Here is a 57,671-nt window from a genome sequence, read left to right on the forward strand (position 1 = left end):
CCGTATCGAAGGGGTTCCCACTTCGGAGCGCACGGCGCGGCTCTGCCTCGAACTCGGTGTGCCGTTGAAGTCGCTCGATGAGCTGCCGGAACTGGACCTGACGATTGACGGCGCCGACGAGGTCGATGGCCGGCTGCGGCTGATCAAGGGCGGCGGCGGCGCATTGCTGCGCGAAAAGATCGTCGCGAGCACGTCGAAGCGAATGATCGTGATCGCCGACGAATCGAAGGTGGTCGAGGTCCTCGGTGCCTTCAAGCTGCCGATCGAGGTCAATCCCTTCGGTCAGGTGGCAACGCGGATCGCGATCGAGAAAGTCGCTTCGCGGCTCGGCCTTTCCGGCGAAATCGCCGTGCGTCAATCGCACGACGGCGCCTTCAAGACCGACGGCGGACACCTCATTCTCGATGCATCTTTTGGCCGTATTCCTGATGCAGATGCGCTCGCGGGAGAGCTGAATGCCATTCCCGGCGTCGTCGAGCACGGGCTTTTCATCGACATCGCGTCGCTGGCAATCATTGCAGGGCCGGAGCAGGCACGCATTCTGACTGCGTCCTGAGCTGGCTCCCGACAGCCCGCAATGGGCTGGGAGCGGTAAAGACAACAGGTTTCCACACATGCGGGCCTGGCGGCGGAAACCGCCCGGGCAGCATGCGACAAACACAGGAGCAAGGGTAAAAATGAACAAACTCGCAGGTCTTGTCCGCACATTCGCTGCCACCGCGGTTCTGCTTTCCGCATCGATTCCGGCGGTGCAGGCCCAGGACGTCTCCGAAGAGCAGATCAAGGCGGCGCGCGCGACGATCGCAGCGCTTGGCGTGACCAACAGCTTCGACAACATTCTGCCGAACCTTGCCGAGCGGCTGAAGAACACGCTGATCCAGTCATCGCCGAACCATCAGGAACTGATCACGGCAACCGTCGACGAGAAGGCACTTAGCCTTGCCGCGCGCCGTGCCGATCTCGAGAACGAAGCGGCGACGATCTACGCCAAGACCTTCTCGCTCGAAGAGCTGAACGCGATCACCGAATTTTACGGCTCGTCCGCCGGCAAGAAGCTCCTGGATAACGGCCCGATCGCTTCGCGCGAACTGCTGAAGGCCGCCGACATCTGGGCCGCAGGCGTTTCCCGCGATCTGACCCAGGAAGCCACCAAGTCGCTCGACGAAAAGGTTGGCAGCACGCAGCCGGCTGCCGAGGGCGCCGTCCAGGCGCCGGCGCAATAACCGTCGCCGGCCACGGTTCATCACGTTTCGAGGAGCCCGGAGAGATCCGGGCTTTTCTTTTGGCCGGAGGCACCACTATATGTGCCTGCGGTGCGGCCTTCGGCCGGCCGCACCGGCTGCCGGACGCGAGATCGTTCGGCGCGCTTTCCATTTCGCCATTTCGGCCCGCTTGCTTTCAGGAGACTGCCCATGCCCGCTTTCGACTATGACCTTTTCGTGATCGGTGGCGGATCCGGCGGCGTCAGGAGCGGACGCCTGGCGGCGAGCCTCGGCAAGAAGGTGGCGATTGCGGAGGAGTTTCGCTACGGCGGCACCTGCGTCATCCGCGGCTGCGTGCCGAAGAAGCTCTATGTCTACGCGTCGCAGTTTTCCGAACATTTCGAAGACGCAGCCGGTTTCGGCTGGTCGGTCGGCGAAAGCCGGTTCGACTGGAAGAAACTGGTCGCCGCCAAGGAGCAGGAAATTACCCGGCTCGAAGGGCTCTACCAGAAGGGTCTGAACAATGCCGGCGCCGAGATCCTGCATACGCGCGCCGAGCTCGTCGGCCCGAACACGGTTCGCCTGCTCGACAGCGGCAAAACGGTGACGGCCGAGCGGATCGTGATCGCCGTCGGCGGTCATCCGACGCCGCATGACGCGCTGCCGGGACACGAGCACTGCATTTCCTCGAACGAGGCTTTCGATCTCGAGGAGCTGCCGAAGTCGATCCTGATTGCCGGCGGCGGCTACATCGCCGTCGAATTCGCCAACATCTTCCACGGCCTCGGCGTCGAGACGACGCTGATCTATCGCGGCAAGGAAATTCTGTCGCGTTTCGACCAAGACCTGCGCCGCGGGCTGCATGTGGCCATGGAAGAGAAGGGCATCCGTATCCTCTGCGAGGACCTTATCCAGTCGGTCGCCCTCGATGATGCTGGAAAGCGTGTCGCGCGCACGATGAAGCACGGCGACATCGCCGTCGATCAGGTGATGCTGGCGCTTGGCCGCGTGCCGAACACCACGGGCCTCGGCCTCGAAGCGGCTGGCGTCAAGACCGATGAGCGCGGCGCCATCATCGTCGATGCGTTCTCGCGCACCAGTGCGCCTGGCATCTATGCGCTTGGCGATGTCACCGACCGCGTGCAACTGACGCCGGTCGCGATCCACGAGGCCATGTGCTTCATCGAGACCGAGTACAAGAACAATCCGGTGTCGCCGGATCACGACCTGATCGCCACCGCCGTCTTCTCGCAGCCGGAGATCGGCACCGTCGGTCTGACGGAAGAAGAGGCGGCGCGCCGCTTCGACGAGCTGGATGTTTATCGCGCCGAATTCCGGCCGATGAAGGCGACGCTTTCGGGCCGCAAGGAAAAGATGATCATGAAGCTGATCGTCAACGCTGCCGACCGCAAGGTGCTCGGTGCCCACATCCTCGGCCATGATGCGGGCGAAATGGCCCAGCTGCTCGGCATCTCGCTGAAGGCCGGCTGCACCAAGGACGATTTCGACCGGACGATGGCGGTGCACCCGACGGCGGCGGAAGAACTGGTGACGATGTATTCGCCGTCCTACCGCATCCGCAAGGGCGAGCGGGTCTGAGGCCCCGGCAGCCGGCGCCTTGCTTTGCAGGCGCCGGAGCCGATGAATTCTGGTAGAATGTCTTTCCAAGCCTTCGCTTAACGTCTATAAGCCCGCATCCGCGAAGTCACCGGCTTCGGGCGAGCTTGGCGCAATAATCTTGCGTTGGGGCAGGGCACGCGGACATGAGTGAAATTTCCGAATACCGGGCGGCCACCTTCGGCCGTCAGGGCGCGACCCGCGCGGATAGATCCGCGGCAGACAACAGGTGATCGAAATGGCACAAACTTGGACTCCAAACAGCTGGCGGCAGAAACCCATCCAGCAGGTGCCGGACTATCCGGACCTGGCAGCGCTTGAGGCGACCGAAGCGAGCCTCGCGAAGTATCCGCCGCTGGTGTTTGCAGGCGAAGCGCGCCGTCTGAAGAGTGCACTTGCCAATGTTGCCGAAGGCCGCGGCTTCCTGCTGCAGGGCGGCGATTGCGCTGAAAGTTTCGCCGAGCATGGCGCCGACACGATCCGCGACTTCTTCCGCGCCTTCCTGCAGATGGCCGTCGTCTTGACCTTCGGCGCACAGCAGCCGGTGGTGAAAGTCGGCCGCATCGCCGGCCAATTCGCCAAGCCCCGCTCGTCCAACATCGAGAAGCAGGGCGACGTGACGCTGCCGTCCTACCGCGGCGACATCATCAACGGCATCGAGTTCACCGAGGAAGCGCGTATCCCGAACCCGGAACGCCAGATCATGGCCTACCGTCAGTCGGCTGCAACGCTGAACCTTCTGCGCGCCTTCGCCATGGGCGGCTATGCCAACCTCGACAACGTGCACCAGTGGATGCTCGGCTTCGTCAAGGATAGCCCGCAGGCAGAGCGCTACCGCAAGCTCGCCGACCGCATCTCCGAGACCATGGACTTCATGAAGGCGATCGGCATCACCTCGGAAAACCATCCGAGCCTGCGCGAGACCGATTTCTTCACGAGCCACGAGGCGCTGCTGCTCGGTTACGAGCAGGCGCTGACGCGTGTCGACTCGACCTCGGGCGACTGGTACGCCACCTCCGGCCACATGATCTGGATCGGCGACCGTACCCGCCAGCCCGACCATGCGCACATCGAATACTGCCGCGGTATCAAGAACCCGCTCGGTCTCAAGTGCGGCCCGTCGCTGACGGCCGATGGTCTCCTGGAGCTGATCGATCTTCTGAACCCGGCCAACGAAGCCGGCCGCCTGACGCTGATCTGCCGCTTCGGCCATGACAAGGTGGCGGAGCATCTGCCGCGCCTCATCCGTGCGGTCGAGCGCGAAGGCAAGAAGGTCGTCTGGTCCTGCGATCCGATGCACGGCAACACGATCACGCTCAACAACTACAAGACCCGCCCGTTCGAGCGGATCCTGTCGGAAGTCGAGAGCTTCTTCCAGATTCACCGGGCAGAGGGCACGCATCCGGGCGGCATCCATATCGAGATGACCGGCAACGACGTGACGGAATGCACCGGCGGTGCGCGCGCGCTTTCCGGCGACGATCTTGCCGACCGCTACCACACCCATTGCGATCCGCGCCTCAATGCGGACCAGGCGCTGGAACTCGCGTTCCTGCTGGCCGAGCGCATGAAGGGCGGCCGCGACGAGAAGAAGATGGTCGTCAACGGCTGATCTAATCCCCTGGCATCGTTCAGGCTTTCTGAACGTCGCTTGGGAGTTTTGAATTTGACAATGCCGGGCCCGCTCTGGAAGCTGGTCCGGCATTTTCGTGTCTGGAGCAGGAAGCGGCGCGCGCAATCGTGCCGCCTTATCCACCGCATGACAGGGTGATGCATCACGATTTCGCTTTGGGGGAACAATGCCGGACGTTCACAAGGGAAGCTGTCTTTGCGGGGCAGTGCGCTTTGCCGCACAGGGCGAGCTGCGCGAGCTGATCTACTGCCATTGCAGCCAATGCCGGAAGCAGACCGGGCTCTACTACGCCGCGACGAATGTCCGGAACGACGGCCTTGAGGTCGAGGGAATGGAGCATGTCACTTGGTATCGGGCAAGCGACAGCGCCAGCCGTGGCTTTTGCCGGATCTGCGGCTCGGCCCTGTTCTGGAAGGGCGACGGGCAGGATTACATCTCGATCATGGCTGGGGCCTTCGAGAAGCCGACCGTGCTGAAGGGTGGCTATCACATCTTCTGCGAAGACCAGGGCGACTTCTACGAAATCACCGACGACTTGCCGAAATATGCGGCCGGACGCAGCTGAGCGATCACTCCGGCGTGCTTGTTGCCTGCCGAACCGCCTGCTCATAGCCATTGGCAAGGCCGGCCATCTTGACCGATTGCCACTGACAATATTCGTCGAGCAGGCGTTCGCCTAGCCAGAACAGCCCGCGCTGGCCTTCGCCGGCGCGGCCGATGAGGCCCGCATCCTGGGCGCGGGTGAAAATGCGCCTGATATGCGTGTTGGAGATCATGTAGTGCGTGGCGAGTTCCGAGAGGCTCGCTTCGAGCCAGACTTTGCCGTCGACGGGATCGAGGCTTTGCGGCCGCGACATGAGATCGTCGAGCAGCAGGCCGCCGCATTCGGTCCAGACGAAGGCGGCCACAGCTTCCGGCGGCTCGTTCCACCGCCGGTCGGCGAGCAGCAGGCGGGTGGCGATCGGTTGGGCGCGCTCAAAGATCGTCCGATCGGCTTCGACGCGCTGAAGGCGGCCCTTGCCGTCGAAACGGTCGAGCGTGCCCATCTGGCTCATGAACCAGCGCAACATCGCCCCTTCGCTGATTTCGGTCGGCTCCAGGGGCCGCACTTTCTTTCTGGCACGACCGCCATTGGTATCGCGCAGCAGCTTGTAGGTCAGCAGTTCGGCAATGAAGGCGGCAGCGGTATTGCGGCTGGCGCCGCCCATCTCATGCATGAACTTTAGCAGGCGCGCGGTGGTGATACCCGTCTCCGGATTCGCTGGATCGCGCTCGAGGTGAAGTGTGTAGACGGCTTGGCTCAGCGTCCATTTCTGATGGGAGGCGACGAGGCGGGCAACTCGAGGGAAGACATCAAACACCGACATCAGATCGCGGGCGCTCGCCTGAAGGATCGCCCGGAAGTTCGGATGATTGCGAAAATCTTCTGCGGTGAAGGCAAGCGCACCAACTGGCGCAACGCCCTCATGCTCTGCCACGACACGCATTTGCTGCGCACACCCCCCGAAGCTTGCGCGGCGTGCCGGATGCTTGAATTTCAAGATGCCCGGTCGCCAGCCGCCACTCAGCCTAACCCCTTTTAGTAGGAGTAGCTTGCCCATAACGTGCGAACAACCGATTTTGTTCAAACGGGGCACCTGACGTTCAGCCGTCAGGCGCCCCGTTCGATTGCTGGATCTCGATCATTGCACCAGCACAGGCGGCTGGCACTTGACGCCGGTGACGCGTACATCGGCCTCGCCGACCCGGACGCCGACGAGCAGGAGCAGGTTGTAGAGGAGATCATCGACCGGCTTGGTGACGGAACCCAAGGTCTGGGCCAGGGCTTGCTGGACGATCGTCGGGCTGCCGAGCGTGAGGAACAGAACCTGGATGTTGACGTCGAGGTTGTTGAGCAGCGTTTGGGTCGTGGAGGTGAGAATATCCTTCGTGGAGACGCTCTTGATCGATCGAGCCGCAATCTCGGATGGGCTGAAGCTCAGGCGCGAGACCTTGAGGTTCTGTGCTTCGACATGAGCGAGCGCATCGATCTTGACGACGAGGGCATCGACGAGGCGGGCCCTTTGCACGCGGGCATCCGACGAGAAGTTCGAGAGCACTGTCGGGTCGACGTCGCCGATCGCGATCTCGGCAATGCCCGGCACCGCGTCGACGCTGACCGCCGCGTTTTCCGGAGTACCGCCGTAGCAGCGGATGTCGGCAAGTTTCGCCTCGGCATAGGCAAGTTCGACGTAGATCGGCAGTCTGATGCGGATGCCGGCAAGGGCCGCAAGGCCATCGACGTTGACTTCGACGGCGAGGCGGGTCTGGGCGGTGCGCACGGCCGCCCCCGGGGTTCCGAGGCGGTGGCTGGGCGTCTGGACCGGCGGCTCGCCGATCGCGAGCTTGACCTTGGCAGAAGCGATGCCGGGAAGCCCGGTCACGGCGTTGAGCGCGATCTGGTGTTCGCCATTGGCAATTGCGGCGGCCGCGGAGACGATCTGCAGCGCGCTGATCTTCATCGCCCAATCGGAACCGGCATCGATCTGCAGGCTCTTTTTCGGATCGAGGTTGAGGATCTGGGCCAGTGTGACGGTCTTCTTGTTGTTTGCGGTCGAAAGCTCGATGCTCTTCAGCGCGGCTGTCACTGTGCCTGAAAGACCCTGGACGAGCCGCATCGAGGAGAGCAACTGCGGCATGGTCAGATTGGCCTTCAGCACGTCCTCATAGGAGGCGGCGGTCAGGTTCAGCTTTGTCGCGACGATCTTCAGGAACGGCTGGACGTCGATGTCGGCGTCGATGAGCGCCTGATAATCCATGACCTTGAGGGAGATGGTCGTGCCGAGCATTTGCCCGAGGATCGAATTCAACAATCCGTCGTTCAGGCTGGCGAGACGCGAGCCGACAGAGAAGGCGGCAATCTTGGAGCTGGCGGCCGTGCCGATGACGCTTAAATCCGGCGGCGCGCTGAACATGGAGGCTAGGAAGATCTGGCCTTTCTTTTCCAGCAGAACCTGAACGGCATCGGTCGGCGTTGCGTCCTTGACGAAGCGCTGTCCGGCCTCGACGGAAGGGTCGGGGATATAGCGACCGCGCGCCAGCGTGGCCACGCCATCCACCTTGCCCGTGCTGACATCGCTCAGCGGCAGCACCTTGCCATCGACCGTCATCAGCCCGGTCGGCGTGGCCACGGCGTAGTTGAGGCCATTGTTGGAGAAATGGTTGAGCACGGCCTTCTCGGCCGACGAGATGTTGGCGGCCGCTGCGATCGCGGCAAGGTCGACCGCCGACTGCATCTCACGTTTCTGCACGGTGAGATAGCCGTAGTCGATGCCGAGCCCCATTGAGGCGATGACCAGTGGCATGACCAGTGCGGCAGAGATGCCGATATTGGCGTCTTGTGATCGGAGCAGCGTGCGCAGTCGCGTTGAATTCCACGCCATGTCAGACCCCTCCCACGCGTATGGTTGCGAAGCGCTCGATCTGGCTGCTCGGCATCGCGAACGTGAAAAGGTTAAAAATCGGGAGGTCGGCGGCGTCGTATTTGATCCGAACGGTGAACTGGTTGGCGTTGCTGGCGTCGTCTTTGACGGTCACGGTCATACGCGAGGATTTTATGAAGGCCTGATCCATCGTGGTGCGGCGGATGTAGTCGGTCGCGAGGCGTTCACGCTCGCCTTGGGATAGTCCAGCGATGGCTGTGCGCGCGGCATCGGCGGCGATCTGCTGTATGGAATGCGCTGTGCTGAGATAGACGCCGTAGGCGATCAAGGTTAGCACGCAAAGGAGGAAGAGCGGCGCTATGATTGCGAATTCGATTGCAGCGGCGCCGTCTCGGCCGCCGAAAAGGCGCTTGAAGTTGGACATTGCAGCATCTCCGCGTACCCACGTTGCTGTATTTTCGAATGTCCCTGCACCCATAAGATGGTCTTCAAATATTAATTTTTTCATACTCCGATAAGTTGCCGATGGCAGCGAAGCGGGGGGGTGGGCGCCCGCGCTACGCCGCGGCACCGCGGGATCTGATCCTGCGTGTCGTGGGTGTTCGGTCAGTCCTGCCCGGGTGCTGGACGGTAGTGCTCGAGCTGGCGGTTGAGCGTTGCGAGGTCGGCACGCAGTTCCGAAATCTCACGCAGCAACACGTCGTCGACCTTGTGATGCAGGGCGATCAGTTCGACTTCCGACTTGAGATTGACCTCGTAGTCCTTGGACGCTGCGAAGCGGTCGCGTTCGGCCTGACGGTTCTGCGACATCATGATGATTGGGGCCTGCAGTGCGGCAAGCATGGAAAGCACGAGGTTGAGAAAGATGTAGGGGTAGGGGTCGAACGCTCCGGTCACCAACAGCACCGAGTTCACGATGACCCAGCAGACGAGAAAACTGCAGAAGGTGACGATGAAGCTCCAGGAGCCGCCAACGCGGGCAATGTTGTCGGCGAGCCTGTCGCCTAAGGTTTGCTCGGCAGCGAAGGCCGCATTGGTATCGGTGGTCAGCGTGCGCCGCTCGCGGGCGTAGGCGAGGATGCGGCGCTCGATCTCGCCGAGTTCGCTGAGCGGCTTGCCGAAGAACTGGTGCGAGATGTTGTTGAAATGCGGCATGGCGATCTCCGGGGTTGACCGGAGAAAATCTAGAGCATTTCCAGCAAATGTGCGTGGCGGTTTTGCGTCGCGGAAAAATCTGGCCGACCGAGAGCATGAAGAGCCGGACCGGGTGTGGCCGGTCCGGCGCTCGTGGTTCAGTGGGTCTCGGCCGCGCTTGCGAAGAGGTCGGCGTGGGACTTGAAGAACCGGTCGGTGGAGAAGCGGTCTCCAAACATCATGTCGTGCTGCAGGAAGCGATAGTCACGCAAGAGAGCCGGCACCTTCGGCTGGCGCGACCACTCGGCGACTTCCTTGCCGTTCCTGCGGATCAGCATGTAGCGGTCGACGACCCGGTATTGGTCATGAACCTTGCCGAGGAACCCGGTGTAATAGGGGTGCTCGTAGCCGGACTGCTTGAGGATCTGGTAGGAGAGGAAGGCCGGGCTGATCGTGCCGACGTTCTTTCTCGGGCCTGTTTTGTTCGACCAGACGACGAGCGGCGTTTCGTGCTGCGCCTTCATCTGGTCCTTCGAGCCCTTGCGCTCCGCCGTGACGCCCTTCATGAAGCCGGTGCTGGTATAGACCGTGTTGAGCGGCGGCAGGTGGTCGCCGAACAGCACGATGATCGTTTCGCGATCGCGCTTCTTTGCCCAGTCCATCAGCTTCTTCAGGCTCTCGTCGGCTTCCTTGATGCCTTGAGCATAGGTTTCCAGCACCTGCCGGTCGCTTTCGGGCAGGTTGCCTTCGACCTTGATGGTGTTCTTGGCATAGCGGTTTGCCTCATAGGGGCCATGGCCCTGCAGTGTCACCGCAAAGAAGAAGAACGGATCGTCCATGGCGTCGGCCTGGCGGATGATCTCATGCGTCAGCGACTCGTCCGAGGCAAAGATGCCGCGCTTCTGCATCGGCGGCATGTTCTCTTCCGACTTGAAGGTGTCGAAACCGAAGGCCTTGTAGACGGCGGTACGGTTCCAGAACCAGCTCTGGAAGGGATGGATGGCGCGCGAGACATAGCCTTCGCCACGGAAGAAGGTAGCGAGCGACGGGATCGGGTTGCGGATGTACTGCTGGTACGGAATGCTGCCATAGGGCAGGAAGGCGTTGGAGAAGCCGGTCAGCGCCTCGAACTCGACATTGGCGGTCATGCCGCCGAATTCCGGCGAGAAGACGTTGCCCGACTGCATCTCGCGGATCGTCGGCATCGGATCGGGCGAGAGCTTGACGTTGGGCAGGCGGGTCGGATCCCAGAAGGATTCGCTCATCAGCACGATGACGTCGGGCTTGCCGCGGTGCGAGGTGCCAGCCGGAAGCGGCTTCACCGGAATGCGATCGATGGCGTCGGCCATGTAGCCAGCGGGCGCGCTGACATTGGCCATCGGCAGGTTGATGGCGAAGGCAAGCGCAAAGCCGTTGTGCTTATAGTTCTCGGTCTGGTCCCACATGATGGGGATGACCTTCAGGCGATCACGGATCCAGGAGAACTGGTTGTAATCCATGATGTGCCAGAAGGCGAAGAGCAGCGGCAGCGCAAAGGCCGCACGAGCGATGCGCTCGCGGCGCGTCAGCTTGGGGAAATTGCGCCAGGCGTAGCGCAGCAAGAGGCCGATGGCGGCAACGGCGGCGATGAGGCCGACGACGATGCCGACGGCGGTCCAGGGGCGGTCCTTCACCAGCACCGGCATCAATTCCATGATCTGGCGGCCGAACAGGAAATCGGTCGGATAAAGCGGATCGGACAGGAAGACCTGCTTCTGCTGGCAGACGACGGCGGGTATGATGGCGAGGGGCGCAATCACCACGGCCGACTTATGTTCGCGACCGAAAATGCCGTCGACGGCCAGCAGCATCAGGAAGAATGCACCGACAGTCGTCAGCGCCGGGCGCGTCGGGTCGAGCATATAGGCGAGCGTATCGGCCATCGACTGGCGCACGATCAGCTCGACGGCGAAGACGAGAGCGGCTGCGACGAAAAGGGAGAACAATGCGCTGCGGGTGGCCGCAAGCGTCTTGGCGTGCCGTGCGGTGAAGCCGGGTCTATCGACATAGACGCGCGAACCTCTCGCGACAGCGGAATCGATACTAGCCAACATGTTCTCCAGTTTCATAAATGTGTCGTGTAACTGTCATACGCCCGTCATTTTGAACAGGGGATGAATGGTTTCTTAACGGGGTTTGGGAACAGCTTTTCGTCGCGTGAGGGCGCTGCAACGGCCCTTCATAAGAACCGGGAAAGACAGAATTTTTCGGTTTTTTTTCGCGGAGCGGCGATTGCCTGTGGGTATTTTCCTGCGGATTGCGCTAAAGAACATTGCGAAAGTCAGACGCAATCGCTCAGAACAGACCGACAGGCCCGCTCATGACCGCTCACAAGATCGCCCCCTCGCTCCTGCGCATCGCAATCGCCCAGCTCAATCCGACGGTGGGCGACATCGCCGGAAACCTGGCCAAGGCGCGTGAGGCGCGTGCCGATGCGGCGCGCCAGGGCGCCGATCTCCTGCTTTTGACGGAGCTGTTCATTTCCGGCTATCCGCCCGAAGATCTCGTGCTGAAGCCGGCATTCCTGAAGGCCTGCCTCCAGGCGGTCGAGAAGCTCGCGAGCGACACGGCGGACGGCGGCCCGGGCGTCATCATCGGCTTCCCGCGCCAGGCCAAGACCGGCCGGCACAATTCGGTGGCCGTGCTTGACGATGGCAAGGTGATCGCGTTCCGCGACAAGGTCGATCTGCCGAACTATGGCGAGTTCGACGAGAAGCGCGTCTTCGACCAGGGCGAGATGCCGGGCCCGGTGAATTTCCGCGGCGTGCGCATCGGCATTCCGATCTGCGAGGACATCTGGGGCGATCTCGGCGTTTGCGAGACACTCGCGGAAAGTGGCGCGGAAATCCTGCTGTCGCCGAACGGTTCGCCCTATTTTCGTGGCAAGGTGGATGTGCGCCACCAGGTGGTCCTCAAGCAGGTGCTCGAGACCGGCCTGCCGATGATCTATGCCAACCAGCTCGGCGGCCAGGACGAACTGGTGTTCGACGGCGCAAGCTTCGCCTTCAACACCGACAAGTCTCTCGCCTTCCAGATGAGCCAGTTCGAAGAGGCGATTTCGATCGTCGAATGGAAGAAGGGCGAAAGCGGCTGGCATTGCGAAAGCGGGCTGCAGTCGCGCCTGCCGGAGCGCGAGGAGGCGGACTACCGCGCCTGCATGCTCGGCTTCCGTGACTATGTGAACAAAAACGGCTTCAAGAACGTCGTACTCGGCCTTTCCGGCGGTATCGATTCCGCGATCTGCGCGGCGCTGGCGGTCGATGCGCTCGGCGAGGAGCGGGTGCGCACAGTCATGCTGCCCTATCGCTACACCTCGCAGGAATCGCTGAAGGACGCCAAGGAATGTGCCGCAGCGCTCGGCTGCCGCTACGATATCGTGCCGATCTCCGAGCCGGTCGAAGGGTTCTTAAGCGCGCTCTCCGACATGTTCGAGGGGACCGAATCCGGCATCACCGAGGAGAACCTGCAGAGCCGTACCCGCGGCACCATCCTGATGGCGATCTCCAACAAGTTCGGCTCGATGGTGGTGACGACGGGCAACAAGTCGGAAATGTCGGTCGGCTATGCCACGCTCTATGGCGACATGAACGGCGGCTTCAATCCGATCAAGGATCTCTACAAGATGGAGGTCTATGCCATCTCGCGCTGGCGCAACACCACGGTTCCGCCGGGCGCGCTTGGACCCTCCGGCGTCGTCATTCCCCCAAATATTATCGACAAGGCGCCCTCGGCTGAATTGCGTCCCAACCAGACGGACCAGGATTCTTTGCCGCCCTATCCGGTGCTCGACGACATTCTCGAATGCCTGGTGGAAAAGGAGATGGGGACCGACGAGATCGTCGCCCGCGGCCATGACGAGGCGACGGTTCACCGGGTCGAACACCTGCTCTACATTGCCGAATACAAGCGGCGGCAATCGGCGCCGGGCGTCAAGATCACCAAGAAGAATTTTGGCCGCGACCGGCGGTACCCGATCACCAACCGCTTCCGCGATCGAGGGTGAGCGCGTTCGGCCAAGGGCGGGACGGCAAGGAAAGCTGTCCGGAGTTCACGGACGAGGAAATCCGGCTGATCCGGCTGTGGTCGCTGAGCGACGTTTCTGCTGGCCGGCAGCTCTCGGCGCAGATCGCCTATTTCGCGACGCCGGCGGTCTTCGGCATCTATGGTCTTGCAAGCGGCAGTATCGCCATCGTCGGCGTGGCCTTCGTCTGCATCCTTCTGCTGTTGGCCTGGGGCGTCGTCTCGACCTGGCGAGATCAACGCAATTCCAATTTGATGCAGTCGATCTGCGCCAAGGTCGCGGCGACGCTGCCGAGAGGCGAAGAACGCAAATAGCTGCCTTGGTCGCGGCGGGAGAACGGGATGCGCAGTTCCATCGAGACCTATGACATCGTTACCGGTGAAACGCGCGTCGTCTGGCAGACCGATCGGCTGGTCGAGGCGCCGAACTGGTCGCGGGACGGCACGCATCTGGTCATCAACGGCGATGGCCGTCTTTATCGCCTCGGTTTCGACGGTTCGGAGCCGGTGGAGATCGATACCGGCTTTGCCGCGCTCTGCAACAACGACCACGGCATTTCGCCCGATGGCGCCACCATCGCGATCAGCGACAAGACCGAGTTCGGCAAGTCGGCGATCTACCTGCTGCCGGCTAGAGGCGGCACGCCGCGGCTCGTCACCCGCAACCTGCCGTCCTATTGGCACGGCTGGTCGCCGGATGGGCGAAGAGTGACCTATTGCGGCATCCGCGACCAGGTCTTCGACATCTATACGATTTCGGTTGATGGCGGCGAGGAGCAGCGGCTGACCCACGGGGAAGGGCGCAACGACGGACCCGACTGGTCGGCGGATGGCGAATGGATCTATTTCAACTCCAGCCGCACCGGACGCATGCAGATCTGGCGCATCCGCCCCGATGGCAGTGACGTCACGCGCATCACCGACAGCCCCTATGGCGACTGGTTTCCGCATCCGTCGCCGGATGGGAAGCATCTGCTGGTGCTCTCCTATGACGGTGATGTTTTCGATCATCCGAGGGATCTCGATGTCCGCCTGCGGCTGATGGATATGGACGGCGGCAACCCGCGCATCCTGTTCGAACTTTTCGGCGGGCAGGGAACCATCAACGTTCCCAACTGGTCGCCGTCAGGCGATCGCTTCGCCTTCGTTCGGTATCAGCCTGAAAGCTGAGCGCGCTGGACAAGTATAAGGGCAGCGTGCTAGCGATGACCTCGTTCGCAGGGCGCATCCGATCCGCGGGAAGGGCAAGGCCCACCTGTCTCACTGAACTTGGTTGCCACACCTCTTTTCAGTCTGTGGGCGCGGATACCGGACGTGAATGAAAGGAGGTCTTTCATGATCGCGCGCGATCTTCCCGCGAACCTTACCCTCGAAACGATCCGCAAGCAGGCCAAGGCTTTTCTGAAAGCCGTGAAGGCCGATGATGCCAGTGCAAGGCAGCGGGCGTTTCCCTATTTTGCCGATCCCGCTGCAATGGGGCTCCAGGATGCGCAACTGGTGCTCGCCCGCGAGTTCGGCTTTTCGAGCTGGACACGGCTGAAGCGGCATCTTGAGAAATCCGGGAGCAATGCACCTGCAACCGAGCAGCTTGCAAACCGCTTTCTGTCTCTGGCGACCGTCTCCTACTTCGGCGACATAGCCGCTGATCCCGAGCGGTTCACCCAGGCGCTTGCACTGCTGGAAGAACATCCCGAAATCGCCGGCGACAGCATCCACGTTGCAGCCGCGCTCGGCGACGTAGAGGCAATTGACCGCTGGCTCGATCGCGATCCGAAACTCGTAGGCAAACGCGGCGGGCCGTATGACTGGGAGCCGTTGCTCTACGCTGCCTATGCCCGGGTTCCCGGCCATTCCTCTCTGCCCGCCGGCCGACGCCTGATCGAACGGGGTGCCAGTCCCGATGCGCATTGGCTTGACGACGGTCAGTACCGCTTCACGGCGCTGACGGGCGTCTTCGGCGAAGGCGAGGCCGGCCCCGAGCGGCAGCCGCAACATCCGGATTGCGTCGCTTTCGCGCGGCTGCTGCTCGATGCCGGTGCCAGGGCGAATGACAGCCAGGCGCTCTACAACCGGATGTTCGAGCCGGACAACACGTGCCTCAAGCTTTTGCTCGACTATGGCCTTGGCGCCAACGATCGGAACAATTGGCTGGTTCGCAACGATGGCGGTTTCGTTGAAAACGGCGAACGCGTTTTCGACTACCAGCTCGCCTGGGCGCTCGAAAAACGCATGGGCGAGCGCGTGCGCCTGCTGGTCGAGCATGGTGCCGACGTCAATCGTCCCATCAAGGGCCGGACGCCCTATCAATGGGCAGAGCTCGGCGGTGATGCGGCGCTGGCTGCGTTTCTCGTTTCGCGCGGGGCAACGGAGGCACCGCTGGACGATGTTGACCGGCTGGCCCGGGCTATCTCAGAAATGAAGGCCGATGCGGCGAGGGCGCTCGTTAATGCGGATCCGACGCTGATCACACGCGCGCAGACCGCGCATCCGGCGCTTCTGCACGAGGCGGCGGGTGACGACAGGCGCGCCGAAGCCACGCTCATGTTGTCGCTCGGCTTCGACGTCAACCGCATGACATCGCGCACGCCGCTGCACGTGGCGGCACTGCACGGCAATGTTGATATGGCGAAGCTGTTGCTCGATCACGGTGCCAATTCAACGGCCCGTGATCCCTACCACCATGCGCCGCCGATCGGCTGGGCCGAGTACAACGGCAAGGCCGAGATGGTGCGCTTCCTGAAGGAGCAGCCGCTGGATATCTTCGCGGCCGCGGCCTTCGGCATGGTCGAATGGGTTGCCGAAATCCTCGATCGGGAGCCAGAGTTGCTCGAAACGCCGTTCGGAAGGTTCCGGGGGCGCGGCCGTCCGGAACCGCAACAGGATTGGATGACGCCACTGGCGTTCGCCGTGGTCAACGGGCAGCCGGCCGCTGTGCGGCTGCTTCTCGATCGAGGCGCAAACGCCGGCATAGGTGACGGTGTCGCGGGCCCCTCGATACGAGATCTGGCGCGTGACAAGGGCAATGAGGAGGTCATCGCATTGCTGCGCCCGGCAGCCGTTCCGAAATAGAACGCTCCGTCCAAATGGGGAGCGCTGACATTGGTTTGCGCTCCCTGTAATCCGCCTGCGACTGCTGATTGCTGGCGGATTCAGCCGGTTGAAATCGTTAAGTATTTCAACACCAGCTTATTTAAGCCAAACTTTGATTTTGATCGCTACGGTGCTGCCCAAGTTGGCCGCCGTGGCTGCGTATCGCGCTTGGAGAGGCGCGAGAATGCGCGCGACAGCCGGCCGGACGAGGGGGCGATCGCATCATGGACAAGACTTTGCGGCTGGCGAAGCGGAGCAGAACGGTTTGGGCGATCCATGCCGCCTGCACGCTGGTCGCGGTTCTGATCATCGCGAGCCTCATTTTCGTTCTGGATCGGTCCGTCGCCGAGGCGGGTCGCTTCGGCCTTTCGGCGGAGCGCCGGCTGGTGGCAACCGAACTGCGCCACCAGATGGATGCCGTCGTTCAGTTTCAGGCGCAGCTTTCCTTCTGGGACAAGACCTACGAAGAACTGGCCAAGGGGCACGTCAGCGACGCATTCGTTGCGGACGAGCTGTCGGGCTGGCTGTGGGAAGACTACGGCTTCTCCTGGCTGATCATGACGGACGTGGATCACAGCACGTCGACTGTGTTGAAGGACGGTGTTGCGGTGCCGAGCGAGACGGCCCGTGTCCCGCTCGAAGAGGTCGATGACCTGCTCGACGAGGCCAAACGCCGTTACGATAATGTGCTCAGAAACAACCACGGCTCCTACGTGCTGGATGTCGTGACGCCCGACCCGCAATCGCTGATGCCGTCCGTACCCGGGATCCACGCCATGGACTTGCGTGAGATCGACGGGCGCATGAGCGTCGCGGTGGTGCAGGCGGTCATCCCGGAAACGCTGGTCGTTCCAGCGGGGCGCCGGGCACCGGTGCTCATGGTTTCGGTGCGACCGGTGACGGCCAAGATGACGCGAGAGATCGCGGCGCGTTTGGGCGTCCGGGGGCTTGCTTTCGTGCCATTGACCGAGCGGCCGGAGGGCAGCGTTTACACATCGGTCGGCCGCTGTTCCGACGCCTCCTGTCTGGTGGCGGCTTGGATGCCGCAATCTCCTGGCGGGTTCGTGCGCGCCGAGTTGCTACCGAGCGTCATCGTGATGGCAATCGTCGCAGCGCTGCTGATGGCGTTCGTTGCCTTCCGCTTCTCGACGCTCTTTGCCGCCTTGCAGCAGAGCGAGGCGCTCAACCGGCATCTCGCCAAGCACGATCGGCTGACGGGGCTGCTCAATCGCAGCGGTTTCGACGACATGCTGGCAGCGGCGCTGTTGAAGGCAAAGACGCACCCGTTCACGCTCGTCTATGCCGACCTCGACGCGTTCAAGGCGGTCAACGACCGCTATGGTCATGCGGCAGGCGACGCTGTTCTGGTCGCCATGGCCGAGCGTTTCCGGAACCGCGCCGGACCCAACGGTACTGTGGCACGGCTCGGCGGCGACGAGTTCGCAATCATCCTCGGCGATTGCAGCGAGGCCGAAGCCCGTGGGCTTGCGGCCGGTCTTGTCGCCGATGCGCAGACACCGGTTGGGTTCAACGGCCAGCTGCTGGTCGTCGGCGGCAGCGCCGGCATCGCCTTCGCGCCGCGCCATGGTTTGACCGCGCGTGCCTTGCTGCTGGCGGCAGATGAGGCGCTCTATCTTGCCAAGCGACGTGGCCGCAACCGCGTCGAGACCGCTGACGATACGGTGCTGCCGGGTGAAACCACCGGCGAGCAGCCAACCGCCGGACCAAGCGGCCTGGGCGATTTTTCTACTCCGGTACGTTATAGGGCGTGATGACCACCACGGCAGAAAGCTGAGGGCCGACTGCGGCGGACGGCACGCGGCCGTAAAGCATGATGGTGCGGAAGGCCGTGCGTGCGTCGGTCTTCAAATCATGATGCAGGACGAAATGAACGCGCCGCGCGCGCAACAGCGCCAGATTGTCCTCGTCGAGATCATGGGCGATGTAGAGCGCGCAGTTGCGGTTGAGGCGATCGAAGGCCGCGAGCACAGAGCGGTTGCCGCCACCGATCGAATAGGCGGCGTTGATATCAGGGTTGGCGGCGAGTGCTGCGTCCGCCAGCGCGCCGGTTTCGCTATCGCGACCATGCCCCTCGCTGATCTCGACGATCCGGATTGTCGGATAGTGCTGACGCAGCACCCGGCGAAAGCCGATTTCGCGCTCTTCCTCACCGCGGAAGCGGCCACTGGATAGCGTCACGAGGACCGTGGCCGCGGCACCTGCAAAGCGTTCGCCAATCAGATAGGCAGCCGTTTCTCCGGCCGCCCGGTTGTCGGCGCCCGCATAGGCGGTGCGCTGGGAGTTGGGAAGGTCGGTCACCAGCGTCACGACGGGAATACCGCCTGTCTCGAAGCGTGCGACGGCGCCGACGATCTCGGGCACATCCGGTGCCTTCAATACGAGCCCGTCGGTTCCGCGCAGGCGTATGCGGTCGAGCAGTTGCACGATGTCCTGCGGGCGCATGGTCTCGGCGAAGTGAAAACGGCAGCGAAAGATCGTCGGCGCCAGTGTCATGGCTTCGCTTTCAAAGGCCCGTCGTACCGCATCGGTAAAGCGCTCCGGCGCCTCCATGACGATGTCGATCGCGAACTTGCGGCCCTGTATATCGAGCCCCGCCTGCTGCTTCTCCAGCTCCTCGATGGCCGCGCGAACCCTGGCGATGGTCTGGCGGCGGACACCCGGGCGCTCGTTGAGCACGCGATCGACCGTCGCGGTGCTGAGACCGGCCTGAAAGGCGATGTCCTTGACCAGATAGGGATGGGCCACCGCCGCTGCTCTCCTGATGGATTTTTGATGGATTCCTGCTCTATATCATGTTTTGCCGCCGCCTATAGTCGTGCCCATCAAGATGTTCCGGAGGAGGAAACGCGATGAAGACCGACAACAGGGCGAGGCAGCGGATCGAGCGCATCTGGCTCACCGAAGCGGCCTGCGATATCGAGGCGTTCCGGGCGGAGGTCGAGCGCCGGACCAGCCTGGCCGACTATCCCTATGCTTCGAGCTGCGACCAGAACGTGTTGATCTACAATAGCGACGAGCTGATTGCCGCCTGCGGCGATGCAGAAACGCGGCGGGCGGTGCTTGCCGAAATCTGTGAGGCGCTGGCGACCGGCCCGGGTGTGGCGGTGTTCAAGCGCGCCTTTGCCGATACCGCCGCGGTGGATGTCGCGAGCACCGTCTTCGACGAGATCATCGAGGAGCAGCATCGCAGCAACAGCGGCGGCGGCGACCACTTCGCCAAGCCTGGCGCCAATGATCGCATCTGGAACTCGCTGGAAAAGCACTGCCTGAAGGCGCCGGCGAATTTTGCCGCCTACTACGGCAATGCCATCATTGCGCTTGTCAGCGAAGCCTGGCTTGGGCCGAATTACCAGATGACGGCGCAGGTGAACCGCGTCAATCCGGGCGGCGCGGCACAATCGGCGCACCGGGACTACCATCTCGGCTTCCAGACCGCCGCGGTGATCGAGCGCTATCCAGCGCATGTCCACAAGCTCTCGCCGGTGCTGACGCTGCAGGGCGCGGTCGCCCACTGCGCCATGCCGCTTGAAAGCGGGCCGACCCTGTTCCTGCCCTATAGCCAGACCTATGTGCCGGGTTATCTGGCGCTCAATCGGCCCGAGTTCCGAGCCTATTTCGACGAGCACCATGTCCAGCTCCCGCTCGAAAAGGGCGATGTCGTCTTCTTCAATCCGGCGCTCTTCCACGCGGCCGGCAACAACCGCTCCACCGACATCCGCCGCGTGGCGAACCTGCTGCAGGTGTCCTCGGCCTTTGGCCGGACAATGGAAACGGTCGATCGACTGACGATGAGCGCGACGCTCTATCCGGCGTTGAAGGTTTTGCTTGGCGGGGGCAAACTGACCAATGCAGAAGCGGCCAATGCCATCGCGTCCTGCGCCGAGGGCTATTCCTTCCCAACCAATCTCGACCGCGATCCGCCGCTTGGCGGGCTGGCGCCAAAGACCCAGGCGCAGTTGATGCGCGAGGCGCTTGCCGCGGGAGCAAGCGAGCAGGATTTTCGGGCCTCACTCGACGCGCAGGCGAAGCGCAAGCTGAGTTGACGGGTCAGTCTCACAATTGACAGGCTCCCGGCGCATTTCGCTCGGGAGCCGTAGCTGTTTCACATCATCATTTGCGAGGGAGGAACTCGATGAACGGACAGATGCAAGGCAAGGTCGCCATCGTCACCGGCGGCACGCAAGGGCTGGGCGCAACGATCGCCCGCCTATTCGCCGAACGCGGTGCGGCGGGCATCGTCATTTGTGGGCGCAATGCCGCCAAGGGGCGGGCGAAGGCCGAAGAAATCGGCAAGGCCAGCGCCGCGAAAGTGGTCTATGTCGAGGCCGATCTTGAAAAGGTGGACGGCGCGCGCAAGGTCGTTGCCGCCTGCGATGCGGAATTCGGTCGGGTCGATGCGCTGGTCAATGCCGCCGCCATCACCGATCGCGGCACGATCCTGGACACGACACCGGAACTCTTCGACCGGATGTTCGCCATCAATGTGCGGGCGCCGTTCTTCCTGATGCAGGAGACGGTGAAGGTGATGCGGCGCGAGCGAACGGAAGGCACCATCGTCAATATCGGCTCGATGTCGGCAATGGCCGGGCAGCCCTTCATTGCGGCCTATTGCTCGTCGAAAGGCGCTCTGGAGACGCTGACCAAGAACACTGCCTATGCGCTTCTGCGCAACCGCATCCGCGTCAACGGCCTGAATATCGGCTGGATGGCTTCCGAAGGCGAGGACCGCATCCAGCGCGAATTTCACGGCGCTGCCGCGGATTGGCTCGAAAAGGCGGCCGCCAGCCAACCCTTCGGCAGGCTCGTCGATCCGGCCGAGGTGGCGCGAGCCTGCGCCTACCTGTCTTCGGCGGAATCCGGGCTGATGACCGGATCGGTGATCTGCTTCGACCAATCGGTCTGGGGCGGCTATGACGGTTCGCCCCATCCGGTGGCGCCGCTCTAGATCACGATGATTTTGGGTCGGATCGATCCAAAATCATAAACGTGATCGGTCCTTAGAAGTTAGAGCGGAATGCGGGCGGAAAACTGCGTGCACTTTTCCTCATCCCGCTCTGACGGGCGCTTGTCTTTCGCTAGTGGCTGTGCCCTTATGACGCCGTCAGGTGCCCGCGCAAGCGGGAGAATCGGGAATCCGGTGTCATTCCGGAACGTGCCCAACGCTGTGACGGGGACGGTCGCCTCTACAAGTGCCTTGAATTGATTCAAGGTTTTGCCACTGGATCTTAAATCGATCTGGGAAGGTGAGGCGACCGGTTGAACCGAAGTCAGAAGACCGGCCTGGCGAGATAGACCGAACCCCGCGCGGACGGCGGGAGGTTTTCGCATTGTTGGGGATCGAACGATGCTGACTGAACCGAAGGGCGGCCTTGCGGCTGCCGGTGCCTTCTCGCTGGATGAGCGGGAGGCTGTCTACCGCGCTATCGAAACACGCCGCGACGTGCGCGACGAATTCTTGGCAGAGCCTCTTCCCGACGATCTGGTGAAACGCCTGCTTGCCGCGGCGCACAGTGCGCCGTCGGTTGGCTTCATGCAGCCCTGGAATTTCGTACTGGTGCGGGGGGCAGAAACGCGCGAGCGCGTCTGGCAGGCGTTTCGCCGCGCCAATGATGAGGCGGCGCTGATGTTCGAGGCAGAGCAGCAGACCAAATACCGCTCGCTAAAACTCGAAGGCATTCGCAAAGCACCGCTCAGCATTTGCGTCACCTGTGACCGCACGCGCGGCGGCGCCGTCGTTCTCGGCCGCACGCACAATCCGCAGATGGATGTCTATTCGACGGTTTGCGCCGTGCAAAACCTGTGGCTTGCGGCCCGCGCCGAAGGAGTTGGCGTCGGCTGGGTCAGCATCTTTCACGAGGCCGAGATCAAGGCGATCCTCGGCATTCCCGATCATATCGAGATCGTCGCCTGGCTCTGCCTCGGTTATGTCGATCGCCTTTACCAGCAGCCCGAACTGGCGGTGAAGGGATGGCGGCAACGCCTGCCGCTGGAAGAGCTGGTGTTTGAGGAAGGCTGGGGGAACTGCGGCGAGAGTTCCTAAAACCCGTCTCGCAAAAGTGCGCAGCGGTTTTGCGATAACGACGTGCGAAGTATCAAAAACTTAAAGTGCAATGAGCGAATCTAAAAGATCGCGACGCGCTTTAAGGCGGCGCCAGGATCAGTTCTGGACCGGTTGATAGGCCGGTCCCTTCGGGTGCTTCAGGTCGATCGAGGTTTCTTCCTGCGGCAGGAAGGTCGGGCCGACGACGCGCACCTTGCTCTTGGACGGGTCGTAGGGCCGCTCCTCGGCCGGCGCCTTGGCGGTCGTGGTGTCCGCCGGTTTCTTGGTTTCGATCACGACGATGGATGACTGATCGTCGCCGATCTTGGTGCCGGTCGTCTTCGGCGAGGTTGCGGCAGTCTGCGGTATCTGGCAGCCGCACATGCCAGGCTTGCTGATGCCGCGGGTGCGATAGGCAAACGCATTGGGCATTTCGGTATAGGGTAGCCCGGTCACGGCCGAGACCATCTGTTCGCTCTCTTCCGTGTTGATATCGTGGAAGTAGAGTTCCGTTTCGGCGCCAGGGCAGCGCGCCCGGCAGGCCTGTTCGTCCCGCGGGAAGTCGGCCGGCGTCGCATCCGAGGAGATCGGGAAGAAAGCGCCGTCGCAGGTGCGCACGCACATGGTCCTGAGCGTTCCGCGATAATAGCCATCCTGCGGCGCATAACCATCTTCGCCATGCCCGAGCATCGGCCCGTAGGCGTCCTCAGGTGGCAGGTCGGCAATGATGTTGCGGTGCGTTTCGGGCTCTTCGGGCTCGACGCTGGCGAACTCCTCGCTGTCGCTGTAGCAGCCGTTGATTTCAAGCGCGGCAAGGATGCGGCGGCGGCTGTCTTCGCTGCCGCCGGCGACGATCTGCTCGCGCTCCGACTTCAGCATGCGCAGATTGTCTTCCATCTCGGCGATGAGGCTGTCGAGCTCCCCGCAGCTGTCGGGGTCGCCGCCATCGAAGGTGACGACGCTGCCGCCACCGCAGCCCGCGCGGCGGCGGTCGTTCTTCGCCCGGCGCAGCTCGATATTCTGTCGTGAGATGGCGCTGGCATAGTCCCGGGCATCCGCAGTGGTGGCGACCATGTCGGGCAGTTGCGCAAGCCGGGTATTCAGCCGGTCGCACACGGTCGATGCCAGCGAAGGATCGGCACCGACCAGGGCCAGCGGCACAAGCACCACAGCGACGTGTTTCAAGCGCGGGAACACGGGCGAAGTCTCTTCCTGATGCCGCATGATGCCGGCCTTCTGATATGGGCGGCTGCCAGCGGCAATTCCTGTTTCACCTCCATCATAGAACTTGTCGGTGATCGTGCAACGACAAGCGGCGGTTTGCGTTAACGGCTCCGGCCGGCGATGGCATTCAAGCGGCGCGGGCGGTTTCGAGCGACATCGGGCGTTCGAGAACGGTGCCTTCGATGGCGGCAATGGCCTTCATGCGCTGAAGCAGGTCGTCAGTCACTTCCCAGGCGACGGCAACGGCGAAGACCGAGCCGATGCGATGGGGTTCGGCGATGCGTTCGCCCGGGCATCCCATGCGCCGGAACATGCGTTCCAGGAACACGTCGGTGACCGTGACGATGTGGCTGATGCCGGAGGCGAGACCGAGTTCGCCGACGCCGCACATCAACTCGGCGGCGGCGATCGTCACCTGATTGGAGGCACGGTCCTGCGAAATCTCGGGCTCGATGCAGAAGCGGCTCGATTCCCACACCGAAGCGCTGCGGATTTCCGGATTGTCGCCGAGCAGGATCGGGAAGGTATCGTCCAGCATGTTGGGACCGAGCGTCGGCAGCAGCCTCAGCGAGCCACGCAGCCGGCCGTCGGGAGCGTAGGATAGCACGTAGAGCGGGTTCGCCGTGTCGTAGTTGTCGATTTCCCATTCGCCGTCCGTCTGAACGTCCCATTTCAGGAAATCGTGGAAGACCCGCTTGCGCAGCCGGAACATGTCGTCGACGGCCCGCGGGTGCTGTGCTCGGGTCTTTCCGTTCAGGATCCTGATCATCTTTTTCTCCATCCTTGTCTTGGGATGGGCGGATGCTGTCAGGCTGGCGGCGGTCGCGTAACTGTCGGTAGTGACAGTTTAAATCAGCGATATTTCCCACTAGATTTCGAGGGGTTTTGGGAGGGCATTGGCGCGAGCTGCGTCAAACGGTGGGGATCAGCGCATGGCGGACGGCCTGGGCGACCGCTTGCGTGTTGGAGACGACATTCAGCTTGCGCCTCGCATTGGTCATGAAGAAGCGCACAGTGCGTTCGGAAATGCCGAGGATAGTGGCGATTTCCCAATAGCTCTTGCCGGCGGCGGCCCAGGTCAAAACCTCGGTTTCGCGACCGGTGAGGCGCATGTCACGCGCCGAAAGGCCGCCGGCCATTGCGCCATGTTCCAGCATGGCCGCATGGAAAAGATTCGCGGCGAGCTGGAAATCGCGCAGATGTTGGCGCCGATAGGCCGTCCATTCGTCGGCCGGCATGTTGACGTTGATTGCCAGCAGCGCCGTCCGACCTGCGGGCGATGGCAGCGGCAAGGCAACGCCCTCGGTGGAAATGCCGATTTCCTGCGCGGCCTGGAACAAAGGCTCGCATTCCGGGAACCGATGTCGCGCCATCGTCCATTCCACCGGGCGCACGCCGCCAAGCGCGAGCTTCAGGATCGGATCGATTCGGTGAAGGCCGCGCGAACGGTAGATCTCGGCGGCATAGGCGCCGAAGGTGTGATGCAGGCGGCAAATCTTGAGCTCGTCCGCATAGGGCTCGGCTTCGAGGTACAGGAGATGGGCAATGCGGAACGTGCGGCGCATCAGCGTAAAGAAATGAGCGGGCTCGACACAGCCCCCGCCTTCCAGGATTTCCAGCATGTCGAGGACAGCCTGCTGCTCAGTCATGCCACAACACCGAATCTCGTCCGAAGCCACAGCATGGTTAGAGGTTCACCTTTTGTCCAGCGCAAACTTACCCGTTTGGTGTGTGATGCCAATTTTGCAATTTTCGATTGCCGGTTCTTGCGACCGGATCGCGCGAGCGGGCAGCAGAGGATGATTCCGCTGTGATTCTCGGGCGATAGAGCGTCGCGCTCAACAACTGCGCGACGCCCGGATATGGCATTGGGGGCGCCGGTCTGGCGCCTGATATCTGCGAAGATCGAAGGCGATCTCCGCGGTATCATGTCAGCCCGGATGGCTGGCTTCGACGACCGCGAGGGCCGCCATGTTGACGACACCGCGCGATGTGACCGAAGGCGAAAGGATGTGCGCGGGAAGCGCCGAACCCAGCAGGATCGGACCGACATGCAGGCTGTCGGTCATGGTCTTGACGACGCCGAGCGTGATGTTGGCGGCATCGAGATTGGGGAAGACCAGCAGGTTGGCTTCACCCGGCAGGCTGCTGTCCGGCATGACGCGTTGGCGCAGCGCTTCCGAGATCGCCGCATCGCCGTGCATTTCACCGTCGACTTCGAGGTCAGGCGCGAGTTCGCGCACGAGCTGAAGCGCCTTGCGCATTTTGGTGGCGCTTTCCGAGTCGCGCGAACCGAAGTTCGAATGCGAGACGAGCGCTGCACGCGGCGTGATGCCGAAGCGGCGGATTTCCTGCGCGGCCATGACGGTCGTCTGCGCGATCTCCTCGGCGCTCGGGCAGTAGCTGACATAGGTGTCGGTGAAGAAGGTCGCGCCGCGCTGCGAGATCAGCAGGCTGAGGGCGGAGAAGTCGAGCACGCCTTCGCGCTTGCCGATGATCTGCGAAACGTCGCGCATGTGCCTGGAGTACCGGCCTTCGACGCCGCAGATCAGCGCATCGGCTTCGCCGCGCTTGACCGCAAGCGCACCGATCACCGTCGTGTTGGTGCGCACGATCGTACGGGCCGCCTCCGGGATGACGCCGAGGCGTCCGACGAGGGCGAAATAATCCTCGACATAGTCGCGGTAGCGCGGATCGCCTTCGGGGTTCACCACTTCGAAATCGACATCCGGACGGATGCGCAGGCCGTAACGGCGCAGGCGCGTCTCGATGATCTGCGGACGCCCGATCAGGATCGGCCGGGCCGTGCTTTCTTCCAGCAGCACCTGGGCGGCGCGCAGCACGCGCTCGTCTTCGCCCTCGGCAAAGATCACGCGGTTCTTCTGGGCGTTCTTCGCGGCGGCAAACACCGGCTTCATGATGAAGCCCGAGCGGAATACGAAGCGGTTCAGCTTGTCGAGATAGGCGTCATAATCCTGGATCGGACGGGTGGCGACGCCGCTTTCCTCGGCCGCCTTGGCGACGGCCGGCGCGATCCTGAGGATCAGGCGCTGATCGAAGGGCGAGGGGATCAGGTAGTCGGGGCCGAAGACCGGGGTTTCGCCGGAATAGGCGCGGGCGGCAACGTCGGACGGCTCCTCGCGGGCAAGGCCGGCAATGGCGCGGACCGCCGCCATTTTCATTTCTTCGTTGATCGTGCTTGCGCCGCAATCGAGCGCGCCGCGGAAGATGTGCGGGAAGCACAGAACGTTGTTGACCTGGTTCGGGAAGTCCGAGCGGCCGGTGCAGATCATCGCATCCGGGCGGGCGGCACGGGCCTCTTCCGGCATGATTTCCGGCGTCGGGTTGGCAAGCGCCATGATCAGCGGCTTTTCGGCCATCTGAACCAGCAGCTCCGGCTTCAGGACGCCGGCAGCGGAAAGGCCGAGGAAGACGTCTGCGCCGCCGATGCTGTCGGCGAGCACGCGGTTGTCGCTCTCCTGGGCGTAGATGGACTTCCACTCGTCCATCAGCACCTCGCGGCCCTTGTAGACGAGGCCCTCGAGATCGTGCACCCAGATGTTCTCGCGCTTGGCGCCGAGGATGACGAGCAGGTTGAGGCAGGCGAGTGCTGCCGCACCGGCACCCGACGTCACGATCTTCGCCTTGGCGATATCCTTGCCGGCGAGTTCCAGGCCGTTGAGGATGGCGGCGGCGACGATGATCGCCGTTCCGTGCTGGTCGTCATGGAAGACCGGGATCTGCATCTTTTCACGCAGCTGGCGCTCAACCTCGAAACATTCCGGTGCCTTGATGTCTTCAAGGTTGATGCCGCCGAAGGTCGGCTCCAGCGCCGAGATCACGTCGACCATGCGCTCGATGGACGAAGCGTCGATCTCGATGTCGAAGACGTCAATGCCGGCGAACTTCTTGAAAAGGACGGCCTTGCCTTCCATCACCGGCTTGGAGGCGAGCGGCCCGATATTGCCGAGACCGAGCACGGCCGTGCCGTTGGAGATGACCGCGACCAGGTTGGCGCGCGCCGTGTAGTCGGCGGCCGTTTCCGGGTTGTCGCGGATGGCGATGCATGGCGCGGCCACGCCGGGCGAATAGGCGAGTGCCAGATCGCGCTGGTTGCCGAGCGGCTTGGTGGGCTGGATTTCGAGCTTTCCCGGGCGCGGGTAACGGTGGAAGAAAAGGGCCTGCTGGTCGATGTCGCCGCTGGCCGGACCGATGTGGGATTTCGTCTTGTCGCCCGTGTTCATGCTCTCACATTCCTCATTCGTGGTCGTGCCTTTTGGCATGAATTCGGAGCGAGGTACAGTTTTGCCGTGCTGATTTCAGCGGCCAGACCGGCGGCAAGGCGCTCATGTCATCTTCCTGAAACACGAGTCTGGTTTTCACGGGGGCAGGAAGCGTAATTAAAGACGAGGCTGGCATGACGGCGCAGCAAGACAAGTCCGTACGAAAGCTCAGGACGTTGTTCATCTCCGACGTCCATCTCGGGTCGAAGGCCGCCAAGACGGACTTCCTGCTCGATTTCCTGCGGCATCACGAAGCGGAGACGATTGTGCTGGTCGGCGACATCGTCGACGGCTGGAGGCTGAAGCGCAGCTGGTACTGGCCGCAGAACTGCAACGACGTCGTCCAGAAGCTTCTGCGCAAGGCCCGCAAGGGCACCCGCATCGTCTATATCCCCGGCAATCACGACGAGTTCCTGCGCGATTTTCCCGGCGTGCACTTCGGCGGCATCGAGGTGGCGCAGCGCTACATGCACGAGGGTGCGGACGGCCGTAACTATCTGGTGCTGCATGGCGACGAATTCGACGTGGTGGTGCGCAATGCCCGTGTGCTCGCCTATCTCGGCGACTGGGCCTATGACACGGCGATCGCCATCAATATCGGCCTGGCCGCCATTCGCCGGCGCCTCGGCATGCCCTATTGGTCGTTCTCCTCCTGGGCCAAGCTCCAGGTGAAGCATGCCGTCAACTTCATCGGCGAGTTCCAGAAGGTGGTTGCCGAGGAAGCCCGTCGCCACGACGCTCAAGGGGTGATCTGCGGCCACATCCACCATGCCGTCATCGAGGACATCGGCGATATCCGCTACATCAATACCGGTGACTGGGTGGAAAGCTGCACGGCGATTGCCGAGCATCACGATGGCAGGATGGAACTCATCACCTGGCATCAGATGCGCGGTGGCGCGCTTGAGGGCGAAGCCTCTGGTGAAGCCGACAAGCTGCTTGCCCAATTGCTGACACAGCGCGCTGCGTAACCGGAGAGCGACAGGTCACCTCCTGTCGCGAAAACTAGGTTATGGCGAGGCATGCCAGGGCTGTGCTAGAGATTGAGCACAGCCATCAGGTCAGCCGATGATTCCCTCCTCAGCGCCCGCAACCGTGGGCCCTCCGCCGCGCCATTTCGCGCTTCGCATCGCCTTGCTCTTCTGCGCGCCGTTGATCGTCAACGGCTTCGCGATGCCGTATTTTCCGATGTGGCTCAGCACGCTCTCGATGAGCGACTTCGAGATCGGCGTCGTGCTGGCGCTGCCGATGTTCGTGCGCGTCATCACCGCGCCGATCGCCGGCGTCATCGCCGACCGCCTTGGCGAGCGGACGATCGTGCTGATCTGGTCCGGCTTCCTATCGCTTGCAACCGCTCTGGTGTTGTTTTACTTTCGCGACTTCTGGCCGGTGCTGGTCATCTACACGCTGCAATCGGCGGTCTATTCGCCCTATGTGCCGATCGTCGAGGCGATCGCGCTTTCCGGCGTCCGCCGCTGGGGCTTCGACTACGCCCACATGCGGCTCTGGGGCTCGGTCGCCTTCATCGGTGCGACAATGCTCGGTGGCTGGATGGTCGGCATATACGGCAGCGACATGGTGCTGCCGGCGATGGCGATCGGTTTCGGCCTGACAATTGCCATGGCCTATGCGGCGCCGCGCGTCGGAAAGCCGCGCCGGCCATCGCCGATCACTGCACTCACCGAGCCGCCGCCGAAGTCGCTCAAGCAGCTCGACCTGCAGCTGCTCCTGATCGGTGTGACGCTGGTCAATGCCAGCCACGCGATGCTTTTTGCCTTCTCGGCGATCTACTGGCAGCACATCGGCTACAGCGGCACCGAGATCGGCCTGCTCTGGAGCGCGGGCGTGGCCGCCGAAGTCACGATGTTCATCTTCGCCAAGGCGATCAGCCGCCGTTTCAGCGTCTGGGTGATGATCCTGTCGGGCTGTTCGCTCGCCGTGGTGCGCTGGATCATCTTCCCGATGGATCTCGGTTTCAGCGGCTACTTCATCCTCCAGTGCTTCCACGCCTTCACCTATGCGATCATGCACACCGGCATGCAGCACAAGTTGGTCGAGCGGGTGGTGGAATCGCAGGAAGCGTCCGCCCAGGGGCTCTATTTCTTCTACACCGGCATCTTCACCGCGATCCTCACGTTCCTGTCTGGCTATTTTTACGCCTGGTATGGGGTGAAGGGGTTCTATTCGATGTCGGTCGTCGCCTTTGCCGGCTGCTGCTTCGCGGTTGCCGCCTGGTATCTTCAGCCCCAGAGGCGCGGTTCCGGCGGGAAGACCAGCGAAGCCTCGTAGCGCAGACCCGGTGTGCGGTCTTCGGCGAGCAGCAGAGGCCCGTCGAGATCGACGAAATCGGCGCCCTGGGCAACCAGGATCGCCGGCGCCATCGCCAGCGAACTGCCGACCATGCAGCCGACCATGATCTTGAGGCCAAGGGCTGCTGCTTGATCGCGCATGCGCAGCGCTTCGGTAAGGCCGCCGGTCTTGTCGAGCTTGATATTGACCGCGTCATAGCGGCCGACGAGCGCGGCGAGGTCCTCGGTCGCGTGCACGCTTTCATCCGCACAAATGGGTACCGGGCGGGCAATCGTCGCCAGCGCATCGTCGCGCCCGGCGGGCAGCGGTTGCTCGATCAGGTCGATCCGTTCCTCGGCGCAGATTGCGAAGTGATAGGCGAGGGTTTCGGGCGTCCACCCCTCATTGGCATCGAGGATGATGCGGCTCTCGGGCGCGCCCGCCCGCACGGCGCGGATACGCGCGCCATCGTCCGGTGTGCCGACCTTGATCTTGAGGAGTGCGCGGTGGGCATATTTCGCCGCCTGTTCGCGCATGGTGTCTGGCTCGGCGAGTGATAACGTGTAGGCGGTGGTCAGTGCGTCGGGTGAGGCTATGCCCGCAAGCGCATGAACAGGCTTGTTTTTCTGTTTGGCCTCCAGGTCCCACAGTGCACAATCGACGGCATTTCGTGCGGCGCCCGGTTTCATCTGGCGCTGCAGTTCGACACGGGTCAGGCCAGCCTCGATGCGCGGGCGAATGGAAGCGATCTCGGCCAACACTGAATCGATCGTTTCACCGTAGCGGCCGTAGGGCACGCACTCGCCGGAACCGGTGTGGGTGCCGTCACTGATTCGGCAAGTAACGACGCTCGCCGTCGTCTTGGAGCCGCGCGAGATCGTAAAGATGCCTGCGATCGGGAAATGTTCCACCGCTGCATCGAGAGAAAGTGACATGAAAACGTCTCCGGCCTGCATTCTGAAGGGCTGGTATCGCCACCGGTCGAAGGTTCGGGTGACAGCAACGATACGAGCGGTTATGACGGTGTAAGGATTTACGAATCTTTACGGCGGCGCGCGTTGAGATGCGCAAAGTTCGCTGTAACACTTTAGGCCCGCTGCATAAATTTGTCCTGAGACCGACCCCGATCCAGGGAATTATGCAGTAGAAATTCGGGAAAACAGAAGCCACGTGTCGCAACCTGCCCGCAAGATGACCGCTGATGTCGCGCTGGCCGAAAGTGGTGGCGAGCGAAGCTATGTCTTCACCGGCGTCTGGCGGCATGAAACAGCCGAGGCGATGGCGGCGAAGCTGGACCAGCTCGCGCGCAAGGGTGACAGCGCCGCTCAGTTCGACCTTTCCGGCGTGACCGCGATGGATACGGCCGGGGCCTGGATCATCCGCCGCTTCGTGACCCGTGTCGTCGGGCCGTCCAGAGATGACGTTCACTTCGCCGACGGCGGGCAGCGCTATGTCGAGCTGCTCGACGCCTTGCCGGCAGAACTGCGTTCGCCCGATGAAGGCAAGGAGCGGGTGCCGCTGTTCCAGCGCATATTCGCGCCGGTCGGCGAGGTCATGATCGCGACCTGGGAAGATATCGTCGCTGCCATGTACATTCTTGGCTCTGCGGTGCGCGGCGCCCAGCTGAAGCTTGGACGGCACAGCGGTGTCTCGCCGGCGGCGATCGTTCATCAGATCGACCGGATGGGCGTGATGGCAGTGCCGATCATCATGCTGATGTCGTTCCTGATCGGTGCGATCATTGCGCAGCAGGGCGCGTTCCAGCTCCGCTACTTCGGTGCGGAAGTCTTCGTCGTCGATCTCGTCGGCATCCTGCAATTGCGCGAAATCGGCGTTCTTCTCACCGCGATCATGATTGCCGGCCGTTCCGGCAGTGCCATCACCGCCGAAATCGGCTCGATGAAGATGCGCGAGGAAGTGGACGCGCTGAAGGTGATGGGGCTGAGCCCGATTGGCGTTCTCGTCTTTCCGCGCCTCGTCGCGCTCACCGTTGCTCTGCCGCTGCTGACGATCATCGCGAACTTCGCGGCCTTGACCGGTGCCGCTCTGGTTGCCTGGGGCTATTCCGGCATCACCATCCCGACCTTCCTTGCGCGTCTGCAGGAAGCGGTCGATTTTTCATCTGTCGCCGCCGGCATGATCAAGGCGCCGTTCATGGCGCTGATCATCGGGGTGGTGGCGGCCGTCGAGGGGTTGAAGGTCGGCGGCAGCGCGGAATCGCTTGGCCGTCACGTGACGTCCTCGGTGGTCAAGTCGATCTTCGTGGTGATCCTGATCGACGGGCTCTTCGCCATGTTTTACGCGTCAATCGATTTTTGAGGCGGAGAACAGCGTGAACCCATTGGAAAAACGGCACGATGCGTACCAGGCGACCGAGGCGAACGGGCGGGAGTCCGTTCTTTCAGTCCGTGACCTGACGGTGGGCTTCGGCTCCAACATCGTGCTCGACAAGCTGAACCTCGAAATCTACCGCGGCGAGATCCTTGGTTTCGTCGGCGCTTCCGGCACGGGCAAGTCGGTGCTGATGCGCACCGTGCTGAGGTTGCTGGCGAAGCGTTCCGGCAAGATCGAGATCTTGGGCGCCGACTACGACAAGATCACCGAAGCCGAGCGCATCGCGCTCGACATGCGCCTCGGCGTTCTCTTCCAGCATGGCGCGCTCTTTTCGGCGCTGACGGTGCGCGAGAACATCCAGGTGCCGATGCGGGAATATCTCGACCTGCCGCAGAGCCTGATGGACGAACTGGCGCGGGTGAAGATCGAGCTGGTCGGCCTGGAGCCGGAAGCGGCGGAAAAATACCCGTCGGAGCTTTCGGGTGGCATGATCAAGCGCGCGGCTCTCGCACGCGCACTGGCGCTCGATCCCGACCTGGTCTTCCTGGACGAGCCGACCTCGGGCCTCGATCCGATCGGGGCTGCCGAGTTCGACGAGTTGATTGCCAAGCTGCGCGACACGCTGGGATTGACCGTGTATATGGTGACTCACGACCTCGACAGCCTGTTTTCCGTCTGTGACCGCATCGCGGTTCTCGGCAAGAAGAAGGTTCTGGTCGAGGGGACCGTGGAGGACATGCTGGCCTGCGACGACCCCTGGGTGCAGTCCTATTTCAGGGGCAAGCGGGCACGTTCGATCGTGCGGAACGATCAATGATTTCGAGAAGGCGGTTTTGACGCACACATGTCGAGATCGGAGCAAGAGCCGGTGAAGCGGCCACGAAGGTAGTCGGTACGAATGGAAACGAAAGCGAACTACGCCATTGTCGGTTTCTTCACGGTGTTCGTGATCGCGGCCGCATTCGGCTTCGTCTACTGGATGTCGCAATACGGCCGCAGCGGCGAGATGGTCGAGCTGGTGGTCAATATTCCGGGTTCCGCCAACGGTCTTTCCGTCGGTTCGCCGGTGCGCTTCAACGGTATTCCCGTCGGCACGGTGCGCAATCTTGCGATCGACGCCAATGACCCGCGCTATTCGATTGCGGTCACCGAGGTTTCGATCGATGCGCCGGTACTGAAATCGACCAAGGCGACGCTGGAAGTGCAGGGCCTGACGGGCGCCGCCTATATCGAGCTCAGCGGCGGCCGCAAGGGCGACGAGAACATCCTGAGATCCGCGATCGAAAATGGCACACAGGCGCGCATCCTTGCGGATCAGTCGAGCGTTACCAGCCTGCTGGCGACTGCCGACCAGATCATGGACCGGGCCAACGACGCCATCACCGACATCCAGGGTTTTGTGACCGACGTGCGCGGCCCGCTGACGAAAACGATCGGCAATGCCGAAACGTTCTCCACGGCGCTTGCCAACAATTCCGGCGCGATCGACGATTTCCTCAGGAGCGTGACGGAGCTTTCCGGTTCGGTCAGCGCAGCCTCCAAGAAACTCGATTCGACCCTGGAGGCTGCCGAGACCCTGGTAAAGTCGGTGGATCCGAAGAAGATCGACCACATCGTTTCGAATGTCGAGCAGATCAGCAACGACCTGAAGGCGGCTTCGGGCGGAGTGACGGAGACGCTTGCTGCGCTGCGTCGAACGGTCGAGACCTATGACCAGTTCGGCAAGAACGCCCAGAAGACGCTGGAGCGGGTCGATACGCTGGTGGCCTCGGTGGACAAGGAGAAGGTCGAGCTCGTCGTCAACGACATCACAGCAGCGACCGCAGACGCCCGAAAGACGGTCGCCAACATTTCCGCATTTGCCGAAAAGATCACGGCGCGGCAGCAGGATATCGACCGTACCATCACCGATGTCACCCAGTTGGCAAGCAAGTTGAACGCCTCTGCCAACCGGGTCGACAGCATTCTCGTCAAGGTCGATGGTTTCCTTGGTGATGCGGATGCGCCTTCGCTTTCGGCTGACGCCCGCGCGACGCTCGCGTCATTCCGCAAGATGGCCGACAATCTCAATGCGCAGATCGGCCCGATCGCCGACAACCTCAAGCGCTTCTCGGGCTCGGGCCTGCGCGACGTCGAAGCACTCGTCACCGATACGCGGCGTACGGTCCAGAGCCTGGAGAACACCATCTCCACATTCGACAAGAACCCGCAGCGTCTTCTCTTTGGCGGCGAGACGGTGAAGCAATATGATGGCCGTACCCGGCGCTGATTCGGGCGTGGCAAACAGGCGTTATGCTTCGGCTCAAAAGTGCGCCAAGGTGTTTGGGACAAGGGTATTGGCAGTATGAGTTTTCCGGGGCTGGTGGGTGTGCGAGTAGCAGGAGCATGGCGCTCCGCCCTGATTTTCGTGCTGGCAGCCGGACTTGCCGGCTGCGGTACGAAAGCCGTCAACGACACGTACAGCCTTTCGGCTACACCTCTCGTTGAAGGACGGGCATCGACCGGCAAACAAATCCTGGTGCCCGAGCCGACGGCGCTGAAGGCGCTCGACAGCGACCAAGTCGTCATCCGCCTGTCCGGTTCCGAGCTGCAATATCTCTCCAAGGCACAATGGAGCGATCGCCTGCCGAAGCTGGTGCAGTCGAAGCTCGTGCAGGCCTTCGAAGACACCGGCAAGATCGGCGGCGTCGGCAAGCCGGGCCAGGGCCTTGCGATCGATTACCAAGTCATCACCGAAATCCGCGCCTTCGAGATCTCGACGGAAGGTGCCGATACGGCCGTCGTCGAAATCTTCGCGAAAATCCTCAACGACCGCAATGGCACGGTGCGGGTGCAAAAGGCGTTTCGGGCCACGGCCAGCGTGAAGGGTGCGGGCAACCCGGCCTTCATCGAGGCGATGGATCAGGCTTTCGCCAGCGTTTCCGCCGAGATCGTCAGCTGGACGCTGGGCTCCATCTGACGCCTTCTATTTTATGCCGGCTATTTCGATCCGGTTGATCACTTCCGCGACGCCTTGCATGTGTCTTGCCGCCTCTTCGGCGCGGGCAGCTTCGGCCGCGGTCGCGACGAAGCCGGCAAGGATGATCGTGTTGCCCTTGGCAGTCACCGTGAGATCGGCGGCATCGAGGCCGGGCGCCACCGCCAGAAAATGGGCGACGCGGCGCTCGAGCTCGGCCGGGTGATCCGCGGCCTGCCGCTCCGGCTCGTCGCCGTAGAATGTTCGCTTCTTGAAAATCATCGCATCCACCTCGCTCAACGCAGGGGAAACGTCGGATGCCACGCTTTGTTCGCCTGTTTCATTCGAAACAGCGGGAAATCCTCAGTCGTGCCATGTGTCTCCTCAAGCGACGGGATCTGTCGCGGTCACGATCAGCATGCAGGGGACATATCGATGCGCGGCTCTTTTTTCGCCATGGCTCTGGCGATAGCGATGGCACTTGCCTTCGGCACACCGGCGCAAGCCGGGAACTACAGCTATGGCTACAGGCAGAGCTGCGTCGTCAAAACCGTCAAGACCTACGGCGCCTATGGCAGGGTCATCCTGAAGAAGGTGCGGATATGCAGTTGAGGTGGCGAGAGCGTTCGTGCCTGGCGAAACGTTCTCTGTGCTTGCCTTAGGGCCAGCGCACCACCGGGGGCAGCGACGACAGGATCGACTCGACGTTGCCGCCGGTCTTCAGGCCGAAGATCGTGCCGCGGTCATAGAGCAGGTTGAACTCGACATAGCGACCGCGCCGCACGAGCTGCTCATCCCGGTCTTCCTCGGTCCAGGGCATGTTGAAGTTGGTGCGGACGATCTTCGGGTAGACGAGGGCAAAGGCCTTGCCTACGTCGCGGGTGAAGGCGAAGTCCGCATCCCAGCCACCCTGTTCCTCCGACGAGCGCAACCAGTCGTAGAAGATGCCGCCGGTTCCGCGCGGCTCGTTGCGGTGCGGCAGGAAGAAGTAGTCATCGCACCACGTCTTGAACTTGGCGTGGTCGGCGACCGCATGGCGGCTGCAGGTGATTTCCATGGCGCGATGGAAGAGCTGCGTGTCCGCATCGGTCATGACGCGGCGGCGGTCGAGCACCGGCGTGAGGTCTGCACCGCCGCCGAACCAGTTGCTCGTCGTCACCACCATGCGGGTGTTCATATGCACGGCCGGCACGTTGGGGTTCACGGGGTGGGCAATCAACGAAATGCCGGAGGCCCAGAAGCGCGGATCCTCGGCGGCGCCCGGAATCTGGCTGCGGAATTCAGGCGAGAATTCACCAAAGACGGTCGAGGTGTGGACGCCCACCTTTTCGAAGACGCGGCCTTCCATCATCGACATGCGGCCACCGCCGCCCTTGCCATCGTCCCGGCTCCAATCCTTGGCGACGAAACGCCCGGGCGCGCGATCGGAGAGGGGACCGGTCAGTTCATCCTCGATGCCTTCAAAGGCAGCGCAGATGGTGTCGCGCAGCCCTTCGAACCACGCACGCGCCTCGGCCTTCTTCACTTCGATATCTGCGGGGAGGCCCGGGGGGAGCTGCGGTCGTTCCATGGAAAATTGCGTCCTGTTGGCGGGTTTCCCGATGAAATGCCGCCGATTCGATTGAAGTCGCCACAGTTCACACTTTCGCGCCGATGGCAACGTCGGTCCAGCACCTCGGGGCGGTCTGTCGCACCAGAGCGCTGATGGGCAGCGCGAGCCTGCCGCAGAACAATCCTCTGGCAAAGCTCTAGCGCCGTCACTATCTTAGTTATCAGAGGTATAGCCCATGGCAAGAATACCTGCAGGCCCGCCGCTCGATGGATTGCGGCGGCAGATCGCCCGGCATCGCCGGGACAAACCGACACGAGGCGATGGCCTTTTCGTGCGCGAAACCTTTCGGCTCGATCGCAGCGCCGCCCGGGCGAAGGCACGGGAATGGTTCGATACCTGGCCGAAGGCCGCCTACTGGACCGAGGTCGAAAGCTGGCGGCAGCTCGATGGCGACGAGATCGAATTCACCATGCGCCGCCTGCCGAGTGCGGATTGACTCATTTAACTGCCCTCAAGGGTGGCCATCATCATCCATCAACCGCGGTCCGGCGCCTTCCATCGACAGCACGTCGTGCGGGTTGCGCAGCGGACATTCACGCAGCGACAGGCAGCCGCAGCCGATGCAGCCCGTCAGATGATCGCGCAATGCCATCAGGTTGGCGATGCGTTCGTTCAGCTGTTCGCGCCAGTTTTCGGACAATCTGCCCCAATCTTCGACGGTTAACGGACGATCGTCCGGCAATACCGACAAAGCGTCCTGGATCTCCGACAGAGGGATGCCGGTGCGCTGGGCCACCTTGATGACGGCGACCCGTCGCAGCACGCTGCGCGGATAACGGCGCTGGTTGCCGCGGGTGCGGTTGCTGCGGATCAGCCCCTTGGCCTCGTAGAAGTGCAGGGTGGAGACGGCGACGCCGCTTCGCTCCGCCACTTCGCCGACCGTCAGCTCGCGGCGCAATTCGCTGCTTTTCACAACTGTCATGATGGCTATTGACCTCAACTATTGTTGAGGTTTTATAGCATTGGCTCCATGACGTCGACAACAGGAGCTTGATCCCATGACTGAGAAAATGACCCTTGCCGTGATCTATGGCAGCGCGCGCCAGGGTCGCTTCTGCGATACGGTCGCCAACTGGCTGATCCGGGAACTTTCGGCTTCTGATGTGTTCACCCTGACGATCATCGATCCGGCGCGGCTGAGGACCTCGCGTGGGCTGGGCGCTGCGGTCAATCCGGGCGAGTGGCTCGAGCGCAAGATCGCCGAGGCCGACGCCTTCATCATCGTCACGCCCGAATACAATCACGGCTATCCGGCGGCGCTCAAGGAACTGATCGATTCGGTCTACGAGCCCTGGCACGCAAAGCCTGTCTCCTTCGTCTCCTATGGCGGCGCCTCGGGCGGCATCCGGGCCGTCGAGCAATTGCGCCAGGTGTTCGGGGAGCTGCATACGGTGACGCTGCGCGATGGCATCACTTTCCCCAAGGCGTGGTCGAAGTTCGACGCTGCCGGCAACCTCTACAAGCCCGAGGAATTGCGTGCGCCGCTGTTCGTGATGATCGACCGGCTGACCTGGTGGGCACGTGTTCTGAAACAGGCGCGCAAGAGCGCACCCTACAACGAGGTGGCGGCGTAACGCGCCGACCACTGACGGTGGCCGGTTCCGCTTGCAGCGCCCCTCGATCGACAGCCAAGGAGGTAGCAATGTTTACACTGTCAGGCTGGAGAAACCTGCCGGATCGCTTCGCCGGCGATCATCGCGGCGGAGATGGCGATGTTCAGCGAGCGCTGGCCCTCCGCCATTGGAATGAGGATTCGGCCGTCGGCACGCTCGTGCACGTGGTCGGGCACGCCGGCGCTCTCCCGTCCGAAGAGCAGGATGTCGTCGGGGCGAAACTCGTAGCGCGTATAGGGCAGGGCAGCCTTGGTAGATGCGAGCACCAGTCGGCGTCCGCTCGCCGCTCGCCACTCTTCGAAGCGCTCCCAGTTGACATGGCGGGTGAGCGCCACCGAGGCGATATAGTCCATGCCGGCGCGCTTCAGGTTGCGGTCGGAGAGGTCGAAGCCAGCCGGTTCGATCACGTCGACGCAAAGCCCGAGACAGGCGGCAAGACGCAGGATCGTGCCGGTATTGCCGGGAATGTCGGGCTGGTAGAGGGCGATGCGCAGATTGCTCACGTCAGGTCACTCGTTTCCGGTAGCATCACGCCGCGCGTCAAATTCCGCGGCCAGGATGCCCATCATGATGTCGTCATGCCACTCGCCGTCGATCAGAGCCGACTCACGTTCGCGGCCCTCGATGGAGAAGCCGGACTTGCGATAGGCGGCAATCGCCCGCTCATTGAAGGCGAGAACCCTGAGCGACACCCGATGAAGGGCAAGTTCATCGAAGGCATGGGCCAATACCCGCTTGGTGACCGCCGTGCCAAGCCCCTTGCCGAGGCGTTCCGGATCGAAAATGCCGATGGCGAAGCTCGCACGCCGATCGACGTGATTGAGATTGTCGAGCCTCACTTCGCCGGTGAGGCCGTCCTGATCGATGATCCAGGCCGCCGGGTGTCCGGCGATCCGCGCAACCCAGGCGGCTGCCTCTCCCTGACTGAAGAGGCCGGGAAAGGACCGGCCCGCACCGAACATTCGGTAGATTTCCGGATGGCGGCCGAGCCTCAGGCGCGCATCCACATCACCGTCGCGGGGGCGGCGAAGGACGAAACCGACACCTTGAAGATCAGGAGGCGTATCCGATGAAGCAGTCATCCGTGTTTTCCGCTGCCAAAGGCTCGGCGCTGCGTGCTTTTGCGGTCGCTGATATTGCCGGCGCTAATCTGTGCCGAAACGGCAACAGATATCCGAACGGTGAAAAAATGTGCAAGAAACAGCCTGCGACAATCTGGCATGCCGGCGCGAATAAGGGTAGAGATCAGGCCTCTTCAACGCGAACCGACGGAGGCAAACATGAATGTATTGATGTTGACACGCCTTCCTGGAGTAGTGGGCCACCGTTTGGCCTGACCGGTTCCGCGACCTATCTTTTAAAAGAGATCGACGCGCTTCCGGGACTCCGGAAGACGAAGCCCTCTTTCGGGCTGCATTTCCGGACTGACCTTTTCATCATATGAATGCGGGGAAACCCCGCTTTCCTTCAAAATACTCTGAAGGAGCAATGCAATGTTCGGCTGGTTTGAATCCCGCCTCAATCCCTATCCGGCGGAGGAGCCGACGCTCCCGCCGAAAAGCCTTTTCGGCTTCTGCTGGCATTATTCCAAGCCGGCCGTGCCGTGGCTACTGATTATGTCCGTCTGCACCATGCTGATCGCCGTCGGCGAGGTGGCGCTGTTCCAGTTCCTCGGCAACATGGTCGACTGGCTGTCGAGCGCCAACCGCGACACATTCCTGGAGGCCGAGGGCGGCAGGCTCTTCTGGATGGGCGCACTCGTCCTCATCGGCCTGCCTGGCCTGGTGGCGATCGACTCGCTGATCATGCACCAGGTGCTGCTCGGCAACTATCCGATGATCGCCCGCTGGCAGATGCACCGCTACCTGCTGCGCCAGAGCATGACCTTCTTTGCCAACGAGTTCGCTGGACGCGTGGCGACGAAGGTGATGCAGACGTCGCTTGCGGTGCGCGAAACGGTGATGAAGATCCTCGACGTCTTCGTCTATGTCGTCAGCTACTTCGTCACCATGCTCGCGGTCGTGGCGACCGCCGACTGGCGCCTCGTTATCCCGCTCACCATCTGGCTCGCGATCTACATCTGCATCGTCAGCTATTTTGTGCCGCGCCTGCAGAAGATCTCCAAGGAGCAGGCCGATGCGCGCTCGATGATGACGGGCCGGATCGTCGACAGCTATACCAACATCGGCACGGTCAAGCTGTTCTCGCATGCCGGCCGCGAGGAAGGCTATGCGCGTGACGGCATGGACGGTTTCCTCGACACCGTACATCGCCAGATGCGCAAGGTGACGCTGTTCCATATCCTCGTTTATGCCAACAACAGCATCGCACTCTTTGCGATCGCCACGCTTGGCATCCATCTCTGGCTGACGAGTGCGATCTCGGTCGGCGCGATCGCGATTGCGGTCGGTCTGGCGATGCGCATCAACGGCATGTCGCAGTGGATCATGTGGGAAGTCTCGGCGCTCTTCGAGAACATCGGTACGGTCTATGACGGCATCGGCATGATGACAAAGGCGCACGATATCGTCGATGAACCGGATGCCAAGGCGCTGAAGGCGGACAAGGGGGCGATTGCCTTCGACAACATCCGCTTCCACTACGGCAAGGCCAAGGGCGTCATCGATCACCTGTCGCTCGACATCAAACCGGGCGAGAAGATCGGTCTCGTTGGTCGCTCAGGCGCCGGCAAGACGACGCTGATGAACCTGCTGTTGCGCTTCTACGACCTGGAGGACGGTGCGATCCGGATCGACGGCAAGGATATCTCCACCGTCACGCAGGACAGCCTGCGCGCCCAGATCGGCGTCGTCACGCAGGACACCTCGCTGCTGCACCGCTCCATTCGCGATAATATCGCCTATGGACATCCGGAGGCGGACGACGAGGCGATCATTACCGCGGCGAAGAAGGCGAACGCCTGGGACTTCATCCAGGGGCTCGAGGACAACCAGGGCCGCAAGGCGCTGGACGCCCAGGTCGGAGAACGTGGCGTCAAGCTTTCCGGCGGCCAGCGGCAGCGCGTCGCGATCGCGCGCGTTTTCCTCAAGGACGCGCCGATCCTGATCCTCGACGAGGCGACCTCGGCGCTCGATTCCGAAGTCGAAGCGGCGATCCAGGAAAACCTCTTCGCGCTGATGTCCGGCAAGACGGTGATCGCGATCGCCCACCGCCTGTCGACGCTGACGGAGATGGACCGGCTGGTGATCCTCGAAGCGGGCCGGATCGTCGAGACCGGCTCGCACGGCGAACTCGTCGCCAAGGGCGGCCTTTATGCCGACCTCTGGTCGCGCCAGTCCGGCGGTTTCATCGCCGACGACGTCGAGAAGGAAGAGGCGGCGGAGTAAGATGCCGTCGGCCCGCCGTTCGAAAGAGCGGCGGGCCGCTCTCTTAGACGTTACGCATTTGTAACCCGCAATCGGACGGAAACCGATTGCTGTTCCCGCCGAACCGCCTATATCGGAACCATGCTCAGCGCCATCGTCCGCCTCTTCGAGAACTGGATCAAGCCGTTCGCGCCGCGCGAGCGTCTGCAGCCGCCCAAATCGCTCTGGGGCTTCGCCTGGTTCTACGCCAGACAGGCGAAGGGACCGTTCATCGCGATGGCCGTGCTCGGCGGTCTCGTCGCCATGCTTGAGGCCGGGCTGTTCTATTTCGTCGGGCGACTGGTCGACGTTCTCGACACGGTGAAGCCGGAAGCCGGCTGGAGCGGGCTCATCGCCGCGAACGGCCCCGAACTTTTGTTCATGCTGCTGACGGTGATGGTGTTCCGCTTTATTGCGGTGTCGCTGGCGGCGCTCGTCGAAGAACAATCGATCATCACCGGTTTTCTCAATCTGGTGCGCTGGCAGTCCTATGTGCATGTGGCCCGACAGTCGCTGACCTTCTTCCAGAACGACTTTTCCGGCCGCATCGTCACCAAGGTCTGGGCAGGCGCCCAGGCGACGAGCGATCTGATCGTCTCGCTGCTGCAGGTCGTCTGGTTCATCGTCATCTACACGGCCTCGACCATGGCGCTGGTGGCGCAACTCGACTGGCGTCTGGCGGCGATGGTCGCCTTCTGGATCGTCGTCTTCCTGGCGCTCGCCCGCTACTTCGTTCCGCGCATCCGCAAACATGCCCGCGATACGGCCGAGATGGCCTCGATGCTGAATGGCCGCATGGTCGATGCCTATTCCAATATCCAGACGCTGAAGCTCTTCGGTCGCGACGACGAGAACGACCGCTATATCCGCTCCGGCTTCGATCGGTTCCAGCATGCGGTCATTCCGTTCACGCGGCTTCTGACGGCGGTGCGCGCTTCGCTGGCGCTGCTTTCCGGCATGATGATCACGGCCATCGCCATCTATGCGATCCATCTCTGGCTCGGCGGCGCGATCAGTTCCGGCGCCGTCGCCTTCACGCTGGCGCTGGTGCTCCGGCTCAACATGCTGCTTGGCCGCATGATGACCCAGTTCAATTCGATCATGCGCAACATCGGCACGATCCAGAACTCGGCCGAACTCGTGTCGCAGCCGATCGGTCTCGTCGACCGGCACGATGCCGCAGAGCTCGCCGTCAGCCAGCCGGAAATCCGATTCGAACACGTCCGTTTCCATTACGGCAAGGGCGAGCGCGTCATCGACGATTTTTCGCTGATCGTTCGCCCGGGCGAGAAGGTGGGCATCGTCGGCCGTTCCGGCGCAGGCAAGTCGACGCTCGTCAATCTGCTGCTGCGCTTCTATGACCTCGAGGGCGGCCGGATCCGTATCGACGGGCAGGATATCGCAGCGGTCACGCAGGAGTCACTGCGCGCCCAGGTCGGCATGGTCAGCCAGGATACTTCGCTGCTGCATCGCTCGATCCGCGACAACATCCTCTTCGGCCGGCCGGATGCGAGCGAGGAGCAACTGATTGCCGCCGCGCGCAAGGCCGAAGCCTACGACTTCATTCTCGGCCTGCAGGACCAGCGCGGCCGCAAGAGCTTCGATGCCCATGTCGGCGAGCGCGGCGTCAAGCTTTCGGGCGGTCAGCGCCAGCGCATCGCCATTGCCCGGGTGATGCTGAAGGATGCGCCGATCCTCGTGCTCGACGAGGCGACCTCGGCGCTCGATTCTGAGGTCGAAGCGGCGATCCAGTCCAATCTCGACCGCCTGATGCAGGGCAAGACGGTGCTGGCGATCGCGCACCGGCTGTCGACGATCGCGGCGCTCGACCGGCTCGTGGTGATGGACAAGGGGCGGATCGTCGAGGAGGGAACCCATGCGGAACTCGTTGCCCGCGGCGGGCTTTACGCCGGGCTCTGGTCGCGTCAGTCGGGCGGATTTCTCGCCCGCGAGGAAGCGGCGGAGTAGGGCGGTTCAAGACCGCTTCAACGCCCGCTCGACCGGCCCGAATTCAGCCTAACTGGCGACCGTCAAGTCCTTGTGCCGATTGGCCGCGCTTTTCCCCGCGACAATCTGACCGCATCCCCTTGTCAAGGCTGGACATAATTTGCGATCAAGCATAGAACGCGCCGGATTGACGGGGAATCTGTGTGCCGTGGGTGCGCAGAATTTTTTCGGATTCTGGTGCCGATGTCGTGTTTGCAAGCGCAAAACGGCGGGGGCGTTAGCACTATGAATAGGGCGTGGTTCCTTGACCTGGATCAAACCGCAAGGGGCAGGAATTTCGCCGGGGGCGGATGCGGTTTCCGCAACATTGCGTGAGAGGATGGTTTAGCCGTGAGCGAACACGACACTTCAAGCGAGGCCTTGGGCGAGCCCACTCGCCGCGATTTCCTTTATCTGGCTACCGGTATGGCAGGCGTCGTCGGCGCCGGTGCTGTCGCTTGGCCGTTCATCGACCAGATGCGTCCGGATGCATCGACGCTCGCGCTCGCCTCGATCGAGGTTGATGTTTCGAGCCTGCAGCCCGGCATGTCGCTGACGGCAAAATGGCGCGGCAAGCCGATCTTCATCCGCAACCGTACTGAGAAGGAAGTCGAAGAGGCAAAGGCCGTCAAGCTCGACGACCTGAAGGATCCGGTTGCGCGCAATGCCAACCTTCCGGCCGACGCATCGGCAAGCGACGTCGATCGCTCTGCCGGCGAAGGCAAGGAAAACTGGATCGTCATGATCGGTTCCTGCACCCATCTCGGCTGCGTGCCGCTTGGTCAGGCCGGTGACTTCGGTGGCTGGTTCTGTCCCTGCCACGGTTCGCACTACGATACGGCCGGCCGCATCCGTAAGGGTCCGGCGCCGGAGAACCTTCACGTGCCGACCTTCACGTTCGTTTCCGACACAGTTATCAAGATCGGTTGAGGGGACTACTGATAATGAGTGCTGAACATTCAACCTACACGCCGACGACTGGCATTGAGAAATGGGTTGATTCCCGTCTGCCGTTGCCGCGTATGATTCACGACAGCTTCATCACCTATCCGGTTCCGCGGAACCTGAACTACGCATACACCTTCGGTGCCATGCTTTCGGTGATGCTGATCGTCCAGATCCTCACCGGTATCGTTCTGGCGATGCACTATGCCGCCGAAACGACCGTTGCGTTCAACTCGGTCGAAAAGATCATGCGCGACGTCAACCAGGGTTGGCTGCTGCGCTACATGCACGCCAACGGCGCATCCTTCTTCTTCATCGCCGTTTACCTGCACATCGCCCGTGGTCTCTACTACGGTTCCTACAAGGCTCCGCGCGAAATCCTCTGGATCCTCGGCGTGGTCATCTACCTGCTGATGATGGCGACCGGCTTCATGGGCTACGTTCTGCCCTGGGGTCAGATGTCCTTCTGGGGCGCGACCGTTATCACCGGCTTCTTCACCGCCTTCCCGCTGGTGGGTGAGTGGATCCAGCAGTTCCTGCTTGGCGGCTTTGCCGTTGACCAGCCGACGCTGAACCGCTTCTTCTCGCTGCACTACCTGCTGCCCTTCATGATCGCCGGCGTTGTCGTGCTGCACATCTGGGCGCTGCACGTCGTCGGCCAGACCAACCCGACCGGCGTTGAAGTGAAGTCCAAGACCGATACCGTTGCCTTCACGCCCTATGCGACGCTGAAGGATGCGCTCGGCGTCTCCGTTTTCCTGCTCGTCTATGCCTGGTTCGTCTTCTACATGCCGAACTTCCTCGGCCACCCGGACAACTACATCCCGGCTGACGCGCTGAAGACGCCCGCTCACATCGTTCCGGAATGGTACTACCTGCCGTTCTACGCGATGCTGCGCGCCATCACCTTCAACATCGGCCCGATCGACTCCAAGCTCGGCGGCGTTCTGGTGATGTTCGGCTCGATCATCGTCCTGTTCTTCCTGCCCTGGCTCGATACGTCCAAGGTCCGTTCGGCCGTCTACCGTCCGTGGTACAAGCTGTTCTTCTGGATCTTCGTCGTCAACGCCATCATGCTCGGCTGGCTCGGCTCGCGCCCTGCAGAAGGCCTCTACGTCGTGATGTCGCAGATCGGCACGCTCTACTACTTCGGCTTCTTCTTCGTCGTCATGCCGGTTCTCGGTCTGATCGAAACGCCGAAGCGCATTCCGAACTCCATCACCGAAGCGGTGCTGGAAAAGCAGAATGCCAAGGCGCAGCCGGCCGCCGCGCGCGCCTGATCAGAACAGCGATTGATAAGGAACCCACAACAATGAAAAAGCTTGTTACAGGCATTCTGTCACTCGCTGTCGTCGCTGGTCTCGGTCTCGGTGCAGCTATCGCCGAAGAGGCGAAGGGCGGCGAGGAGCACGGCGGCGGTACGCCTCACTATCCGATCCACAAGCCGGAACAGCAGGAATGGAGCTTTGCCGGCCCCTTCGGCCACTATGACAAGGGCCAGCTTCAGCGCGGCCTGAAGGTCTACGCCGAAGTCTGTTCGGCCTGCCATTCGATGAACCTGGTGCCCTTCCGTACGCTCGAGGGCCTCGGCTATTCGGAAGCACAGGTGAAGGCGTTTGCGGCCAACTACGAAGTTCAGGACGGCCCGAATGCCGATGGGGAGATGTTCACCCGCAAGGCTCTGCCGTCCGACCACTTCCCGTCGCCTTACGCGAACAAGGAAGCGGCTGCGGCATCGAACAACGGTGCAGCTCCGCCGGACTTCTCGCTGATCGCCAAGGCACGCGGTATCGAACGCGGCTTCCCGCAGTTCGTCTTCGACATGTTCTGGCCCTACCAGGAAGGCGGCCCGGACTACATCCATGCGCTTTTGACCGGCTACCAGGAGCCGCCGCAGGGCGTCGAAGTCGCCGAAGGCACGCATTACAACCCGTACTTCGCGAACGCTGCCGCTCTGGCAATGGCGCAGCCGATCTCGAACGACCAGGTCACCTACGACGACGGCACCCCGCAGACGGTCGACCAGTACGCCAAGGACGTTGCGTCGTTCCTGATGTGGGCGGCCGAGCCGCACCTCGAAGACCGCAAGCGCACCGGCTTCATGGTCATGGTGTTCCTACTGATCTTCACCGGCCTCGTCTACCTTACGAAGAAGTCGGTCTACGCCAACAAGGAACATTGATCGTCGGCCGGCTTAAGCCGGCTCTGATTAAGATCCAAAGAAAAGGCCCCGGTTCGTCCGGGGCCTTTTCTTTTGGAAGTCCGGTCGCGGCGGGATGCAGGCCTTGCAGGGGGCCAGCCGACCTGGCGCTGGCCGCAGAGTGCTCGCGCTCGCTGTGGCGCGTGCGGTCAAGCGTCGGACGGGCCCGGCTGCCAGCCGGTTTGGGCCGCCCAGCGATCTGCACGATGGATAATTGTCCAGAGGTGTTCGGACTTGGCCTCGGTGTAGGCCACTCGATCATTCTGGTATCGCGCCGCCAAGGCGCGCTTGAGTTCTCCATAGGGCGCGTGCTCATGGGCGTGGGCACGCATGTAATCCCGGAACAGCAAGGACCATTGCTCGCTCCAGCTTCCGCGCCCGCGCACATGAACATGCGTACGCTCGTTGCCTGGCGCCTCTCGGAAATAGCGCTTGCTCAGGTCAGCATTCGATGGTCGCCACACGTATCCAATGGCCGTCATCCTCTCCCTCAGGACTTCGACGGATTGCAGATCGGCCACCGAAATTTGAATGTCGATGATCGGCTTTGCCGCCAGACCTCGGATCGCCGTCGAGCCAATGTGGTCGATGCGCATAGCGTGCGCGTCCAACACGCTTCGGATGAGCTTTGCCTTGACGGCGAACTGAGTTGGCCATTCGGGACACCAGGCGCAGATTTCAATCGGTTGCATGGTCTTTGTCGGCGCTGTGTTTATTGGCGTTGAGAGATCAAGCTCCTGCAGGGCTCTATGCTGGCGGATTGACTCCGGCTGGTTTGGAGACGACGGCGTAAATAGGTTCGTCGTCCGCAATCGGCAAGCCGGCCAAGGCCGCGGTCCAACGGAGGCCGATCATCTCGCAAGAATGCACAGCGCTTGGTTGTGATTTCGCGCACAAGTCTCTAAATGTGCCCAAGCTCAAACTTCTGCTCCCGAAGGCTCCTTGAACAGGATCGCGCTAATGAAGCTGGTGACCGGTAACTCCAACCGCGCCCTTGCCGAAGCCATTGCCAACCACTTAGATCTTTCCCTCACAGATTGTACGGTCAAGCGCTTCGCCGACCAGGAAATCCACGTTCAACTTCATGAAAATGTACGCGGGGAGGACGTCTATGTTCTCCAGTCGACAAGCGCCCCCGCCGACGGCAATCTTATGGAGTTGCTTCTCCTGGCCGATACACTGCGCCGCTCATCCGCTCGCCGTATCACCGCCGTTATCCCTTACTTCGGCTATGCCCGTCAGGATCGCCGCGCCACTGGCCGCACGCCGATCTCGGCGAAGTTGGTAGCCAACATGATCGCCGCTGCAGGCGTCAACCGCGTGATAACGGTCGATCTCCACACTGACCAGATACAGGGGTTTTTCGATATCCCCACCGATAATCCTTATTCAGCACCCGTGATGACCCGTGACATTGAGCAGCACTACGACATCGAGAACTTAATGGTCGTTTCGCCTGATGTGGGCGGCGTGGCGCGCGCTCGTGCCATCGCCAAGCGCATTGGTACCGATCTTGCGATCGTCGACAAACGGCGACCCCGTGCTGGCGTGTCCGAAGTGATGAACATTATTGGCGATGTTTCCGGGAAGAGATGTCTTCTGGTCGACGACATCGTAGATAGCGGCGGCACGTTGATCAACGCGGCTGAAGCGTTGTTGATGTCTGGCGCCAAGGACGTTTCGGCCTATATCACCCATGGCGTTCTTTCCGAAGGTGCCTGCGAACGCATTGGTGCCAGCCAGCTCAAGGAATCGACTCCATTCACGAAACCGAAGCGCAACGTGAGACCCCCAACATCAGACGCATCACCATCGCGCCGTTGATAGGCGAAGCGCTAGCTCGCACGGCGAGAGAGCAAAGCGTTTCAAGCCTTTTCAACTAAGCCGACACAAGCCGCGACGACCCCGCGACTGAGGATCGCCCCTCCACAAGGGCATCTTCGAAGGAACGTGGCAGCGGAAGCTACCAGCAGGTTTGCTTCGTGATGATCGCGCAAATGAAAACGCCCCCGTCTTGCGACGGGCCGTTGTGTTTTCTAACACCGCCGGCCGCTTTGTTGATCGTAGCGGGCGCCACCCGAGCCTTTCAATCCGCGACAGTCCATTGCGGGTTCCAGGCGATCTCCCAAAGGTGGCCGTCGGGATCCTGGAAGTAGCCGGAATAGCCGCCCCAGAAGCGGTCGTGTGGGCGATCGGTGATGGTCGCGCCGGCGTCTTCGGCCTGTTTCATGACCACATCGACCTCCTCCTTTGATTTGACGATGTGCCCGATCGACACTGCGCCGAGCCGCGTCTGCGTCGCGGTTATTTTTGCATCTTTGGCAAGTGACGGCGCGGGATAGAGCGCCAGTATCAGGTCGTCGCCCATATGGAAGAAGACCACTGCGCCGTCTTCGAACTCCTGGCCGATAATTCCTTTCGTCGGCAGCTCCATGCCGTCGCGATAGAAGGCCAGAGACTTTTCGAGATCGTTTACCGCGAGCGTAAGGACTTTCAACCGTGGTTTCATGTCCGCCTCCTGATCTGAAAACGGAGAGACGCTGCCGGATGGGCCGCGCTGCTTCCAATACATTATAACGGAGGACGCCTGCTTTTTGAGCGGTAGTAATGGCGGTCGGCGTGACGGCCGAGCCCATGCACGAAGGTAGCACTGCCCCTGCTACCGGTCCCGGTTGGTCTTGGCGGGTTTGCATAAGCGAAAACGGCCCCGTCTTGCGACGGGGCCGTTTCTTTATCATATGCCAGCGCCGCTTAGCTGAAGCGGCCGGCGGCGTGGGCGAGCATCGTGTAGACCTTGCCGGTATCCGACGTCAGATAGGTCTGGGTGATGCGCTTGTCCGGATCGTTGCGGGCAACATCGGCGAGCAGCTTCTCGAAGTCGGCGATGTAGCGGTCGACGGCGGTGCGGAACTCCGGTTCGCGATCATACTTGCGCTTGATCTCGTCGAAGGTCTGCTGGCCCTTCAGCGTATAGAGGCGACGGGTGAAGACGTCGCGCTCGCCGCGCTGGTAACGGCGCCACAGTTCGACCGAGGCATCGTGATCGATGGCGCGGGCGATGTCGACCGAGAGCGAGTTCAGCGACTCGACGACGTGGCGCGGGTTGCGGCTGTCGCCGGTGCGCGCCGCAGGCTGTGCTTCGGCCGGGCGCTGTGGCGCCGGCGAGGGGGCCTCTTCGCGCGATGCCGCACGCAGCAGATCGCGCATCCAGCCACCACCTTCTGCAACCTCGCTGGTCACCGCCTGCGACGGAGCGGGCTGGCGAACGGCCGGCTGTTCGATGCCGAGGCTGCCGCGCAGCGCCGGGGCCGGTTCCTGCCGGCGCGTCTGCTCGGCTGGCTGCTGCACCACGGGCTGCTGGACTACGGGCTGCTGGGCAACAGGCTGCTGGGCAACAGGCTGGGGCTGGATGACCGGCTGCGGCGCCGGCTGCTGCTGCACCGGACGAGCGACCGGAGCGGCGGCAGGCTGCTGACGCAGCGGCTGGGCGACCTCGAGCTGCGTCGAGGACTTGCCGATGATGTCGGACAGTTCCTGCAGCGCCTTGATCTGTTCGCCGACGGCGCGACGCATGACCGCCGCATTTTCCTTGGCCTCTTCCGGCAGGTCAAAGGCACCGCGCTTCAGTTCTTCGCGGGTCATATCGAGTTCCTTGCGGATCTCGCCGGCAGAGCGACGGATTTCGTCGGTCGCACCGCTGAAGCGGCCGATAGCCTCGTCGATCGCAACGCGAACCGCGTCGCGCAGTTGCCCTGCGACGCCGTCAGACTTCTTGCCGCTTTCGGCGAGCATGCGCTCGATGTCGGACACCGAGGCTGCGACGCTGCCGCGCAGACGCGAGGCGACTTCCTTGGAGCGTTCCTCGGCGTTGGCAAATGCGCCTTCGATCGATGCACCGGCATCTTCGCCGACCTTGGCGATCGCCTGGCGCAGCGCTTCGGAGGCGCCGAGCGCACGGCCCTCGACCGAGGAGAGCGTCTTGTTGACGTCGGCAAACGAGGTCTCGACGCCGGAGCGGAGCGTGTCGGCGATCTGGCGCGAGCGCTCCTCGGCTCGGCTGAAGACCTGCTCGACCGAGGCGCCTGCTTCGTCGCCGGCCTGGGCCAGCGTGTTTCGCATCGCTTCGGCTGCTTCGGCTGCGCGCTGTTCGGCGCTGGTCAGCAGGCGGCCAACATCCGAGAAGGACTGCTGGATGCCGCTGCGCAGGTTGCCGGCGACAAGGCCCGAGCGTTCTTCGGCCCGCTGGAAGGCGCCATCGACGAAGCCTTCGAGCGCACGCATCGTCCGTTCGATCTCTTCCGAGCGCTGAACGAGCCCGACCGACAGGGTGCGCAATGCATCCTGGCGTTCTTCGAGCGTGCTGACGAGGTTCGACTGGGCGGCGCCGAGCAGGTCGGACGCCTGGCCGAGCACCTTCGAATGGTCCTCGAAGCGGCCGACGATGCCGCCGATCTTCGACAGGGTGGAGGCGGAAATGTCGGACAGCTTGTCGACCTTGCCTTCGATGAGGCGGGTCGAGGTCGAGAGCATGTCGGAGGCCTGACGGGTCGATTCCGACACGCGGGCTATCGTCGATTCCAGACGCTGGTCCATTTCGCCGAGGTTGTTGCTTGCCTGGTCGATGACCGTGGCGATCGCAGCGTTGTTGTTGGCGAGCTGGTCGATCAGGCCCATGGCGGTCGACTGCAGACGGTTCTCGACCATCTTCATCGCCTTCGCCGTTTCCTCGGCGCGGTGCGAGATCGCGTTCAGCGTTTCACCCGTGCGCTCGGCAATGGCGTTGACCAGGGCTGCATTTTCCGCGCGCAGGCGATCGGCGCTTTCCTGGGTCACGGCGGCGATGCGTTCGGCGGCCTCGCGGCCGGTTGCCGCATATTGGTCGATGACCGGGCGGGCCTGTTCGTCGATCAGGCGCGACAGCTCCAGCGAGCGGCCGGCGAGCATCGAGTTGAGCTCGCGGGTGCGGTCGTCGAGCGTGTTGCGGATCGCTTCGCCGCGCGCTTCCAGTGCCTTCTCGGTGTTGGCAAGGCCTTGGTGGATGTTGTCGGCGTGGCTGGCGATCTGGCTGTGCGTGGCAGCAAGCCGTGCCGTCGCCGTATCGGCTGCGTCGGCGATCGACCGGGCAAGATCGGCGTGACGCGCTGCGCTGGCAGCAGCCTTCTGCTCGATCGTATTGGCAAGGTCCGCATGGCGGGCGGCGGTTGCCGCTGCCGTCTGGTCGATCGTGTTGGCGAACTCGGCCTGACGGGCCGCGAGCGCCGAAGCGAAGTCGTCGCCGGCCCTGGAGAGGAGTTCGGCCGAGCGTGCCGCTTCCGCGTCGATCTCCCGGGCAACGTCGCTGACGGCGCCACGAAGGGTGGTGGCGAGGCCAGCAGCCTTGTCCTCAATGCGGATGGCTTCTGCGCCGAGTTCCTGAGCGACATCGCCGACAACGCCGCGAAGTGTGGTGACGAGGCCGGCAGCCTGGTCCTCGATGCGAACGGTTTCTGCATCGAACGCCTGGGCCACGTTGCCGACAGCGCCGCGAAGCGTGGTGACGAGGCCGGCGGCCTGGTCCTCGATGCGGACGGCTTCTGCATCGAACTCCTTGGCCACGTTGCCGACTGCGCCGCGAAGCGTTGTGACGAGGCCGGAAGCCTTGTCCTCGATGCGGACGGTCTCTGCATCGAACTCCTGAGCCACGTCGCCGACTGCGCTGCGCAGATTGCTGACGAGATCGGTGGTCTTGCCTTCGAGGCGGGAGGCTTCCGCGTCCAGATCCTGCGTCGCTTCGCTGACCGCACCACGCAGGCTGCTGACGAGAACGGCGGCCTTGCCTTCGATTGTCCGGTTGACGTTTTCAAGGCCGATGTTGAGGGCACGATCCATGGTGCCGAGACGTTCAGCGATGCGTTCCGCACCAGCCTCGATGGCGCCGGAGATCCGGCTTGCCGCCGTCTCGCTCATGCGATCGATGTCGCCCGCCCGGTCGCCGAGGCTGTCGGCGATGCGCTGGCCGGCGCCGTCGACGACCTCGTTGACGCTGCCGACGCTGTCACGGACGCGTTCTTCAAGCGAGCTGAGGCTGACTTCCAGGCGGAGGCCGGTATCGTCGACCAGGGCGTTGACGTCGTTGACGCTGCCGCGGATGCGGTCCTGCAGGGCGCCGAGGCTGTTTTCGATGAGGGTGCCGGTATCGCCGACAACCGAACCGACGCTGGTGACGCTGCCGCGGATCCGATCTTCCAGCGCACTGAGGCCGCCTTCGACACGGGCAGCGGCATCGTCGACGACGGAGCCGACATTGGCAACGCTGCCACGGATGCGGTTTTCAAGCGCGCCGAGGTTGCTTTCGATGCGGGCGCCGGTGTCGTCGACGACCGTGCCGACATTGCCGACGGTGTTGCGAATGCGATCTTCGAGCACACCGACGCGGGTTTCGATATGCATGCCCGTTTCATCGACGATCGAGCCGATGTTGCCCGCGCTTTCGCGCATGCGCTCCTCAAGGGAGCCAAGGCTCGTCTCGATGCGCAGGCCGGTATCGTCGAGGCGGTCGTTGATGCCGTTGATCGACATGTCGACGCGGTTGGTGAGGCTGTCGGCCGCGAGGCTGATCTGGTTGGCGGTCTCGGCCAGCCGGTCTGCGATGTGCCCCGTCGTCGAACGCATGCGCGTGTCGAGCGTTTCGCCGCTGCGGTCGATGACGCCGGCAAGCGCGGACTGGCGCTCTTCCAGCGACATTTCCAGCATGCTGGCGCTGGTGGCGAGCGTGGTGGCGATAGCGGTCGACTGATCGGCCAGCATGCCTTCGAGCTGATCGCGACCCTGGCCGACAGCGAGATTGATCGCATTGATCCGGTCGTCGAGCGTGGCGCGGATCTGTTCGTGCGTTGACGACAGCGTATCGCGCAGATGCTCGGCGCGGCCGCTCAGCGTCTGCTCGATTTCGGCTGCCTTGCCGGCGAGCGAGGCGGTCGCCTCGGTCGTGCGTGCGGTCAGGGCATCGGCGATGTGAGCGCTGGTCTCGGTCAGCGTGTCGGAAATCTTGCCGACGCGGCCACTGAGATCCTCGGCGATGCGGGCGCTCGTCTGGGTGAGGGTATCGGAGATCAGGCTGACGCGGCCGCCGAGGTTTTCTGCGATCGAGCTGACGCTCTCGGAGAGCTTCTGCTCGATATCGCCGACGCGGTCGGTCATGGTTTCGGCGACGGCCGTTGCGCGGAACGTCAGGCTGTCGGCCACGTCTTCGGCGTGACGGCTCAGCGTGTTGGCCATTTCATTGGCGCGCGACGACATCGTCGAGGTAATGGCGGCGGCGCGTTCGGCGAGGACGCCATCGAGGGCCGACGTCTGGGTCGTGAGCGCTTCGGAGATCGCTTCGCCACGCTCGGACAGAACGCGCTCCAGCCGGTCGGCCGTGCCGCTGACGGCGTTGTCGATCGAGTCCGCGCCCATGGACAGAATGGTCGAAAGGGTGAGCGTGCGCTCGGAGAGCGTGTTGTCCAGGCGGTGCTGGCTGGCAGCGATCGCGCTGGTGATTTCGTCGGTCGAGCCGCTGAGCGTCTGTTCGATGCGGGCATGGGCGGCGTGCAGGCCGTCAACGAAGGCGGCGGTGCGGGTGTCGAGCCCCTCGGTCAGGCGCTGTTCGCTGGTGGTGAGCGCGCTTGCAAGCGCGTCGGCGCGCTGGCCGAAGCCGTTTTCGATGCGCTCCTGCGCCTGGGAGAGGGCGCCCATGAGGCCGCTGGTCTTCTCGGAAAGAACGCTGTCGATGCGGCTGTGCGCATCGCCGACCAGGTTGCCGAGCTCCGAGGTCCGGCTGGTGATCGTTTCCTCGATGAAGTCCTGGGTCGCGCCGAGCGTCGCGGCCAGCGTCAACGACTGGTCGGAGAGGGCGGAGCCGATCTTCTCGATGCTGCTGTCGAGCGCGCCGCCGATCGCTTCCGAGCCGCCGGAGACGGTCTCGTTGATGCGGTGCAGGCTTTCCATGAGCTTGGTGTCGAGCATGCTTGCGCGCTTGTCGAAGGCCGAGGCAAACTCGTGGAAGCGCTCGTCGAAGGCGGTCGCGAGCTGGCCGACGGTGGTCTGCAGCTTTTCTTCGAAGAAGCCGCCGCGCAGGTCAAGATCCATGATCGCATCGTCGGCGCTGGAACGCAGGCTCTGACGGAAGCTTGCGCCTTTCTCGTCGAGCGTGGCGTTGAGCGAGGCGAGGACATGATCGAGGCCGCCGGTGATCGCCTGCTGGCCGACGCTGAGACTTTCATTCAGGTCACGCGTGCGGGCGATCAGCGTCTCGTTGAGCTGGCGTGCGCGGTCGTTCAATGCCGCGTTCAGCCTTTCGGTGCTGGCGTCGAGCGAGGAGGCGCGCGTCTCGAACTGGCTGAGCAGGTCGTCGCCGCGCTTCGTCAGCGTCTCGCTCAACTGGTCGAACCGTGTATCGAATTCGGTGCTGAGGCCAAGGCCGGCCGCCGTCAGGCCGGAAAGCAGCGCATCCGTGCGGGATGACAGCATGGTGCCGATCGACTGCAGGGCGGTGTCCGACTTTTCGCTAAGGGCTGCGGCGCGCGTGTCGATCAGCGAGGCGAAGGCTTCGCCCGAAATCGCGATGCGCGAGGCGATGTCGTCGCTCGCCTGTTCCAGGTCATCCTTCAGCTTGCCGTGGGCGCCAGATATGGCCGAGCGGATACGCTCCGAATGACCAATGATCGCTTCGCGCTCGAGGCCGAGTTCCTGGACCAGCGTGCGGACGCGCAGTTCGTTTTCGCTGTAGCTGCGCTCGAGCGCGTTGACTTCGGAATGAACAAGCGTTTCGAGTTCGGTGGCGCGTGCGATGGTGCGCTCGATACCCTCGTTCATCGCCGAGACTTCGCGGCGAACGGCCTGACCGACAGTCATGACGCGATCGGCTGCGGCTGTTTCGGGCTCGGCAAGGCGCAGTGCCACTTCAGCCATGGAGCGGGCGGCGTTGCGCAGTTCCTGCGCACGGGCGATCATGATGGCGAAGGAGAAGAAAAGCATGACCGGCAGCAGGATGCCGATTGCAACGCCAATGGCGCCGGGCGTCGCAGCCAGATCGCTCAGGGAGCGGATCTGCCAGATCTGCGGGCCATAGAGCAGGTTGGCAATGCCGAGGCCGGCGATGGCCCACATGATCGACACCAGCGCGGCAACCCGGATCGCGGCGCGATTGGAGCGCACGTCGAGTGCGCGCAGCATCGCAGCCGGCGAACGGCGGCCATCGTCGTTGGCGGCGGAAAGGGAAGGGGATTTGGGCGCAGGTTCCGGGGCGAGCGTCTTGGCCGCTTCGGCAGCACGCGCAGCGCGGGATGGCTCCGGTTGAGACTTTGCTCTTTTATTCTGATCGGGCGCGGGCGCCTGATTGCCGGGCTGAGACACATTTTCCTCCGGATCATCCAAGGAAGTCTTGTCGTTCGGGCTCGAGTTAAGCTCGTCGAAATCGATCGTCAGGGCCGCTTCCAAAGCCTGGAAGGCCTTCTCGTCGATTGACTCATTGCTCTTTTTCGTCGCCATAGGGATACGCCTCATTACCTTTTGCCAGCGACAAAGCTGCCAGCGATCGCGCACAACGGGCGGGCCGGCTCCTTCCTCGCGGGCTGTGACGGCAAGATACGCGCATCGGATCTACGCAATACCCTACTGATCACACACTGCATTGCCTCGACGGATAGTCACATTTGTGGCCGAAAGGGACCACGAGTTGAGCTTATCCACCGGAACGGTTGCCATTTTCGTACGCAGGCAAGTTCCTAAGCGTATCGTAGTGACACATTAGCTGGGTTCTTACAATTATGAGCGCTCGGGCTTGATTAAAATCCTAATGAAATCTTAATGCGATAGCGGTGCCAAAGCCAGAAAATACAAGGAAATCAGACGGTTTAACAGCCGTTAACCATTTCCCCAGATTCCTGCCCATATTGCGCCCCGATTTAAGCTGATAGCAGCCCGCACCCGCAAAGGATGTGTATCTGAGTTTGCGCGTGTAGGTGTGGGCAATATGGCGACACCGAAAACAAGACCAACATGCAATAAACAATAGGGAATTTGGCTCATGGCGGCCCTCAGGATTGCCTTCGAAGCTCCGGACACCCCGGGAAACTCTGCAGCGACCGGCAAGAAGCCGATCGACTTCGCCCACCTTGCGGCACAGACGATGGGTGACAAGGCACTTGAAATAGAAGTGCTGCAACTCTTCGCGCGCCAGGCGCGCCAGGTCATGAAAGAGATCGTCGAGGGAGAGAGCACGCTTCGCGCTCAGGCTGCCCATCGGCTGAAGGGCGCTGCACTTGCAGTCGGCGCCGTCGATGTTGCCAGCATTGCCGGCGCGATCGAGCAGGACCCGGCAGACGCCTCGCTCTCCGACACGCTTTCGGCCGCTGTGCTGGAGGCCGAGCTCTTCATATTGAAGCTCAGCCGCTAAATCGCGGCCCGACGTCGCCGGAGACGGCCAACGCTCTCCCGGCGTCCCACATTTCAAGATAGCGGCCTCGCGCCTGCTGCGCGCGAGGCACCCGGCGATTGCCGTTGTTGACTGGCCGGCGGATTTGTTGGAAGAACTTCCACTGAATTTGCGCCCGAGCGGCGTGCGTTCTGAACAGGCTTTGCGCCTTGCCAGTCCCAGCAGTTCATTCCGGAAAGAGACATGACAA

The 57,671-nt window shown here is 62.6% G+C and carries 49 protein-coding genes, 1 pseudogene and 1 riboswitch (2 of these 51 cut by a window edge); of the genes and pseudogenes, 31 read left to right on the forward strand and 19 right to left on the reverse strand.

The window, feature by feature from the left end; genetic code table 11:
• The 5 genes from rpiA to ASE60_RS06155 form a co-directional block, all read left to right on the forward strand.
• Positions 1-556, forward strand: the 3' portion of a protein-coding gene (gene rpiA / locus ASE60_RS06135; protein ID WP_057248861.1) for a ribose-5-phosphate isomerase RpiA. Its footprint begins 140 nt before the window's first position; only the last 556 of its 696 coding nucleotides appear in the window; its start codon lies off the left edge, out of view; its stop codon occupies positions 554-556.
• 121 nt (positions 557-677) lie between these two features.
• Positions 678-1,223 carry a DUF2059 domain-containing protein gene (locus tag ASE60_RS06140; protein ID WP_057248862.1) on the forward strand — a complete coding sequence of 182 codons (546 nt, stop codon included), beginning with the start codon at positions 678-680 and terminating at the stop codon, positions 1,221-1,223.
• Positions 1,224-1,412: 189 nt separating this feature from the next.
• Positions 1,413-2,801 carry a glutathione-disulfide reductase gene (gene gor / locus ASE60_RS06145; RefSeq protein WP_057248863.1) on the forward strand — a complete coding sequence of 463 codons (1,389 nt, stop codon included), beginning with the start codon at positions 1,413-1,415 and terminating at the stop codon, positions 2,799-2,801.
• A 256-nt stretch (positions 2,802-3,057) separates the two neighbouring features.
• On the forward strand, positions 3,058-4,431 hold the full coding sequence (locus ASE60_RS06150; protein WP_057248967.1) for a 3-deoxy-7-phosphoheptulonate synthase class II: 1,374 nt from the start codon (positions 3,058-3,060) through the stop codon (positions 4,429-4,431).
• Positions 4,432-4,618: 187 nt separating this feature from the next.
• Complete coding sequence (locus tag ASE60_RS06155) at positions 4,619-5,017, forward strand: GFA family protein (RefSeq protein WP_057248864.1); 399 nt, start codon at positions 4,619-4,621, stop codon at positions 5,015-5,017.
• 4 nt (positions 5,018-5,021) lie between these two features.
• Here the strand turns inward: ASE60_RS06155 and ASE60_RS06160 are convergent, their stop codons facing one another.
• From ASE60_RS06160 to ASE60_RS06180, 5 genes are all read right to left on the reverse strand, one after another.
• Entirely contained in the window at positions 5,022-5,939 is a 918-nt protein-coding gene (locus tag ASE60_RS06160; protein ID WP_057248865.1) for a hypothetical protein, read from the reverse strand.
• A gap of 195 nt (positions 5,940-6,134) precedes the next feature.
• On the reverse strand, positions 6,135-7,874 hold the full coding sequence (locus tag ASE60_RS06165; RefSeq protein WP_057248866.1) for a pilus assembly protein TadG-related protein: 1,740 nt from the start codon (positions 7,872-7,874) through the stop codon (positions 6,135-6,137).
• A 1-nt stretch (position 7,875) separates the two neighbouring features.
• On the reverse strand, positions 7,876-8,298 hold the full coding sequence (locus ASE60_RS06170) for a TadE/TadG family type IV pilus assembly protein (RefSeq protein ID WP_057248867.1): 423 nt from the start codon (positions 8,296-8,298) through the stop codon (positions 7,876-7,878).
• 182 nt (positions 8,299-8,480) lie between these two features.
• Complete coding sequence (locus ASE60_RS06175; RefSeq protein WP_057248868.1) at positions 8,481-9,029, reverse strand: DUF1003 domain-containing protein; 549 nt, start codon at positions 9,027-9,029, stop codon at positions 8,481-8,483.
• A 137-nt stretch (positions 9,030-9,166) separates the two neighbouring features.
• On the reverse strand, positions 9,167-11,098 hold the full coding sequence (locus ASE60_RS06180) for an LTA synthase family protein (RefSeq protein WP_082615755.1): 1,932 nt from the start codon (positions 11,096-11,098) through the stop codon (positions 9,167-9,169).
• A 269-nt stretch (positions 11,099-11,367) separates the two neighbouring features.
• Between ASE60_RS06180 and ASE60_RS06185 the strand changes: the two genes are divergently transcribed.
• The 5 genes from ASE60_RS06185 to ASE60_RS06205 all read left to right on the forward strand — a co-directional run bounded on the left by ASE60_RS06185 (position 11,368) and on the right by ASE60_RS06205 (position 17,929).
• Complete coding sequence (locus tag ASE60_RS06185; RefSeq protein WP_057248870.1) at positions 11,368-13,050, forward strand: NAD+ synthase; 1,683 nt, start codon at positions 11,368-11,370, stop codon at positions 13,048-13,050.
• A complete protein-coding gene (locus ASE60_RS06190) occupies positions 13,047-13,382 on the forward strand; it encodes a hypothetical protein (protein ID WP_057248871.1) in 336 nt (111 codons plus the stop codon). The genes ASE60_RS06185 and ASE60_RS06190 overlap by 4 nt, the downstream gene beginning before the upstream one ends.
• Positions 13,383-13,409: 27 nt before the next feature.
• Positions 13,410-14,237 (forward strand): TolB family protein, encoded by an 828-nt coding sequence (locus tag ASE60_RS06195; protein WP_057248872.1) that lies wholly within the window; start codon positions 13,410-13,412, stop codon positions 14,235-14,237.
• 165 nt (positions 14,238-14,402) lie between these two features.
• On the forward strand, positions 14,403-16,136 hold the full coding sequence (locus ASE60_RS06200) for an ankyrin repeat domain-containing protein (RefSeq protein ID WP_057248873.1): 1,734 nt from the start codon (positions 14,403-14,405) through the stop codon (positions 16,134-16,136).
• 245 nt (positions 16,137-16,381) lie between these two features.
• The gene (locus ASE60_RS06205) at positions 16,382-17,929 is read left to right on the forward strand and encodes a GGDEF domain-containing protein (protein WP_057248874.1); all 1,548 of its coding nucleotides are present in this window, start codon (positions 16,382-16,384) and stop codon (positions 17,927-17,929) included.
• On the opposite strand, the gene ASE60_RS06210 is transcribed toward ASE60_RS06205, so the two are convergent.
• Positions 17,904-18,923 (reverse strand): LacI family DNA-binding transcriptional regulator, encoded by a 1,020-nt coding sequence (locus ASE60_RS06210; protein WP_057248875.1) that lies wholly within the window; start codon positions 18,921-18,923, stop codon positions 17,904-17,906. The two genes, ASE60_RS06205 and ASE60_RS06210, sit on opposite strands and share 26 nt — an antisense overlap.
• 104 nt (positions 18,924-19,027) lie before the next feature.
• Here ASE60_RS06210 and ASE60_RS06215 point away from each other — a divergent pair, with 104 nt between their 5' ends.
• The 3 genes from ASE60_RS06215 to bluB all read left to right on the forward strand — a co-directional run bounded on the left by ASE60_RS06215 (position 19,028) and on the right by bluB (position 22,218).
• A complete protein-coding gene (locus tag ASE60_RS06215; RefSeq protein ID WP_057248876.1) occupies positions 19,028-20,221 on the forward strand; it encodes a phytanoyl-CoA dioxygenase family protein in 1,194 nt (397 codons plus the stop codon).
• An 89-nt stretch (positions 20,222-20,310) separates the two neighbouring features.
• Entirely contained in the window at positions 20,311-21,123 is an 813-nt protein-coding gene (locus tag ASE60_RS06220) for an SDR family oxidoreductase (RefSeq protein WP_057248877.1), read from the forward strand.
• A gap of 141 nt (positions 21,124-21,264) precedes the next feature.
• Positions 21,265-21,477, forward strand: a riboswitch (cobalamin riboswitch).
• 45 nt (positions 21,478-21,522) lie between these two features.
• Entirely contained in the window at positions 21,523-22,218 is a 696-nt protein-coding gene (bluB, locus tag ASE60_RS06225) for a 5,6-dimethylbenzimidazole synthase (protein WP_057248878.1), read from the forward strand.
• A gap of 117 nt (positions 22,219-22,335) precedes the next feature.
• Here the strand turns inward: bluB and ASE60_RS06230 are convergent, their stop codons facing one another.
• The 4 genes from ASE60_RS06230 to ASE60_RS06245 all read right to left on the reverse strand — a co-directional run bounded on the left by ASE60_RS06230 (position 22,336) and on the right by ASE60_RS06245 (position 27,686).
• The gene (locus ASE60_RS06230; RefSeq protein WP_057248879.1) at positions 22,336-23,442 is read right to left on the reverse strand and encodes a DUF2865 domain-containing protein; all 1,107 of its coding nucleotides are present in this window, start codon (positions 23,440-23,442) and stop codon (positions 22,336-22,338) included.
• A gap of 127 nt (positions 23,443-23,569) precedes the next feature.
• Complete coding sequence (locus ASE60_RS06235; RefSeq protein WP_057248880.1) at positions 23,570-24,211, reverse strand: acyl-homoserine-lactone synthase; 642 nt, start codon at positions 24,209-24,211, stop codon at positions 23,570-23,572.
• 142 nt (positions 24,212-24,353) lie between these two features.
• Positions 24,354-25,091: a LuxR C-terminal-related transcriptional regulator gene (locus tag ASE60_RS06240; RefSeq protein ID WP_057248881.1), complete on the reverse strand. Its 738-nt coding sequence runs from the start codon at positions 25,089-25,091 to the stop codon at positions 24,354-24,356.
• A 282-nt stretch (positions 25,092-25,373) separates the two neighbouring features.
• Entirely contained in the window at positions 25,374-27,686 is a 2,313-nt protein-coding gene (locus tag ASE60_RS06245; protein WP_057248882.1) for an NADP-dependent malic enzyme, read from the reverse strand.
• A 173-nt stretch (positions 27,687-27,859) separates the two neighbouring features.
• On the opposite strand from ASE60_RS06245, the gene ASE60_RS06250 reads away from it, so the two are divergent.
• Positions 27,860-28,696: a UDP-2,3-diacylglucosamine diphosphatase gene (locus ASE60_RS06250; RefSeq protein WP_057248883.1), complete on the forward strand. Its 837-nt coding sequence runs from the start codon at positions 27,860-27,862 to the stop codon at positions 28,694-28,696.
• A 97-nt stretch (positions 28,697-28,793) separates the two neighbouring features.
• The gene (locus ASE60_RS06255; protein ID WP_057248884.1) at positions 28,794-30,014 is read left to right on the forward strand and encodes an MFS transporter; all 1,221 of its coding nucleotides are present in this window, start codon (positions 28,794-28,796) and stop codon (positions 30,012-30,014) included.
• On the opposite strand, the gene dgcA is transcribed toward ASE60_RS06255, so the two are convergent.
• Positions 29,966-30,949 (reverse strand): N-acetyl-D-Glu racemase DgcA, encoded by a 984-nt coding sequence (dgcA, locus tag ASE60_RS06260; RefSeq protein ID WP_057248885.1) that lies wholly within the window; start codon positions 30,947-30,949, stop codon positions 29,966-29,968. The genes ASE60_RS06255 and dgcA overlap by 49 nt on opposite strands.
• A 256-nt stretch (positions 30,950-31,205) precedes the next feature.
• On the opposite strand from dgcA, the gene ASE60_RS06265 reads away from it, so the two are divergent.
• The 4 genes from ASE60_RS06265 to ASE60_RS06280 all read left to right on the forward strand — a co-directional run bounded on the left by ASE60_RS06265 (position 31,206) and on the right by ASE60_RS06280 (position 35,307).
• Positions 31,206-32,333 (forward strand): ABC transporter permease, encoded by a 1,128-nt coding sequence (locus tag ASE60_RS06265; protein WP_082615754.1) that lies wholly within the window; start codon positions 31,206-31,208, stop codon positions 32,331-32,333.
• A 22-nt stretch (positions 32,334-32,355) separates the two neighbouring features.
• Complete coding sequence (locus ASE60_RS06270) at positions 32,356-33,165, forward strand: ABC transporter ATP-binding protein (RefSeq protein WP_057248887.1); 810 nt, start codon at positions 32,356-32,358, stop codon at positions 33,163-33,165.
• Between the two features lie 81 nt (positions 33,166-33,246).
• Entirely contained in the window at positions 33,247-34,617 is a 1,371-nt protein-coding gene (locus ASE60_RS06275) for an MlaD family protein (RefSeq protein ID WP_057248888.1), read from the forward strand.
• Between the two features lie 75 nt (positions 34,618-34,692).
• Positions 34,693-35,307, forward strand: a complete 615-nt coding sequence (locus tag ASE60_RS06280; protein WP_057248889.1) for an ABC-type transport auxiliary lipoprotein family protein — start codon at positions 34,693-34,695, stop codon at positions 35,305-35,307.
• 6 nt (positions 35,308-35,313) lie between these two features.
• Here ASE60_RS06280 and ASE60_RS06285 read toward each other — a convergent pair whose 3' ends face one another.
• Complete coding sequence (locus ASE60_RS06285; protein WP_057248968.1) at positions 35,314-35,586, reverse strand: BON domain-containing protein; 273 nt, start codon at positions 35,584-35,586, stop codon at positions 35,314-35,316.
• A gap of 153 nt (positions 35,587-35,739) precedes the next feature.
• On the opposite strand from ASE60_RS06285, the gene ASE60_RS34440 reads away from it, so the two are divergent.
• Positions 35,740-35,916, forward strand: a complete 177-nt coding sequence (locus ASE60_RS34440) for a hypothetical protein (protein WP_156414592.1) — start codon at positions 35,740-35,742, stop codon at positions 35,914-35,916.
• Positions 35,917-35,962: 46 nt separating this feature from the next.
• Here ASE60_RS34440 and hemF read toward each other — a convergent pair whose 3' ends face one another.
• Positions 35,963-36,874 carry an oxygen-dependent coproporphyrinogen oxidase gene (gene hemF / locus ASE60_RS06290; protein ID WP_057248890.1) on the reverse strand — a complete coding sequence of 304 codons (912 nt, stop codon included), beginning with the start codon at positions 36,872-36,874 and terminating at the stop codon, positions 35,963-35,965.
• A 217-nt stretch (positions 36,875-37,091) separates the two neighbouring features.
• Between hemF and ASE60_RS06295 the strand changes: the two genes are divergently transcribed.
• Positions 37,092-37,352, forward strand: a complete 261-nt coding sequence (locus ASE60_RS06295; RefSeq protein WP_057248891.1) for a hypothetical protein — start codon at positions 37,092-37,094, stop codon at positions 37,350-37,352.
• Positions 37,353-37,367: 15 nt separating this feature from the next.
• Here ASE60_RS06295 and soxR read toward each other — a convergent pair whose 3' ends face one another.
• Entirely contained in the window at positions 37,368-37,838 is a 471-nt protein-coding gene (gene soxR / locus ASE60_RS06300; RefSeq protein WP_057248892.1) for a redox-sensitive transcriptional activator SoxR, read from the reverse strand.
• Positions 37,839-37,914: 76 nt separating this feature from the next.
• On the opposite strand from soxR, the gene ASE60_RS06305 reads away from it, so the two are divergent.
• Entirely contained in the window at positions 37,915-38,490 is a 576-nt protein-coding gene (locus ASE60_RS06305; RefSeq protein WP_057248893.1) for an NADPH-dependent FMN reductase, read from the forward strand.
• A gap of 80 nt (positions 38,491-38,570) precedes the next feature.
• Here ASE60_RS06305 and ASE60_RS06310 read toward each other — a convergent pair whose 3' ends face one another.
• Complete coding sequence (locus ASE60_RS06310) at positions 38,571-39,032, reverse strand: tRNA (cytidine(34)-2'-O)-methyltransferase (RefSeq protein ID WP_057248894.1); 462 nt, start codon at positions 39,030-39,032, stop codon at positions 38,571-38,573.
• Positions 39,033-39,038: 6 nt separating this feature from the next.
• Positions 39,039-39,611 (reverse strand): GNAT family protein, encoded by a 573-nt coding sequence (locus ASE60_RS06315; protein WP_057248895.1) that lies wholly within the window; start codon positions 39,609-39,611, stop codon positions 39,039-39,041.
• On the opposite strand from ASE60_RS06315, the gene ASE60_RS34445 reads away from it, so the two are divergent.
• From ASE60_RS34445 to ASE60_RS06340, 6 genes are all read left to right on the forward strand, one after another.
• Complete coding sequence (locus tag ASE60_RS34445) at positions 39,599-39,973, forward strand: hypothetical protein (RefSeq protein WP_156414593.1); 375 nt, start codon at positions 39,599-39,601, stop codon at positions 39,971-39,973. The two genes, ASE60_RS06315 and ASE60_RS34445, sit on opposite strands and share 13 nt — an antisense overlap.
• 49 nt (positions 39,974-40,022) lie before the next feature.
• Positions 40,023-41,876, forward strand: a complete 1,854-nt coding sequence (locus ASE60_RS06320) for an ABC transporter ATP-binding protein (RefSeq protein ID WP_057248896.1) — start codon at positions 40,023-40,025, stop codon at positions 41,874-41,876.
• 120 nt (positions 41,877-41,996) lie between these two features.
• Positions 41,997-43,862 (forward strand): ABC transporter ATP-binding protein, encoded by a 1,866-nt coding sequence (locus tag ASE60_RS06325; RefSeq protein WP_057248897.1) that lies wholly within the window; start codon positions 41,997-41,999, stop codon positions 43,860-43,862.
• A gap of 369 nt (positions 43,863-44,231) precedes the next feature.
• On the forward strand, positions 44,232-44,810 hold the full coding sequence (gene petA / locus ASE60_RS06330) for a ubiquinol-cytochrome c reductase iron-sulfur subunit (RefSeq protein ID WP_057248898.1): 579 nt from the start codon (positions 44,232-44,234) through the stop codon (positions 44,808-44,810).
• A gap of 14 nt (positions 44,811-44,824) precedes the next feature.
• Entirely contained in the window at positions 44,825-46,105 is a 1,281-nt protein-coding gene (locus tag ASE60_RS06335) for a cytochrome b N-terminal domain-containing protein (protein WP_057248899.1), read from the forward strand.
• A gap of 32 nt (positions 46,106-46,137) precedes the next feature.
• The gene (locus ASE60_RS06340; protein ID WP_057248900.1) at positions 46,138-47,007 is read left to right on the forward strand and encodes a cytochrome c1; all 870 of its coding nucleotides are present in this window, start codon (positions 46,138-46,140) and stop codon (positions 47,005-47,007) included.
• A gap of 167 nt (positions 47,008-47,174) precedes the next feature.
• Here ASE60_RS06340 and ASE60_RS06345 read toward each other — a convergent pair whose 3' ends face one another.
• A complete protein-coding gene (locus tag ASE60_RS06345; RefSeq protein WP_057248901.1) occupies positions 47,175-47,717 on the reverse strand; it encodes a GrpB family protein in 543 nt (180 codons plus the stop codon).
• Between the two features lie 268 nt (positions 47,718-47,985).
• On the opposite strand from ASE60_RS06345, the pseudogene ASE60_RS06350 reads away from it, so the two are divergent.
• Positions 47,986-48,908 (forward strand): annotated as a pseudogene (locus tag ASE60_RS06350) (ribose-phosphate pyrophosphokinase).
• Positions 48,909-49,111: 203 nt separating this feature from the next.
• Here ASE60_RS06350 and ASE60_RS06355 read toward each other — a convergent pair.
• Together ASE60_RS06355 and ASE60_RS06360 are read right to left on the reverse strand one after the other, a co-directional pair.
• A complete protein-coding gene (locus tag ASE60_RS06355) occupies positions 49,112-49,534 on the reverse strand; it encodes a VOC family protein (protein ID WP_057248902.1) in 423 nt (140 codons plus the stop codon).
• Between the two features lie 242 nt (positions 49,535-49,776).
• Positions 49,777-56,535 (reverse strand): kinesin, encoded by a 6,759-nt coding sequence (locus ASE60_RS06360; RefSeq protein ID WP_057248903.1) that lies wholly within the window; start codon positions 56,533-56,535, stop codon positions 49,777-49,779.
• 538 nt (positions 56,536-57,073) lie between these two features.
• On the opposite strand from ASE60_RS06360, the gene ASE60_RS06365 reads away from it, so the two are divergent.
• On the forward strand, positions 57,074-57,442 hold the full coding sequence (locus ASE60_RS06365) for an Hpt domain-containing protein (protein WP_057248904.1): 369 nt from the start codon (positions 57,074-57,076) through the stop codon (positions 57,440-57,442).
• A 222-nt stretch (positions 57,443-57,664) separates the two neighbouring features.
• Positions 57,665-57,671 carry the beginning of a 2Fe-2S iron-sulfur cluster-binding protein gene (locus ASE60_RS06370; RefSeq protein ID WP_057248905.1) on the forward strand. It continues 314 nt past the right edge of the window, so only the first 7 of its 321 coding nucleotides appear in the window; it begins with the start codon at positions 57,665-57,667; its stop codon lies beyond the right edge, outside the window.

It is taken from the genome of Ensifer sp. Root278 (assembly GCF_001429285.1).
Classification (GTDB): Bacteria; Pseudomonadota; Alphaproteobacteria; order Rhizobiales; family Rhizobiaceae; genus Ensifer.

Bases quoted from the DNA above. Each gene is read 5' to 3' on its own strand.
- ASE60_RS06140 (WP_057248862.1), top strand. From the start codon at position 678: ATGAACAAACTCGCAGGTCTTGTCCGCACATTCGCTGCCACCGCGGTT.
- gor (WP_057248863.1), top strand. From the start codon at position 1,413: ATGCCCGCTTTCGACTATGACCTTTTCGTGATCGGTGGCGGATCCGGC.
- ASE60_RS06150 (WP_057248967.1), top strand. From the start codon at position 3,058: ATGGCACAAACTTGGACTCCAAACAGCTGGCGGCAGAAACCCATCCAG.
- ASE60_RS06155 (WP_057248864.1), top strand. From the start codon at position 4,619: ATGCCGGACGTTCACAAGGGAAGCTGTCTTTGCGGGGCAGTGCGCTTT.
- ASE60_RS06160 (WP_057248865.1), bottom strand. From the start codon at position 5,939: ATGCGTGTCGTGGCAGAGCATGAGGGCGTTGCGCCAGTTGGTGCGCTT.
- ASE60_RS06165 (WP_057248866.1), bottom strand. From the start codon at position 7,874: ATGGCGTGGAATTCAACGCGACTGCGCACGCTGCTCCGATCACAAGAC.
- ASE60_RS06170 (WP_057248867.1), bottom strand. From the start codon at position 8,298: ATGTCCAACTTCAAGCGCCTTTTCGGCGGCCGAGACGGCGCCGCTGCA.
- ASE60_RS06175 (WP_057248868.1), bottom strand. From the start codon at position 9,029: ATGCCGCATTTCAACAACATCTCGCACCAGTTCTTCGGCAAGCCGCTC.
- ASE60_RS06185 (WP_057248870.1), top strand. From the start codon at position 11,368: ATGACCGCTCACAAGATCGCCCCCTCGCTCCTGCGCATCGCAATCGCC.
- ASE60_RS06195 (WP_057248872.1), top strand. From the start codon at position 13,410: ATGCGCAGTTCCATCGAGACCTATGACATCGTTACCGGTGAAACGCGC.
- ASE60_RS06200 (WP_057248873.1), top strand. From the start codon at position 14,403: ATGATCGCGCGCGATCTTCCCGCGAACCTTACCCTCGAAACGATCCGC.
- ASE60_RS06205 (WP_057248874.1), top strand. From the start codon at position 16,382: ATGGACAAGACTTTGCGGCTGGCGAAGCGGAGCAGAACGGTTTGGGCG.
- ASE60_RS06215 (WP_057248876.1), top strand. From the start codon at position 19,028: ATGAAGACCGACAACAGGGCGAGGCAGCGGATCGAGCGCATCTGGCTC.
- ASE60_RS06220 (WP_057248877.1), top strand. From the start codon at position 20,311: ATGAACGGACAGATGCAAGGCAAGGTCGCCATCGTCACCGGCGGCACG.
- bluB (WP_057248878.1), top strand. From the start codon at position 21,523: ATGCTGACTGAACCGAAGGGCGGCCTTGCGGCTGCCGGTGCCTTCTCG.
- ASE60_RS06230 (WP_057248879.1), bottom strand. From the start codon at position 23,442: ATGCGGCATCAGGAAGAGACTTCGCCCGTGTTCCCGCGCTTGAAACAC.
- ASE60_RS06235 (WP_057248880.1), bottom strand. From the start codon at position 24,211: ATGATCAGGATCCTGAACGGAAAGACCCGAGCACAGCACCCGCGGGCC.
- ASE60_RS06240 (WP_057248881.1), bottom strand. From the start codon at position 25,091: ATGACTGAGCAGCAGGCTGTCCTCGACATGCTGGAAATCCTGGAAGGC.
- ASE60_RS06245 (WP_057248882.1), bottom strand. From the start codon at position 27,686: ATGAACACGGGCGACAAGACGAAATCCCACATCGGTCCGGCCAGCGGC.
- ASE60_RS06250 (WP_057248883.1), top strand. From the start codon at position 27,860: ATGACGGCGCAGCAAGACAAGTCCGTACGAAAGCTCAGGACGTTGTTC.
- ASE60_RS06255 (WP_057248884.1), top strand. From the start codon at position 28,794: ATGATTCCCTCCTCAGCGCCCGCAACCGTGGGCCCTCCGCCGCGCCAT.
- dgcA (WP_057248885.1), bottom strand. From the start codon at position 30,949: ATGTCACTTTCTCTCGATGCAGCGGTGGAACATTTCCCGATCGCAGGC.
- ASE60_RS06265 (WP_082615754.1), top strand. From the start codon at position 31,206: ATGACCGCTGATGTCGCGCTGGCCGAAAGTGGTGGCGAGCGAAGCTAT.
- ASE60_RS06275 (WP_057248888.1), top strand. From the start codon at position 33,247: ATGGAAACGAAAGCGAACTACGCCATTGTCGGTTTCTTCACGGTGTTC.
- ASE60_RS06280 (WP_057248889.1), top strand. From the start codon at position 34,693: ATGAGTTTTCCGGGGCTGGTGGGTGTGCGAGTAGCAGGAGCATGGCGC.
- ASE60_RS06285 (WP_057248968.1), bottom strand. From the start codon at position 35,586: ATGATTTTCAAGAAGCGAACATTCTACGGCGACGAGCCGGAGCGGCAG.
- ASE60_RS34440 (WP_156414592.1), top strand. From the start codon at position 35,740: ATGCGCGGCTCTTTTTTCGCCATGGCTCTGGCGATAGCGATGGCACTT.
- hemF (WP_057248890.1), bottom strand. From the start codon at position 36,874: ATGGAACGACCGCAGCTCCCCCCGGGCCTCCCCGCAGATATCGAAGTG.
- ASE60_RS06295 (WP_057248891.1), top strand. From the start codon at position 37,092: ATGGCAAGAATACCTGCAGGCCCGCCGCTCGATGGATTGCGGCGGCAG.
- soxR (WP_057248892.1), bottom strand. From the start codon at position 37,838: ATGACAGTTGTGAAAAGCAGCGAATTGCGCCGCGAGCTGACGGTCGGC.
- ASE60_RS06305 (WP_057248893.1), top strand. From the start codon at position 37,915: ATGACTGAGAAAATGACCCTTGCCGTGATCTATGGCAGCGCGCGCCAG.
- ASE60_RS34445 (WP_156414593.1), top strand. From the start codon at position 39,599: ATGAAGCAGTCATCCGTGTTTTCCGCTGCCAAAGGCTCGGCGCTGCGT.
- ASE60_RS06315 (WP_057248895.1), bottom strand. From the start codon at position 39,611: ATGACTGCTTCATCGGATACGCCTCCTGATCTTCAAGGTGTCGGTTTC.
- ASE60_RS06320 (WP_057248896.1), top strand. From the start codon at position 40,023: ATGTTCGGCTGGTTTGAATCCCGCCTCAATCCCTATCCGGCGGAGGAG.
- ASE60_RS06325 (WP_057248897.1), top strand. From the start codon at position 41,997: ATGCTCAGCGCCATCGTCCGCCTCTTCGAGAACTGGATCAAGCCGTTC.
- ASE60_RS06335 (WP_057248899.1), top strand. From the start codon at position 44,825: ATGAGTGCTGAACATTCAACCTACACGCCGACGACTGGCATTGAGAAA.
- ASE60_RS06340 (WP_057248900.1), top strand. From the start codon at position 46,138: ATGAAAAAGCTTGTTACAGGCATTCTGTCACTCGCTGTCGTCGCTGGT.
- ASE60_RS06345 (WP_057248901.1), bottom strand. From the start codon at position 47,717: ATGCAACCGATTGAAATCTGCGCCTGGTGTCCCGAATGGCCAACTCAG.
- ASE60_RS06355 (WP_057248902.1), bottom strand. From the start codon at position 49,534: ATGAAACCACGGTTGAAAGTCCTTACGCTCGCGGTAAACGATCTCGAA.
- ASE60_RS06360 (WP_057248903.1), bottom strand. From the start codon at position 56,535: ATGGCGACGAAAAAGAGCAATGAGTCAATCGACGAGAAGGCCTTCCAG.
- ASE60_RS06365 (WP_057248904.1), top strand. From the start codon at position 57,074: ATGGCGGCCCTCAGGATTGCCTTCGAAGCTCCGGACACCCCGGGAAAC.